We start from the raw sequence: 54,955 nt of genomic DNA, 5'->3' as shown, positions 1-54,955 counted from the left end.
GTCGATGGTCACGTCGACCTCAGGGTGCAGCAGTACGTGTACTGTGTGCAGGCCCAGGTCTTTGATCGGCTTGGCAAGAACAACCTGTTTCTTGTCAACGGTGAAACCAGCAGCCGTGGCTGCATCAGCGGCGTCACGTGGGGTGACGGAGCCGTACAGGGCACCAGCGTCAGACGCGGAGCGAATCACGATGAACTGCTGTCCATCGAGTTTCTCTGCCATTGCTTCGGCTTCTTTTTTGGTTTCCAGGTTGTTCGCTTCGAGCTGCGCTTTTTGCGCTTCGAAGGAGGCGATGTTCGCTTTGGAGGCGGTCAGCGCTTTGCCCTGGGGAAGAAGGAAGTTACGAGCAAAGCCCGGCTTCACGTCAACAACTTCACCCATTTGGCCGAGCTTGGCCACACGTTCCAGAAGGATAACTTGCATGTCAGTGTCTCCTTACTTCACGGCGTATGGAAGCAGAGCGAGGAAGCGCGCGCGTTTGATTGCACGGCTCAGCTCACGCTGTTTCTTGGCGGACACGGCTGTGATGCGCGAAGGCACAATCTTGCCACGCTCAGAGATGTAGCGTTGCAGCAGCTTGGTGTCTTTATAATCGATCTTCGGCGCGTTCTCACCCGAGAAAGGGCAGACTTTGCGACGGCGGAAAAATGGTTTTGCAGCCATAACTTATTGTCCTTTCCTAAGTGATTAGTTGCGGCGTTCGCGACGGTTGTCACGCTCGTCACGTTTCTGCATCTGGATCGACGGACCTTCAGGGTGTTCGTCAACTTTGATGGTCAGAACGCGCATTACGTCATCATGCAAGCGCATCAGGCGTTCCATTTCCTGAACCGCGGCGGATGGCGCGTCGGTCTTCAGGAAGGCATAGTGGCCTTTGCGGTTCTTGTTGATTTTGTAGGCCATGGTCTTCACGCCCCAGTACTCGGACTCAACAACGGACCCGCCGTTGTCAGCCACAACAGTGCTGAAGTGTTCCACGAGGCTTTCGGCTTGCGCGTTGGACAGATCCTGGCGCGAGATGAAAACATGCTCATACAGTGGCATGTGCTCTCCATTCAATTATAGGCGCATTTCAAAGAGCGGGGTTTCTCAGTCCTTCTGCCCCCACCCACGAGAGACTGCGCGGTTCAAGCTTTTGCAAAAGGATGGCGCTGTATAGCCGAAATTGGGGGGAGCGCAAGCCTTGTGTGTAAGGTTAACCAAGGTTTTTGCGTGGGTCAGTGATGCTGCAAAATTGGCAACACAACAAGGGCAATGAGCACGAGGATTTCGTTAATCCGCCGCAATCCTGCCCGATTTCACACCGAAGGTCTGAGCAACCGGTGGAGAAGCCGTTGGGATAAAGGCCCAAAAGGGGCAATTAGGAGAGTGGGATTATGGTGGCGCTGACCAATTTTGCAAACGAGACACGGTCTTGTGTGACACGGGTTGAGGGCAAGCGCCCGTCGCTGTCTGTGCGCGCGTCGTCGATGGTGTTTGGCTGTGCGTTTATCACGGCCGGCGTGGGGCTTTGGTTGATGCCAGGCCCGGACCTGACGCCAGCGATCCTTTTGGCCAAGATGGGTGTGTCAATTCTTTTGGTGACCGGCGGCGTGGGCATGACCCAAGTTGCCACCGACAAGCCGCGCAAAGAGCTGCATTTTGACGAACGCAATGAGCAACTGCTGGTCTACGAAGGTTTGCCACGTGGGCGCAAACATGTGCTGCAGGCGATCAGCTACGAAGACATTGGCCGCGTGGATGTCAGCGATTCCTCTCTGATGGTGATGGATGGCAACGGCGAAGCCATGGTGACCTTGCCAATCGATGGCAATCACGCGCGTTTGGATGCCATTGCACAACTGCGCAGTCAGTCGATTTTGCCGGGCTGAGCAAAAACTTGCGCAACCAAGTCTGAAGGCCGCCGAGTGTGCGGCCATTTTGCTGTGAGATCACGCGATTGTTCATGCGTGCACAGAATATGTGGGTTTACTGCGAATTGCCGCACAGCGTTGAATGGGCACATTGGTTCTATCAGAAATTAAACATGTCTTCAGGAGACACCCAATGAAACGCACCCTTCTTGCCGCTGGTTTGGCATTTGCCGCCGCTTCCGCCACCCCAGCTTTTGCGGCGCCGGAAAAATACATGCTGGACTCCGGCCACAGCCAGATCCTGTTCTCGTACAACCACCTGGGATACTCCACGACTTGGGGGCTGTTCTCCGGCTTTGAAGGCGAGATCATGTTTGATCAGGAAGACCCGGCCAATAGCTCGGTTGCCGTGTCCATGCCTGTACAATCCATGTGGACAGGTTGGGAAAAGCGCGACGCGCACCTGATGAGCCCGGATTTCTTTGACGCCAGTGACGATGAGATGGTGAGCTTCACCTCCACGGGCATCGAAGTAACAGGCGAGACCACCGCCAACATCACTGGTGATTTGACCATCAACGGCGTGACAAAATCGGTTGTGCTGGATGCGCAGCTGAACACCGCAAGTGAGCACCCAATGGCGAAGAAGCCTTGGGCGGGTTTCAACGCGACAACCACGCTGAAACGCACCGAGTTTGATGTTGGCAACTTCGCGCCATTTGTAAGCGACGAAGTGACTGTGCAGATTTCAGTTGAGGCGATGAAGGCTGAGTAAGCCTGATTGCCCATCACTCACAGAAAGGGTCGCCCGGTTGGGCGGCCCTTTTTTGTTAGCTTTGGCGTGCAGGCTAAGGGGTTGTCTTGCTTTGAATTGCGATGTCGAGCGTGTCGTTGTTGATGTCCATCACGCCTTCAACCTCAATATTGGCAGGTGTATTTTCCGTTAGAACATCAATCACCTGATCTTCTAATCCGCCGTCAACGAAGTAGATGTAGAAAGCTTGAGCAGCTTCATCAGAACCATGACCAACAAATGTAAATGTTACTTTTCGCATGGGTAAAAATCCTCAACTAATACGGAGCCATCAGCTCTGATTTCGAGATCATCACGGTCCCGTCTGCAAGTAAATCTATTGTTGAATGCGAAAAGGTCGCCCAGAGGAGCGACCTTTGTCTTGTTCTGGAGGTGGTGGTTAATTGTTGCGCGTTGCTTTCAAAGCCACAGTCACATCCACGCCAAAGCCCAGCGAGCTTTCATCTGTCATGTCGTCACCCACATGGAAGGCGCGACGATCGAGAGAGACTGCGCCGGTCATGTCAGCGGTGTCGCCATCCAGTGCGAGCTCAAAGGGCAGGTCCAGCGGTACAGCGTGGCCGTTTATGGTGAGTGTGCCTTTGGCGATGTAGCCGGTCTCGGCTGGCAGCAGGTCAGCAGTGTAGGTGGCTGTGGGGAAGGCGGTGGCGTTGAGGTAGTCAGCACCTAAGGCTTGGTCGGTGACAGAGCCGAGCGTCAGAGAACCGATGGCGATGGTCACCGTGACGGAGCCGTGTGTGCCGTCGGTTGGTTCTTCATTGAAAGCAATTTCTGCGGTCCAGTCGGCAAATGTGCCTGTCACTTCAGCGCCAAATTGCTGCACGGCAATTTCCAATGTGCCGGATTGCACCTGCCATTCAGAGGAGACTTCGGCCAGCGCGGCAGTATCGGTGCGGTCTTCAGACGTGAAGAGGCCTGCGTTGGCGCCGATCACAAGAGCTACGGCCCAGACTGCCAGAGCGGTGAGGGCAGGGCGCAGATGGCCGGGTTGCTTGGCTGGCGGTTGTGGCAAGTCGGTGTGGCCGGGCAGCATGCGTTGTAGCGTCTTGTCGCGGTCGATGACAAAGTGTTTCAGCGCGCCAACAATGTGAGCAAGCAGGGTCAGCACCAGCACAATCATAAAGAGGAAATGCGCGCCGCCAAGAATGGCTGCGATGGTCGGGTCTTTGGGCACAAAGAACAGGGACTGACCAAAGGGCCACCAAATAGGGGCAAAGCCGGTGGTGGCGGCGTGGTGCATCCAGCCGGTGAGAGGCACAAGCACCATAGAGCCGTAGAGCACCCAATGGGCGGTTTCTGCGGCCAATGCCTCTAGGCCGTGATCGCCGTTGAGCAGTTTGGGGCGTGGCTGGGTGAACGCCCAGAGAATGCGCAGGAGTGCAGTGAAAAACGCGGTGAGACCCACGGTTTTGTGCAACGAGAAGAGGGTGGCCTTGAAGGCCAACTGCGCGCTGTCCTCATAAGGCGCGCGATAGGCGACAAAGCCGAGGATCAACGCAGAGAGGATTAGCAGAGCGGTGAGCCAGTGGAAGGTTTTGGCGACGGAGCCGTAGCGGAGAGCAGTGTTGCTGCGGGACATGGGAAACCTCTTGAAAATGTTGGGCTGAGATTGGGGTGTGTCGCCGTGCAAAGCAACTGGCGGTGGTGCACCTGAATTGTGCATTGATGCGCAGAGCGCCGCGGTTTCGGCGGATTTTTGCGCGTTCATGCAAGGGGCCGGAGCGGGGCGGGTCAGTCTATTGACGTTGCGTGTGGGGGCTGCGCGCGTTATTTGGGGCAAAAGAAAAGATAGGGGAGCCGATCATGAGGCGTGCATTTGTATTTCCGGGGCAGGGTGCTCAGACCATTGGTATGGGCAAGGCATTGGCTGACGCTTATCCAGAGGTCAAAGCAGTGTTTGACGAAGTTGACGCCGCTCTGGGGGAAAAGCTCAGCACGTTGATTTGGGAAGGTGACCAAGATGAGCTGACCCTGACTCGCAACGCGCAGCCTGCGTTGATGACGACTTCTCTGGCGGCGATGAAGGCTCTGGAAGCGGAAGGCGTGACCATTGAGGCGGCAGCTTGTGTGGCTGGGCATTCACTAGGCGAATACTCAGCTCTGGCGGCGGCTGGGGCGTTGAGCATTGCGGATGCGGCGCGTTTGCTGCGCACCCGTGGGGAAGCGATGCAAGCAGCCGTGCCTGTTGGCGTGGGCGCGATGGCGGCCATTCTGGGCTTGGATTTTGCGGCCGTGCAAGAGGTTGCTGATGAGGCAGCACAGGGCGAAGTCTGTCAGGCCGCCAATGACAACGATCCCACGCAAGTTGTGGTCTCGGGTCACAAAGCAGCTGTGGAACGCGCGGCAGAGATTGCCAAAGCCAAAGGCGCGCGTCGCGCGGTGATGCTGCCGGTAAGTGCGCCTTTCCACTGTGCCTTGATGCAGCCCGCTGCCGACGTCATGGAAACTGCGTTGGCTGGCGTGGATATTGCCAAGCCAGCGGTTCCTGTTGTGGCCAATGTCATCGCCGAGGGGCTGAATGATCCAAGCGAACTTCGCAAATTGTTGGTCGCGCAGGTGACCGGGTCTGTGCGTTGGCGCGAATCGGTGCTGCACATGGGCACGCACGACATCACCGAGTTCTGGGAAATTGGTGCAGGCAAAGCCCTGTCCGGCATGATCCGAAAAATCGATCGCGGCAACGCCGTGCGGGCCGTGGGCACCCCAGAAGACGTCAAAGCGGCGGCGGAGAGTCTGTCTTGAACCGACGCTTTGTTGCAGTTTGCGGTGCTGCGGTTCTTGGGCTGGCGGCGCTTGCGGGCTGTGTGCAATTGGAGGTGGCTTACCTCAACGCAACGGACACCATCGCGTTTGAAGCGGATGGCGGCGATCTGTTGGTGAATGGCACGTTGAACAGCCGCAGTTTGGTGGCGTTTGAGCAGGCGATTTCTGAAAACCCCAACGTGACACGTTTGGTATTGCTGGAAATTCCAGGTTCGGTTGATGATGAGGTCAATCTGCAATTGGGTCATCGAGTGCGGGACTTGGGCTTGGATACACATCTGACGGCAGAGAGTGAGGTTCACTCTGGTGGGTCAGATCTGTTTTTGGCCGGAGTACAGCGCAGCATGGAAGACGGCGCGATCATCGGCGTTCATAGCTGGGCCGCGGGCAACCTGCAGGGGCGTGATCTGCCAAAAACGGATCCGGAACATGCTGCTTATGTGAGTTACACCAAGCGGATGCTGGGCAGTGATGCGTTTTATTGGTTCACGCTTGAGGCGGCGCCAGTTCAAGAAACCCATGTGATGACCGCTGCAGAAATTGAAAAATACGGGCTTTTGACACAGCCTGTTGTGAAAAACTGAGAGAGACAAATATGTTTGATCTGACTGGAAAAACCGCACTGGTCACCGGTGCCTCAGGTGGCATTGGTGGCGCGATTGCCAAAGCTCTGCATGCTGCGGGCGCAACTGTTGGCCTGTCTGGCACACGAGTAGAGCCGCTTGAGGCATTGGCGGCTGAATTGGGTGAGCGCGCGCATGTGTTGCCGTGTAACCTGAGTGACGGTGAAGCCGTGGATGCGCTGCCAAAGCAAGCCATTGCTGCCATGGGCAGCGTCGATATTCTGGTGAACAACGCAGGTATCACGCGGGATCAACTGTTCATGCGCATGAGCGACGATGAGTGGCAGAGCGTGATTGATGTCAACCTGACCAGCGCCATGCGTCTGTGCCGGGGTGTGATGCGTCCGATGATGAAGGCGCGTTGGGGGCGGATCATCAACGTGAGCTCGATTGTTGGGGCCACCGGCAACCCTGGTCAGGTGAACTATGCTGCCTCCAAGGCTGGCTTGGTAGGGATGACCAAATCCATCGCCTATGAAGTGGCCAGCCGTGGCATCACCGCAAACGCGGTTGCGCCGGGATTCATTGCCACAGCGATGACCGACAAGCTGAACGATGATCAGAAAACTACAATCAACAAACAGATTCCCGCGGCCCGTATGGGTTCTTCTGATGAGATTGCAGCGGCTGTTCTGTATTTGGCCAGCCCGGAAGCTGGTTATGTGACTGGGTCGACCTTGCATGTGAACGGCGGCATGGCCATGTTGTAAGCCTTCGCGGCGTCCGATAGGGCGCCGCAATTGTCGTCGGGGAAAGCGTTTGCGTTGTGAAGCGGATGTGTTATAGGCGGCGAGTATTTTCCGGGTGCCTTGAGGGGTGGACGGAGACCTTCCGGTTTAGCCGGAGCAAAACCGTCCCATTTTTGGGGCACAAATCGAACCCGCCCGCGCGGGCGGGAATTCAAACGGGCCAAAATGCCCAATACGAATGAGGAATTGACATGAGCGACGTCGCAGACCGCGTAAAAAAGATCGTTGTAGAGCACCTGGGTGTGGAAGAAGACAAAGTTGTTGAAGCAGCTTCCTTCATTGACGATCTGGGCGCAGACAGCCTCGACACCGTGGAACTGGTTATGGCTTTTGAAGAAGAGTTTGGCATCGAGATCCCGGACGATGCAGCCGAAACCATCCAGACCTTTGGCGACGCCGTCAAGTTCATCTCCGAAGCTTCCTAAGCCGGAGATCCTGCAATTTGCAGGTGAGTAAGCGTTTCAAACGTCCGTCTCTTTGGTGAGGCGGGCGTTTTGCTTTGGCGGGGGCGGGAGGCTGCCGCTGGGAAAGGGCCTGAATCTGGGCGCAGATGTGCGCAACAGGCCAAGGTGTGGGTTGGCCGCTCTTGCCCCTTGGGGGTGAAGCGCGGTATGAACCCGCAAAAGACTTCTGAGGAAGGGCATAGAAAATGCGTCGTGTTGTTGTCACCGGGCTTGGGCTCGTCACTCCATTGGCTTCCGGTGTGGAAGAAAGCTGGACTCGTATTCTGGACGGTCAGTCCGGTGCGGATACCATCACTCGATTTAACCCTGAGCGGGTCACCACCAAATATGCGTGCGAAGTGCCGTATGGTGACGGCACCGATGGTACTTTCAATCCAGACGACTGGATGCTGCCAAAAGAACGCCGCAAGGTTGACGACTTCATTCTCTATGGGGCTGCCGCTTCTCAGATGGCTGTCGAAGATAGTGGTTGGATGCCTGAAGACACCGAGTCGCTGGAACGCACCGGTGTGATGATTGGCTCCGGCATTGGTGGCTTGCAGTCGATTGAGCAAACCACGCTTCTGATGGCGGAAAAAGGCCCGCGTCGTGTGTCGCCGTTCTTTATTCCTGGTGCATTGATCAACCTGATTTCTGGTCAGGTGAGCATCAAGTACGGCTTTAAAGGCCCTAACCACTCTGTAGTGACCGCGTGTTCCACAGGTGCGCACGCGATTGGTGATGCGGCCCGTTTGATTGCCTCTGATGATGCGGACGTGATGGTTGCCGGTGGCGGCGAAGCCGCGATTTGTGAGATTGGCATTGCGGGCTTCAATGCTTGCAAGGCGTTGTCGACCGGTTGCGCGGATGACCCAACAAAAGCCAGCCGCCCGTATGATGCGGACCGCGACGGTTTTGTCATGGGCGAAGGCGCGGGCATTGTGGTGCTGGAAGAGTACGAACACGCCAAGGCGCGTGGCGCGAAGATTTACGCCGAAGTGCTGGGCTACGGTCTGTCCGGCGATGCCTATCACATCACCGCTCCGTCTGAGACCGGTGAAGGTGGCGAGCGCTCCATGCGGGCTGCGCTGAAAAAGGCGGGGCTTGAGCCAAAAGACATCGATTACATCAACGCACACGGCACCTCGACAATGGCAGACACCATTGAATTGGGCGCAGTTGAGCGGATGTTGGGTGAGCACGCCAGCAAAGTGACCATGTCTTCGACTAAGTCGATGACCGGGCACTTGTTGGGCGCGGCGGGCGCGATTGAGGCGATCTTCTCGATCCTGGCAATTCGCGATCAGGTGGCACCACCCACCATAAACCTCGACAATCAAGCGGTGGAAACGGCCTTGGATCTGGCGCCCAACAAAAAAGTTGAGCGTGAGATCAATGTGGCGCTGTCCAACAGCTTTGGCTTTGGTGGCACCAATGCGTCTGTGATCTTCGGAAAGGTTGATTAATGTGGCGCTCTGTTGCGTCTAACGCACTGACTTTTCTTATTGTGGCGCTCTTCCTTCTGGGGGGCGTCATCCTTTTTGGGCAATCGACGTATCGCGCAGAGGGCCCCTTGAACGAGCCGGTCTGTGTGCGGGTGCAGTCTGGCTCAAACATGAGCCGCGTGTCGCAAGATCTTGAAGGTAAAGGCGCAATTGCGAATGGGACGTTGTTCCGATTGGGCGCGGATTATTCGGATAAGGCAGACAAACTCAAAGCCGGTGCGTTTCTTGTGCCAGCGGGTGCGTCCATGGAAGAGATCGTCGACATTGTCACCCGTGGCGGGGCGAGCACCTGTGGCACAGAGGTGGTTTACCGAATTGGTGTGACCCGCAAGACGGTGCAGGTGCGTGAGCTGGACCCGGCAACTGGTAGCTTTGTTGAAGTGGCGGCGTTTAACCCGGCGGAAGACGAAACACCTACGGATTACACCCGTGTGCGCAATGAGGCGGACACGCGCTTTCGTATTGCAGTGGCTGAAGGCGTGACCAGCTGGCAGGTGATGGACACGCTGAACAGCATTGAGCTTCTGAATGGTGAGATTGAGCAGCCAGACGAGGGCAGTCTTGCACCGGACAGCTATGAGGTGCGTGTGGGAGATACGCGTCAAAGTGTGATTGACCGGATGCAAGAGGCGCAGGAGGTCCTGGTGGCGTCGGCGTGGGAAGGCCGGGCATCGGACGTACCTTTGTTGTCGCCTTATGAGTTGCTCATCCTTGCGTCGATCATTGAGAAAGAAACCGGGGTGGCAGAAGAACGCCGTCAGGTGGCCAGCGTGTTCACCAACCGTTTGAACCGTGGCATGCGGCTGCAAACTGACCCGACCGTGATATACGGCGTGACCGAAGGTGTGGGTGTTTTGGGCCGTGGCTTGCGCCAAAGTGAGTTGCGCCGGGAAACGCCGTGGAACACCTATGTGATTGACGCTCTGCCGCCGACACCGATTGCCAACCCGGGACGGGCGAGCCTGGAGGCAGCGGCTAATCCGGATACGACGCCTTATATCTTCTTTGTGGCGGATGGCACCGGTGGTCATGCTTTTGCCGAAACCTTGGCTGAGCATAACCAGAATGTGGCGGCTTGGCGAAAGATTGAGGCGGAACGGGCCAACCAATAAGGTGTCCCCTTCAGAACCACAAAACGCGGCGCTTACGGGCGCCGCGTTTTTGTTTGGGTTGGTCTGTGCCCAAGCCGTTAGTTTGGCAGCACCTCTACGAGGATTTTGGCAGGCAGTTGGAACGTCGAGCTGACGCTGTCAGAGGCAGGGCCAGCTTGAACCGTGCCAAAGAAGCACGCAACAGCCAGTGACACTCTGATCAGCCAAGACGGCGTAGTATTGGCAGCAATACGCATCATAGTCCCCTTCAAATCATCCAAAATTACTTCACCACAGAAAAGTTTAGGTTTCGATAAGGGCGCAAATTTGGCGGTAGAGTTCCGGCGTGGAATCACTGCGTTTCACCCATATGCAACACCTGGGTTCTGTTGGTTAACATATTGAAAACTATGATATTATTGATTTTCCTTAGGTGTTTATGCTAGAGCTATCTTGACTGGAACGCACGTAAGACGGGTTCTACTGACCCTATGCTGTGGGAACAGCGTCACGTGTGGCTTGTGCGGAGGGGCAACTGCGCATGAGAGGCAAAGAACAGCAATGACACAACATTTTACGCCTTCGGGTGGACGCGCACTGGACCAGGAACTGGACGCTTTGCAGCTGATGTTGCGGCGGGTCACAGGAGAGTTGGAGCGGGTCAGGGTCGCTTTGCATCGTGATGGTCCTCAGGCCACTGCGGCGGGAAGTCAGGTTTTGGCACAGGTGCGGCAGTGCATGCGATTGGCACTATTGGTGGAGAGAGACATTGACCAACGTGACGCAACTGACGGTCCAGAACGACATTCCCAGCTTGATCTCGAAGCGGCGCGATCTTCGATCGGGCGCCGCTTGGATCGCCTCCGAACCGCGCGCGGTGCAGAGTGAGTTTTTGGACAGTCTGACAGAAGGGGAGCTTTTGGCGCTCCCCTTTTTGTTTGAGTTCTGGGCCATGCCGCATCAGTTGCCGCCAGAAGGCGATTGGAAGACCTGGGTGATTTTGGGCGGGCGCGGCGCGGGGAAAACAAGAGCTGGGGCTGAATGGGTTCGTGCCATGGTGGAAGGTGCCAGGCCGGTGGACCAAGGATGTGCTCGACGGGTGGCGCTGGTGGGGGAAACCATCGATCAAGTGCGCGAGGTGATGATCTTTGGCGAAAGCGGGTTGATTGCCTGTGCGCCGCCGGATCGAAGGCCAGTGTGGGAGGCAGGGCGTCGTCGGCTGGTCTGGCCCAACGGCGCGGTGGCACAGGCGTTTTCAGCGCATGACCCGGAGAGCCTGAGGGGGCCGCAGTTTGACGCTGCCTGGGTGGATGAACTGGCAAAATGGCGCAATGGGCAGGAGACCTGGGACATGTTGCAGTTTGCGCTGCGGCTGGGAGAGAACCCGCAACAGGTGGTGACAACAACACCGCGCAACGTTGGCGTTTTGAAGCGGCTTCTGAAAGGCGAGAAGACAGTGCAAACCAGCGCGCCGACGCAGGCCAATCGCGCCAACCTGGCGGAGAGTTTCCTGGCCGAGGTTGAAGCACGTTATGCGGGCACGCGGCTGGGGCGACAGGAGCTTGAGGGTGTCTTGATGGAGGATGCGGAGGGCGCGTTGTGGACCCGCGCGCAATTGGACGCGCTGCGGTGTGATGAGCTGCCGGAGATGGACCGGATTGTCGTGGCGGTGGACCCGCCGGTAACCGGCCACGCAGGCAGTGATGAATGTGGGATTGTTGTCGTGGGGGCTGTGACCAAAGGGCCGGTTCAAGATTGGCGCGCCTATGTTGTGGACGATGCAACTGTGCGAGCGGCGACGCCGGATGCCTGGGCGCGGGTGGCGTTGACGGCAATGGAAAGCTGGGGCGCAGATCGGCTGGTGGCGGAGGTCAATCAGGGCGGGGATCTGGTGCAATCCGTGATCAATCAGGTGGACCCGTTGGTGCCTTATAGAGCTGTGCGGGCCAGTCGCGGCAAGGTAGCGCGCGCAGAGCCGGTGGCAGCACTTTATGAGCAGGGGCGGGTGTCCCATCGTGCAGGGCTTGGCGATCTGGAAGATCAGATGTGCCTTATGACGGCGCAGGGCTTTGTCGAGTCCGGTAGTCCGGATCGGGTGGATGCACTGGTGTGGGCGCTGCACGAGCTGATTGTGGAACCGTCTGCGCACTGGCGACGGCCCCGGTTGCGTGAGCTGTGACGCAACAGCTGCGCGCGGTTAGACAGCTACAATTTAAGACAAAACCGTCAGAACTGTGTGTGTCCAAAGCGGACGGAACGAGACGAGTGGGTCGTCAGAGGGGCGGCACAGAGATCCGGGAGCGGCAGAGCATGCTAGGGAAGTTTTTGCAGAAGAAGGCACCAGAGGCGGCGCCTCAGGCCAAGGCCAGCGCGACAGGCAAGGTTGTGGCTTACCACAGTGCTGGTCGTGTGGCCTGGAGTCCGCGCGATACGGTGTCGCTGACCCGCACGGGGTTTGCGGCAAATCCAGTGGGGTTTCGCGCGGTACGCATGATTGCCGAAGCCGCGGCGGCGTTGCCATTGGTGTTGCAGGATCAGCGGCAGCGGTTTGAGACACATCCGGTGCTCAAGCTGTTGGCGGCGCCCAACGGGGCACAGGGGCAGGCGGAGTTGTTTGAGGCGCTGTATGGTCAGATTTTGTTGTCTGGAGATGGCTATGTCGAAGCGGTTGGCGGCGAGGCGGGTGTACCTGTGGAGCTGCACGTGCTGCGCTCGGACCGGATGAGCGTGGTGCCAGGGGCGGATGGCTGGCCAGTGGGCTACGAATATGCTGTGAGTGCGCGCAAACATCGGTTTGCGGTGGGTGAAATTTCGCCAATTTGCCACATCAAGACGTTTCATCCGCAGGACGATCATTACGGGCTGTCTCCGATGCAGGCGGCGGCGATGGCGATGGATGTGCACAACAGTGCCTCGCGTTGGTCCAAGGCCTTGCTGGACAATGCGGCCCGGCCTTCGGGCGCGATTGTTTATAAGGGTAATGATGGGCAGGGCAGCTTGTCTTCGGATCAATATGACCGATTGGTAAGCGAGATGGAAAGCCACCATCAAGGCGCCCGAAATGCGGGGCGGCCTATGCTGCTGGAAGGCGGGCTGGATTGGAAACCAATGGGGTTTTCACCAAGCGATATGGAGTTTCACAAAACCAAGGACGCGGCAGCCCGCGAGATTGCGCTGGCCTTTGGGGTGCCGCCAATGCTGCTCGGTATTCCGGGGGACGCGACTTATGCAAATTATCAGGAGGCCAATCGGGCGTTTTATCGGCTGACGGTTTTGCCGTTGGCGGCGCGGGTGACAGCGGCCGTGAGCGCGTGGTTGGCAAAACATACCGGCGAAGAGCTCACGTTGAAGCCAGACTTGGATCAGGTGCCGGCTTTGGCAACGGAACGAGATGCGCAATGGGCGCGCGTGGCAGGGGCAACGTTTTTGACGGAAGCGGAGAAGCGGCGTTTGTTGGGGCTGCCGGTGGTGTCGGATGAGGGTGCCCATGGGTGATCCGCGCTTCGGATTTGAGAATTTTGATTGTGCGCCGGGGCTGCGGCTTGAGGCACATGAGAGGGTGGCAAAGTTGCAGTTCGAGGGCTTGAACCGGCGATTGGACAAGATCGAACAGCTGATTGAGCGGTTGGAACGGCGGCTGTGGCTGACGGTGTACGGTGTGGTTGGGGTGATCCTGGCGCAGGCGTTTCAATCGTTGCTGAGTGTGGCGCCATGAGTGAGGAGAATGTGATGCAAGACAGCGGGTTGGAGCGCAAATTTACGCGGTTTGGAGACGGGTTAAACGTTGAAGATGGTCATGTGATCAGTGGCTACGCCAGCCTGTTTGGGTCGGCAGATCGAGGCGGCGACATTGTGCAGAAGGGGGCTTACGGCGCGTCCTTGGGTCAGTTGTCCAAAGAGCGGCGGCAGGTAAAAATGTTGTGGCAGCATGATCCGACACAGCCAATTGGCCTTTGGGAAGAGGTGCGCGAAGACCGACGTGGGCTTTGGGTAAAGGGGCGGCTACTTGAAAATGTCGCCAAGGGGCAAGAGGCAGCAGCTTTGATTGCGGCCGGAGCAATTGATGGGCTGTCGATTGGCTATCGCACCAAAAAGGCGACCAAGAACACCAAGGGTCAGCGGCTCTTGATTGAACTGGAGCTTTGGGAAGTGTCGCTTGTCACTTTTCCGATGCTACCCAGTGCGCGGCTGACGGCCAAAGAAGACGCCTTGCTGCCTTTGCGGGAAGCAGCGGCCTATCTGCGGGGCATCAGCCGCGGGATGGCGGCGCAGTAAGCGCCAGAACGACAAAACAGGAAGCAAGTTATGAGTAAAACCGAGACCGAGTCTCGGATCGGGGAAGGCGTGTCTCCGGTCCAGGAAATGAAATCTGCTGTGGTGGAGTTCGCGAGCAGTTTCAAGGCCTTTCAGAGTGACATTCACGCAGATTTCAAACAACAGAAAGAGCGATTGACCATGCTTGAACGCAAATCGACACAGATGGCGCGCCCGCATTTGGCGGCAGCGACCGATTTTGACGCCCCGCATCAGAAAGCTTTTGATGCCTATCTGCGCACTGGCGAGGATGATGGATTGCGCGGGCTGGAGCTGGAAGGCAAAGCCATGTCCAGCTCGGTGAACAGCGATGGCGGGTATTTGATTGATCCGCAAACAGCGGAGACGATCAAATCGGTGCTTAACAGCACAGCCAGTATTCGGGGCATTGCCAATGTGGTTACCGTGGATGCGGGTTCCTATGATGTGCTGATCGACAGTTCGGAAACGGGTGCTGGATGGGCGGATGAGACCACGGCAACCACGGAAACGGGTACGCCAACAATCGAGCGCATCGCCATTCCATTGCATGAGCTGTCTGCGCTACCCAAGGCGTCACAACGGCTGCTGGATGACAGCGCGTTTGACATCGAAAACTGGTTGGCCGGACGCATTGCAGACAAGTTTGCGTGTGCGGAGGCAGCGGCGTTTATAACCGGAGATGGTGTCGATAAGCCAACCGGCATTTTGACCCACTCTACAGTGGAAAACTCCAGCTGGAGCTGGGGAAACATCGGCTACGTCGCCACTGGCGTGGACGGGGGCTTTGACGGCGGCGATACGATGGTGGATCTGGTGTATGCGCTTGGGGCGCAATACCGGGCCAACGGCAGTTTTGTGATGAATTCCAAAACAGCGGGGGCCGTGCGCAAGTTGAAAGATGGTGACGGGCGGTTCTTGTGGTCAGACGGTTTGGCAGCGGGAGAGCCCGCACGATTGCTTGGCTATCCGGTGCTGATCGCCGAGGACATGCCGGACATTGCAAGCGGCGCGGATGCCATCGCCTTTGGCGACTTTGCGGCTGGTTACACGGTGGCGGAACGTCCGGATCTGCGTGTGCTGCGGGATCCGTTCAGTGCCAAGCCACATGTGTTGTTTTATGCCACCAAACGCATTGGCGGCGATGTCTGTGACTTTGCTGCAATCAAGTTGCTGCGCTTTGCGCTGAGCTGATTGCCTGGGTGGGTGAGGCGCGAAAGCGCCGTCATCCGGGCGCGCGTCGGACTACACACGTTGTCTGGCTTACCCCCTCCGTTGAAGCGACGTGAGGACGCGCGCCCAACTATGACCAACGAGAACTTTGGAGTTTTTCCATGATGTTAGTCGAAGAGACCTCAGTGCCAACGGAGGCGTTACCGGTCCCTGAGTTTCGGGATCATCTGCGACTTGGGAGCGGGTTTTCCGACGATACGTTGCAAGACAGCGTTTTGGAGAGTTTTCTGCGCGCGGCCATCAGTGCGGTGGAGGCCCGTACCGGAAAAGTGGTGTTCCAACAGACTTTTGTCTGGACGGTATACGACTGGCGAACGGGCGCGGAGCAGGGGCTGCCGGTGGCACCAGTGTCGGAGATACTGGATATCACTTTGGAAGACGCGCAGGGCAGCGCTGTTGTGGTGGCATCGAGTGCTTACCGATTGGTCAGTAATGCTCATACCCCAAGTCTAAAGAGCGTCTCAGGGCGGCTGCCAACCATTCCGCGCGACGGCAGCGCGGCGGTGCGTTTTGAGGCGGGCTATGGCCCGGATTGGGGGAATGTGCCTGCGGATTTGCGCCAAGCGGTGCTGCTGCTGGCGGCGCATTACTACGAGTTCCGGCAAGAAACCACGTTGAGTGAAGGCTGTATGCCGTTTGGCGTTGTGAGCCTTTTGGAGCGGTATCGTCCCATGCGCCTGAGTGTTGGTGGTGTGGCATGAGTAGCGCGGTGACATTGTCGCGGCGATTGCTGCTGGAGCGGCCTTTGGCGGCACCGGATGGTGCTGGCGGATTTGCACATACGTGGGAGACACTTGGGTCGGTCTGGGCCGAGGTGGTTGCTCGGTCAGGACGGAATGTTGACGGCGGGGCCATGACACTTTCGGCCGCTAGGTACAGGATTACCTTGCGTGGCGCGCCCGTGGGTGCCGAGCGGCGGCCGACGCCGGCCTGTCGGTTCCGTGAAGGGGAACGGGTTTTTGCCATTGATGCGGTGACGGAAAAAGATGGTCACGGGCGCTACTTGGTTTGTCATGCAACCGAAGAGGTGGTGTCGTGAGCTACGGGATGGGAGCCGCTCTACAAGAGGCCGTGTTTGGTGCAGTTCAAGCGGATGTCGCACTGAGCGCATTGGTTGGAAGTGATATTTTTGATCAGTTGCCAACCGGTAAGGTGCCGCCGCTGTTTGTGACCCTTGGTACGGAAGCAGTGGTCGATCGCTCTGACGTCGATGGCAAAGGAGCGGAGCATCGCTTTGTTGTGTCGGTGATTGGAGATGCCTGTGGGTTTGCCAAAGTGAAGGCAGCGGCAGCTGCGGTGAGCGATGTTCTGGTTGATGCGGACTTGACGTTGACCCGAGGACGGTTGGTGTACCTACGGTTTGACCGGGCGGTGGCCAAGCGAGACACGCGCAAGAACTTGCGCCGTGTGGACCTGCGTTTTGTGGCGCGGGTGGAAGACAATCATAGCTAGTTTGGAGAGAGATCATGGGTGCGCAAAATGGCAAAGACCTTCTGATCAAAGTGGACGTGACCGGAGCGGGTGGGTTTGAAACCATGGCCGGGCTTCGAGCGACGCGGATCAGTTTTAACGCGGAAAGTGTGGATGTGACATCGCTAGAAAGCCAGGGCGGCTGGCGTGAGCTGCTGGCTGGAGCTGGCATGAAATCGGCCGGGATCAGCGGGTCTGGTGTGTTCAAGGATGCCGCAACGGATGAGCGCGCGCGACAAATCTTCTTTGATGGCGAAACGCCGGACTTTCAGGTGATCATTCCAGATTTTGGGATTGTGGAGGGTGTGTTTCAGATCACGTCAATCGAATACGCAGGCAGCCACAATGGCGAAGCGACCTATGAGATGGCGATGTCCAGCGCCGGGGCGCTGAGTTTCTCGGCGGTGTGAACATGTCCAATCCGTTTGCAGGGGAAGTTTCGCTTGTTATCGATGGGCATCGGCATGTGCTCAAACTCACGCTTGGAGCATTGGCCGAGCTGGAGGCTGGCTTAGGGGCGGACACGTTAGTGGCGTTGATCGGGCGGTTTGAAGAGAGGCAGTTCTCTTCGCGGGATGTTCTGGCGTTGATTGTTGCCGGGCTACGTGGTGGCGGGTGGCAGGGGGATGCCAGTGACCTTTTCCAAGCTGAGATTGACGGCGGGGCATTGCAGGCAGCGCGGGTGGCAGCACAGCTTTTGGTGCGGGCGTTTGGGCCACTGAAGGCGGCGGATCATGGCAGCGTTTGATTGGTCGGAGCTTTTGACTGCCGGTGTACAACAGCTTGGTTTGAAGCCACACGAGTTCTGGCAACTGACACCGGCTGAGTTGGTGCTGATGCTGGGCCCAAATCGAGAGAATGGGTATCTGGCGCGGCCCGAACTTGAGCGGCTGATGACCGCGTTCCCCGATACGAAAGGAGAGCCAAATCATGGATGAACTCGAATCTTTTGAAGGGCAGTTGGACGCGTTGGAAACCAGTCTTGGTCAAGCCACCGATATGGTGGCTGGCTTTGACAGTGAACTGAGCAACATGCGCAAGGTTCTGGGTGGGGCGGGACAAGATGTAGCGTCGTTAGAGAAGAGCTTTGGGAAGGATTTGCGCAAAGTGTTCAGTGGGTTGGCTTTTGACGGTGTGAAGCTGTCGGATGCTTTGGAAACGCTTGCGAAATCCATGATGGATACCGCTTTCAATACGGCGATGAAGCCAGTTACGGATCAGCTCGGCAAAGTGGTGGCCACTGGCATTGGCGGGTTGGTGAGTAATCTATTGCCGTTTGAAAATGGGGCGTCCTTTACACAGGGGCGAGTGATGCCATTTGCCAATGGCGGAGTGGTCAACGGGCCAGTGACATTTCCCATGCGTGGGGGGCGCGGTTTGATGGGGGAAGCTGGGCCAGAGGCAATTCTGCCGCTCACGCGGGGAATGGATGGCAAGCTTGGCGTGCGCAGTCAGGGCGACAGCCGTCCTGTGCAAGTGGTGATGAATATCGCAACGCCAGATGTGGACGGTTTCCAACGTTCAAAAAGTCAGATCGCCACCCAGATGAGCCGTGCCTTGGGGCGAGCGAAACGCAACCGATAGGAGCCGGATATGAGTTTTCATGAAGTGCGATTTCCAGCCAATCTGAGTTTTGGCTCTATGGGAGGACCGCAACGGCGAACCGAGGTGGTGACGCTGGTGAATGGGTTTGAGGAACGCAACAGCCCTTGGGCGCATTCACGGCGACGGTATGACGCTGGTGTGGGGATGCGGTCGCTGGATGATGTTGAGGCGGTGATTGCGTTTTTTGAAGCGCGCCGGGGGCAGTTGCACGGCTTTCGGTGGAAAGATTGGGCTGACTTCAGATCTTGTGCGGCGTCAAAAGATGTCGGTCACAGTGATCAGGTGATCGGGCAGGGGGATGACGCCACCACGGCGTTTCAGTTGGTGAAGACATATCACTCGGGTGATCACCAATATCAGCGTCCGATCCGAAAACCTGTGGCCGGCAGTGTGACAGTTGGGGTGGAAAACACGGCGTTGCAGGGTGGTGTGGATTTTGACGTTGACCCAACAACTGGCATTGTGACCTTTGACACACCGCCGTTTCTCGGGGCTGAAATCACCGCTGGCTATGAGTTTGACGTGCCGGTGCGCTTTGATGCGGACAGTATTCAGACCAGCTTGGCAAGCTTCAAAGCGGGGGATCTTCCAAGTGTCCCGGTGATTGAGGTGCGGATCTGATGGCGTTTCAAGAAAACTTGTTGGCGCATTTGCAAACTGGCGCAACCACCGTTGCGCGGGCTTGGGGGATCACACGAAAAGATGGCGTGAAGCTAGGGTTCACGGATCACGATTGCGATCTGGCATTTGATGGGTTTCAGTTCAGGGCCGCGACCGGATTGACAGCGAGTGCAATTGAACAAGGCACGGGACTGTCGGTTGATAACGCTGAGGCAGTTGGGATGTTATCTGATGCGGCGGTGACGGATGAGGACATCGAAGCCGGGCTTTTGGATGATGCTGAAGTTGTGGCCTGGATGGTGAACTGGGCAAATGAAAGTGAACGCAGTGTGCTGTTTCGCGGGTCCCTAGGCGAAATCAAAAGAGCGGGTGGCGCGTTTATCGCGGAACTGCGCGGGTTGTCGGAGAAACTGAATGTGCCTCGCGGGCGTGTGTATCAGAAGCCGTGCACAGCAGTGCTTGGCGATCCGTCCTGTCGGTTTGATGTGTCCACTTCTGGGTTTCAGGTGCAAACCTCTGTCGAGCAAGTTGATCAACGTCGGCTTTTTGATTGTGGCGCGTTGGCCGGGTTTGAGATGGGTTGGTTCACGCGGGGACAGCTGCGTGTGGTGAGTGGATCTGCACAAGGCGCCCAAGGATTGATCAAGCGAGACTGGGTGGCAGAGCAGGGTGCGCGGCGAGTTGAACTTTGGGAGGACCTGCGGGTTGAGCTTCAAGCGGGTGATGAGGTGTTGCTGATTGCTGGCTGCGACAAACGGGTTTCAACCTGTCGCATGAAATTCTCCAATCTACTGAATTTTCAAGGGTTTCCAGATATTCCCGGCGAGGATTGGATCACCAGTTATCCTCGAAGGAGCGGGGGCAACACTGGCGGGAGCTTGCGATGAGGGAGTCTTGTGGGAGGCGTGCGGTGGTCGAAGCGAGGCGCTGGATTGGGACGCCCTATGTGCATCAAGCAAGTTGCAAGGGCGCCGGGACGGATTGTCTTGGACTGATTAGAGGGGTTTGGCGCGAGATGTATGGCGCGGAGCCTGAAAATGTACCGGCCTATACGCAGGATTGGTCAGAAGCCCATGGCACGGAAGTTCTTTGGGCAGGCGCGATGCGCAATCTGCTGGCCAAGGACCCGACAGACGAATCTTGCGGAGATATTTTGTTGTTTCGGATGGCCAGCGGCGCAGTGGCCAAACATCTGGGGATTGCAGGCAAGGTTGGGCCTGAGGCGACGGTGATCCACGCTTACTGCGGGCATGCGGTGATCGAGAGCCCGTTAAGTGCGCCATGGCGACGACGGATCGTGGCGCGGTTTCAATTTCCGGATCACGTGTAACGCGCAGCGGTCAAGTAAGGGAAATGAGTTATGGCAACAGTTATTTTGGCGGCTGCAGGGGCAGCGGTTGGCGGCGCGGTTGGTGGCGGTTTGGCAGGCGTGTCATCGGCAGCCATTGGGCAGTTGGCAGGTGCTACGCTGGGGCGAGTGATTGACCAGAAGCTGATGGGAGCCGGGTCCGATGTGATCGAGACGGGCAAGATCAACCGGTTTCGATTGACGGGGTCTGCGGAAGGCGCAGCGCAAGCGCGGGTATTTGGTCGGGTGCGGGTGGCAGGGCAAGTAATTTGGGCGACGCGGTTTCAGGAAAGTGTATCGGAAACCGGCGGCGGTAAAGGCATGCCGTCTCAGCCAAAAACGCGAAGCTACAGCTATTCAGTGTCGTTGGCGATCGCGTTGTGTGAAGGGGTAATCCTGCGCGTTGGGCGCATGTGGGCAGATGGTGTGGAGGTGGGGCTCGAGGAGTTCAATCTGCGTGTATACACAGGTGGAGCAGATCAAATGCCGGACCCAAAGATTGAAGCTGTTGAAGGGGCTGGAACTGTTCCAGCCTATCGCGGCACAGCGTATGTGATGATCGAAGATCTGCCGCTGGAACGATTTGGGAACAGGGTGCCTCAGTTCAATTTTGAAGTGGTGCGGGCGACCCCGGAGCACGTCCCAGAGAAAGCTTCGGACTACAGCGAAACTGTGAGAGCAGTGGCTTTGATGCCAGGCACCGGGGAGTATGCGTTGGCCACATCCCCGGTATATTGCAGCCACGAGGACGGAGAAACCCGGGTTGCGAATGAGCATACACCATCTGGTTTGACCAATTTTGTGACTTCTCTACAGGATATGCAGGAAGAGTTGCCCCAATGTGAAGCGGCGTCTTTGGTGGTGAGTTGGTTCGGGAGCGATCTGCGGATGGCCGAATGTGCGCTGCGTCCGAAAGTCGAAGATGTTGCCGTGGATGGGGACAACATGCCGTGGCAGGTGTCCGGCGTTTCGCGAGCGGCGGCGCAGGCGGTGGAGCAATTGGATGGCCGTCCGGTTTATGGCGGTACACCAGCTGATGCAGCGGTGGTTCAGGCGATCCAGCATATGACTGCGATCGGGACAAAGGTGACGTTTTATCCCTTTATCTTGATGGAGCAGATGGCAGAAAATGGTTTGTCCGATCCTTGGAGCAACGCGCCTGATCAACCGGTGTTGCCTTGGCGAGGGCGAATTACGGTGTCAAAAGCCCCTGGACGCAGTGGGTCGCCTGATGGGACGGCGCTGGCGGACGCCGAAGTGGCAGCGTTTTTTGGGTCAGCAACAGCTGCTGATTTTCAGGTGAATGGAGAGAGTGTCAGCTACAGTGGACCGGTTGAGTGGTCCTATCGCCGGTTCATTCTGCACTATGCGGCGTTGTGCGCGGCGGCGGGCGGTGTTGAGGCTTTTTGTATCGGGTCCGAGATGCGAGGCTTGACGCAGGTGCGCGGACTCTCAGGATTTTCGGCTGTTGCCGCTTTACGGGACTTGGCGCTGGAAGTGAGAACCCTATTGGGTCTATCCGTAAAACTGGGCTATGCAGCAGATTGGTCAGAGTATTTTGGCTATCACCCGCAGGATGGCTCAGGAGATGTTTACTTTCATCTAGACCCGCTGTGGGCCGATCCAAACATCGATTTCATCGGGATCGACAACTACATGCCGTTGTCGGATTGGCGCGACAATTCGGATCATTTGGATGCCCTGACTGGGCGCGGTCCTCAGGATGTTGAATACCTGAAAGCCAATATTGAGGGTGGGGAAGGCTATGATTGGTTTTACCCGTCTGAAGACGCGCGCGCGGCGCAGAGGCGATCGGAAATAACCGATGGGGCGCATCAAGAACCTTGGGTGTTTCGCTACAAAGATCTGCGCAACTGGTGGGGGCAAGATCATCATGATCGGGTTGCAGGTGTTCGGCTGGCGCAACCTACAATGTGGGTGCCGCAATCCAAGCCAATCTGGTTCACTGAAATTGGTTGTGCGGCAATAGATAAAGGGCCCAATCAGCCCAACAAGTTCTTAGATGACAAGTCGTCAGAGTCGGCCATCCCACATTTTTCTACGGGGTTGCGCAACGATGAGGTGCAACAACGGTACTATCAGGCGATTTTTGAGCACTACAGTGATGCGGCGGTGAACCCGATTTCAAGTGTTTACGGCGCGCCGATGGTCGATCGTGATCACATGTTTGCCTGGGCCTGGGACGCACGGCCGTTCCCGGCGTTTCCAAACGCGCAGGACCATTGGAGCGATGGTGGAAATTATGCCAAAGGTCATTGGATTAATGGTCGCGTGACCAACCGCTCGCTCGCTTCGGTGGTTGAGGAGGTTTGCCTAAATGCAGGGATTTCCGCCTATGACGTGTCCGGCTTGCGGGGTGTGGTTCGGGGGTTTTTGCAGAAGGACGTGGCTGATGGCAGAGCCGCATTGCAGCCTTTGATGTTACGCCACGGGTTTGATGCGGTTGAGCGCGACGGGGTGTTGCGGTTTGCCATGCGGTCTGACCAATCCAAAGTGACAATTGATACGGAGTGCCTTGTCGCGTCTGAGGAGATTGAGGGGGACGTTGAATTCAGTCGCCAGGCTGATGCGGAGCTGGCAGGGCGGGTAAGATTGAGCTTTGTACAGGCAGAGCAAGATTTCGGGACGGTTTCTGAGGAGGCTGTGTTGCATGATGAAGCTACTTTCGCCGTAGCGCATAGTGACGTCGAAGAAGTTCTGACCCGTGGAGAAGGGCGGCAAACCGCAGAGCGGTGGCTTGCGGAAGCGCGGGTGGCGCGCGATCGCGTAAAGCTGGCTCTACCGCCAAGCCGGATCAATGTTGGTGCGGGTGACCTTCTCGAAATGACTTCTGGATCAGGGGTGCAGCAAAACTTTCGGCTTGATCGATTGACACAACAAGGGGCTCAAGTCTTGGAAGGTGCCCGTACGGAGTTGGCGCTGTACAAACCTTCGGAAATGGAAGAAGAGGTTGCGCCAAAAAGTAGATTTGTGCCGCCGGTACCCGTTCAGAGCTTGTTCTTGGATCTGCCTTTGATGACCGGCGAGGAGGTGCCACATGCGCCCCACATTGCGGTCACAGGTCGCCCTTGGCCGGGGGCGGTTGCGATTTACTCCAGTGGGAGCGACGAGGGGTACGAATTGAATGCCTTAATTGAAGGGAGCGCAATTGTTGGAACCACTGAAACAGCTCTTGCGCGGGCCGGTGCTGGGACTTGGGATCGGGGTGCCGCCTTGCAGGTGAGAATGGTCAATGGAGCGCTGCGCAGTGTGAGCGAAATGGATGTGTTCAATGGCAAAAATGTTGCTTTTGTCGGGGATGGCCAACCGGACAGGTGGGAGGTGTTTCAGTATCAGGACGCGGAGCTGATTGGTGAAAATCGATACACTCTTTCCCGGCGTTTGCGTGGTCAGCTGGGGTCGGATGCAATAGCGCCTGCGGTTTGGCCGATCGGAAGTTGGGTTGTGTTTCTATCGTCTAAGGTCACCCAAATTTTGCTGCAGAGGCAGACCAGAGGGCAGCCTCTGAACTTTAGGATTGGTCCCGCACAAAGGGGACTTCATGATTCAAGTTTTACGCATCATGGTGAAACCTTTTCTGGAGTTGGATTGCGGCCATATGCTCCGGTTCATTTGAGGTGTGGGACTTTTCTCAACGGTGACATCGGATTGAACTGGATCAGGCGCACTCGGATCGACGCAGATTCCTGGGACGGGTATGAGGTACCGCTTGGCGAGGAAAGTGAACTCTACTTGCTGCGTATTCGGCGCGGCTCGGACGTATTGAGAGAGGTCCACATCTCTGAGCCACAATGGTTATATTCAACTGCGGATCAGGCTGTGGACGGGGGGCTTGCGGATGTAGTGGCAGAGGTTTCTCAGGTTTCTTCAGTGACTGGGCCGGGGCCGTTTCGGTCAATACCTTTAGGCAATTGATCGCATCAGTCGCATAGGTTCACCAATTTGTGTTTCATTCGATTTGGTTTTTGCTGCGTTCACGCCTTTGAATTTGCGGCTTTCTGCTTAGGTGGTGTAGACTGGCAGGGAGAATGAGGGGACCAAAATGGCTGAGATGCAACCCAAAGTGACCGAACTTGATCCGGTCTGGCAGCAAATTACGCGCGAAGCTGAGGACGCTGTGAAAGAAGAGCCGTTGATGGGCGGATTGGTGCATGCATGTGTGTTGCACCATCGCACAATTGAGCGGGCTCTGAGCTATCGTTTTGCAGCTAAGCTATCGTCAAATGAGATGTCGATGGTGATCCTGCGCGAGATTGCTGACGAGGCGTTTGCGTCTGATCCGGCGATTGCTGAATCAGCGCGGGCTGATCTGAGTGCAATCTACGATCGTGACCCGGCGTGCCATCGACTATTGCAGCCGATCCTGTATTTCAAAGGGTACCAAGCGGTCCAGGCTTACCGGATTGGGAATTGGCTCTGGCGACAGGGACGAACCGATTTGGCTTATTTCATCCAGATGCGCACCAGCGAGATCTTTGGAATCGACATTCATCCGGCGGCCAAAATTGGCAAAGGCATTATGATCGACCACGCGCATTCGATTGTGATCGGTGAGACTGCGGTGGTCGGAGACAATGTGTCGATGTTGCATTCGGTGACACTTGGTGGGACCGGGAAAGAAGAAGAGGACCGCCACCCCAAGATTGGCGATGGTGTACTAATTGGTGCGGGCGCTAAAGTGCTTGGCAACATCACAGTTGGGCATTGCAGCCGTGTGGCGGCTGGTTCGGTTGTATTGCAGGAAGTGCCGCCCTGTTCCACCGTGGCGGGCGTTCCGGCCAAGGTGGTCGGCGAAGCGGGGTGTGATCAGCCTGCGGTGAATATGAATCAGGATATTGGCGACTGTAGCAACGGCTAACAGGGTGTTGATTTGAAAAGAAAAAGTACCGCTTGATGCGGTCCTTTTTGTCGTTTGGTTGTTTGGCTTATGCTAACATGGCCATTGGGTTTTCCAGATTGTCGACAATCGCGTTCAACAACTGGGCGCCCAACGCCCCATCGATCACACGGTGATCGACCGACAGAGTTACAGACATCACTGTCGCGACTTCTAGATCGCCCTCAGCATTCACAACCGGCTTTTTGGTACCGGCCCCAACCGCCAGGATCGCGCCATGCGGCGGGTTGATCACCGCGTCGAAGTTGTCGATGCCAAACATGCCAAGGTTGGAGATGGCAAAGCTGCCGCCCTGATACTCATGCGGGGCCAGTTTGCGATCCCGCGCGCGAGTGGCGAGGTCTTTCATCTCCGCCGACAGGGCCGAAAGAGATTTCATCTCAGCGTCTTTCAGGACCGGAGTGAACAAACCACCTTCGATGGCCACCGCAACTGCCACGTCCGATGGTGACAGCTTCAGGATGCGGTCGTTGGCCCAAACGGCGTTGGCGTCCGGCACCTCTTGCAATGCAAGTGCGCAGGCTTTGATGATGAAGTCATTCACAGACAGCTTTGCACCACGTTTCTCCAGCTGTTTGTTGAGCTGGCTGCGGAACGCCAACAGAGCATCGAGTTTGATATCGCGGCGCAGATAGAAATGCGGGATCGACTGTTTGGCCTCGGTGAGGCGTGCGGCAATGGTTTTGCGCATACCGTTCAGCGCGACCTCTTCGAAGTCGCGATCCGCGTACATTTTGAGCACGGTTTCGGCATCTGGACCGGCAGGCAGTTTTGCTGCAGGGGCAGGCGCGGAAGATGGTGCAGCGACAGTCGCGGTTGGTTTGGATGCTGGGGCCGCGGTTGCGCCTTCGACGTCAACTTTCACAATGCGCCCGCGAGGTCCAGAACCTTGAATGCCAGATAGATCGAGGCCTTTGTTGGCCGCAATGCGTCTTGCCAAAGGAGAGGCAAAGACACGGCTTCCACCGGCGGACAGAGGCGCGGCAGGTGCCGTCGGAACAGGAGTAGCGGCGGCGTCGGTGACGGCTTCCGTCTTCAGCGCCTCTTCAGGCGCCGGTGCTGATGCCGAGGCCACAGCCCCAATATCACCAGCGCTTTCGCCGTCTTCGAGCAAAACCGCAATCGGCGAGTTCACAGCAACGCCTTCGGAGCCTTCCGGCACAAGGATTTTGCCAATCACGCCGTCTTCAACAGCTTCAAATTCCATCGTGGCCTTGTCGGTTTCGATCTCCGCCAACAGGTCGCCGGAGGAGACTTCGTCACCTTCCTTGACCAGCCATTTGGCCAATGTGCCTTCTTCCATTGTGGGGGAAAGGGCGGGCATGAGGATTTCAATGGGCATATCCGTGTCTCCTCAGCGATAGGTTACTTGTTTAACAGCGGCGACGACCTCATCCGTGGTTGTCAGCGCCAGTTTTTCGAGGTTGGCCGCATAAGGCATTGGGACGTCTTTGCCCGTGCAGTTGATTACCGGAGCGTCCAGATAGTCAAATGCGCGTTCCATTATGGTGGCGGAAAGGTGATTACCGATGGAACCCACCGGCCAGCCTTCTTCCACAGTCACACAGCGGTTGGTTTTCATCACAGAGGCGATCACAGTGTCGTAGTCTATTGGGCGCAGGGTGCGCAGGTCGATCACTTCAGCGGAGATGCCGTCTTCCGCAAGCTTATCTGCGGCTTCAAGCGCGTAGTGCATGCCGATGCCAAAGCTCACAATGGTCACGTCAGAACCTTCGCGCCAGATGCGGGCCTTGCCAAACGGAATAGTGAAATCATCCATGTCGGGCACTTCGAAGCTCCGCCCGTACATGATCTCGTTTTCAAGAAAGATGACTGGGTTTGGATCGCGGATCGCCGATTTTAGCAAGCCTTTGGCGTCTGAGGCTGAATAGGGCATCGCTACCTTGAGGCCTGGAATTTGTGCGTACCAAGCAGCATAATCCTGGCTATGTTGCGCGCCGACGCGGGCGGCTGCGCCGTTGGGGCCGCGGAACACCATTGGGGCACCCATCTGACCGCCGGACATATAAAGTGTTTTTGCGGCAGAATTGATAATCTGGTCAATGGCTTGCATGGCGAAGTTAAATGTCATGAATTCAACAATTGGTTTTAAACCACCAAAAGCCGCACCAACTGCGATACCGGCAAAACCGTGCTCGGTAATTGGTGTGTCAATCACGCGCTTGCTGCCGAACTCATCCAAAAGACCTTGGCTGATCTTATAGGCGCCTTGATATTCTGCGACTTCTTCACCCATCAAATAGACGTCTTCGTCGCCTCGCATTTCCTCAGCCATGGCATCGCGTAAGGCTTCGCGCACGGTTTGGGTTTTCATCGGGGTGCCTTGGGGCCAATCCGGTGTCAGGTCGGGCGTGGGAGGCGCAGGAGCAGCCTGTGCGGGCGCTGCGGCAGGTGCTGTGGCGGCCGGCGCCGCCTCGTCGGGCGCGACAACAGGGGTAGCCTCAATTGCGCTCACGTCTTCACCGTCTTCGGCGAGGATGGCAATCGCCGTGTTCACGGCAACACCTTCGGTGCCTTCAGTCACGAGGATTTTGCCAATTACACCTTCGTCGACGGCCTCGAACTCCATTGTGGCTTTGTCAGTTTCAATTTCTGCAAGGATGTCACCAGATTGCACGGTGTCGCCCTCTTTGACTAGCCATTTGGCCAGGGTGCCTTCTTCCATCGTGGGAGAGAGGGCGGGCATGAGAATTTCGGTAGCCATTTAAAAGTCCTCTCGTCAGCTTACGCGTAAATATCGGTCCAGAGTTCTGCCTCATCCGGCAGCGGGCTCTCTTTGGCAAAATCAGCCGAGGCATTCACGATGGCTTTTATCTCTTTATCAATCGCCTTCAGGTCATCTTCGGTGGCATGTTTACCGGTCAGAAGCAGTTGACGCACGTTTTCAATTGGGTCGCGTTCCTCGCGCATTTTCTGCACTTCCTCACGGGTGCGGTACTTGGCGGGATCGGACATGGAGTGGCCGCGATAGCGATAGGTTTTGACCTCAAGGATGTAGGGGCCTTTGCCTGAGCGGCAGTGTTTCACAGCTCTCTCACTGGCATCTTTGACAGCCAGAACGTCCATACCGTCGACCATTTCCCCTGGAATACCAAAGGCTTCTCCTCGCTTGTAAATGTCTTGAGAGGAGGTGGAACGGGCTTGGGCGGTGCCCATGGCGTATTGGTTGTTTTCGATCACAAAAATCACCGGCAAGTCCCAAAGCGCGGCCATGTTGAATGTCTCATAGACTTGGCCTTGATTTGCGGCACCGTCACCAAAGTAGGTGAAAGTCACGCGGCTGTTGTCTTTGTATTTGTCTGCAAACGCGAGGCCCGCGCCAAGGGGAACTTGTGCACCAACGATGCCGTGGCCGCCGTAAAAATGCTTCTCTTTCGAGAACATATGCATTGAACCGCCTTTGCCTTTGGAGTAGCCACCTTCGCGCCCCGTAAGCTCCGCCATTACGCCGTTGGCGTCCATACCGCAGGCCAGCATGTGGCCGTGGTCGCGATAAGATGTGATCCGCTTGTCACCATCTTCAGTCGCGGCCTCAAGGCCAACAACCACCGCTTCCTGACCGATATAGAGGTGACAGAACCCGCCAATCAAACCCATGCCGTAAAGCTGGCCGGCTTTCTCTTCGAAGCGGCGGATCAACAGCATGTCGCGGTAGTATTGCGTGAGTTCTTCGCCCGAGACGTTGGGCTTCTTTGCAGCACGTTTTGCCGCCATGGTGGCTCCTCCCAAAGACAAATTGGTTTAGCGTTAAACCAAACTTGTGAGAAGGGTAACGGATCGCCGCATGGGTTGCGAGTGGAAAAAGGTCTGTAATGTCAGAACGCTAGCGGATTCAGCGAATAACAAGCTCGTCCGCGCGGATCATTCCAAGCACGTCACGGGCTTGTTGGTCCAGCAAATCAAGGTCCAAATAGCTATCAGAGAGGCGACGGGTGAGGTTTTCCATGTGAGTCACTTCCGCCTGCGCCAAAGCCAGTTCTGCTTCGAGCTGCTGCTTCTCTGCCAGAATCTCGACACGACGAAACAGGCCATAATCACCCTGCACGGCGGCGAAAGTGAAGTAGGTCGCCAACGTAAAAGCGATGCCAAAAAACGCAAGCGCGCCAAGGGCCGGTTTGGTGGAAGATGCTGTCATTCTTGCCTCTGAGTGCGCCTTTGCGGCGTCTGGTTTCTTTATATCTTAGGTGATTCGCTCTGTGAATCCCTTAACAGCAAGTTTTTTCATTTATTTTTGTGACGTGACGGGAATGTTGGCAGAGTGGTGTTCTGAGGTCAGGCTGGGTGCGGGAGGAGCCAGATATGACCATATCACAGCCGGTGTCGCAGTTAGGATCACATGAGGTTTTTAACCAACCTGAACCGCAGCGCGCGATGGATCTTTGGAGGCAGGATCGGGCGCTGAGAGAGCATGCGATTGCAGCCGGTGCACGGGGAGAACATCTGGCGCAAGTAGGAGGCAAATGGGGTGGTGAAACCTTGCGACAGGCGGCAGAAGACGCGCGGCGCGATGTGCCGCGATTGAAGACGTTTGATCGCTCTGGACGACGTGTAGATGAAGTGGAGTTCCACCCTGGATATCACGCGGTGATGCAAGCTGGATTGGAAGCGGGCTACGCTTCTGCAGCTTGGGACGGGAAGGCGGGTGGACATGCGACCCATGCGGTTCTGACCTATTACATGGCGCAGTTGGAGCCGGGTGTGGCTTGTCCTCTGACAATGACTTACGCGGCGGTGCCCGCGTTGCGTCATCAGCCGGATCTGGCGGCGGTTTGGACACCGCTTTTGACCTCTGGGGTCTATGATCCAAGTACAACGCCCATTGCGACTAAACGGGGCGCCACGCTGGGTATGGCCATGACGGAGAAACAAGGTGGGTCCGATGTGCGAGCCAACACCACGCGAGCCAGCAAAGACGGCGCCGCGTATCGGCTGAATGGGCACAAGTGGTTCTGTTCCGCGTCGATGTGTGACGGGTTCCTGACGCTAGCGCAGGCGGCGGGCGGGCTGACCTGTTTTCTAGTGCCACGCTGGCTGGAGGGTGAGCGCAATGGCATTCAGATTCAACGGCTTAAGGACAAGTTGGGCAATAAGGCCAATGCCAGTAGTGAGATCGAATATCACAATGCGCTGGCGTACCGCGTTGGAGCCGAGGGCGCCGGGGTGCGGACCATCATCGAGATGGTGCACCACACACGGTTGGATACGGTTTTGGCCCCGGCAGGGCTGATGCGGGCAGCGATACAAGAAGCACATTGGTGGGTGTCTTCGCGCTCAGCTTTTCAAAAGCGGCTGATTGACCAGCCGTTGATGCGCGCTGTGCTGGCTGATTTGGCGGTGGACACAGAGGCGGCGCTGTCGGTGGGCATGTTCTTGGCCAGCGCGTTTGATCGGGACGATGCAGAGAGCCGGGCGCTGGCGCGAATTGGCGTTGCGCTGGCAAAATACCTCAACAACAAACGCTGTATTGGCGTGATTGCCGAGGCGATGGAGATGCTGGGCGGCATGGGTTACGTCGAGGAGACACCGATGCCGATGCTTTATCGGGAGGCGCCGCTCAATGGCATCTGGGAAGGCTCTGGCAACGTAATTTGCCTGGACGTGTTGCGCGCGTTGATGAAAGAGCCGATGGCGGGTGAGGTGCTGATGACTGTGCTGTCGTCGATGACCGGATCTGATGCCCGCTATGATGCGGCCTTAAAGGCGCATATGGCGCGCTGGCCGGGGTTTCCGACAGAGGCTGAGGCGCGGTGGTTTGTGGAGAGTCTGGCAGTACTTCTAACTGCGGCAAGTTTGATGAAATCGGCGCCGTCTGCGGTGGCCGAGGGCTATGTTGGCTCGCGAGTTGCAGGGGATCGCGGGGTGTTTCCCGGAGCAGTGCGCGGGATGGACGTGGACGCCATCATTGAACGGTTGGGGTAGGGCGTTAACCCGGCCAAAAATGGCGATATTGGACGTCGGTAATGTGTCTGTATCGCGACTGTTTTGCAGAGGTGCATATTTGGGGCGTGCAATGCGTTGCGTTTATGAACGCAACGGACGGTGCGTTTTTCTGATTTGAACGGAGCTTTTGGCTTTGAAACACCGATTGTCGCATTCGAAAATCTTAAAAGGCGCTCTGCAGAGAGTGGTTCCTGCGTGGTAGACCAAACGCTGGTTATCCTCTACCCTAACAAGAAAATTACCAAAAGGGACCGGTCGGAAGATCAGTTCGAAACTCATTTGAGGAAGGAATATTGCCAATGACCAATTTGAAACTCGTTCAGTCTCTGTTTTCCAGTATGACCGCAGGAATTGCGATGTTTGCAGCGTCCGTGGTTTACGCTTCGGATGAAAACGTCCTGCCAACCACGGACGACAGCGTTGAGACATATCTGAGTTCAAAGTACTGGACCGTCTTTAAAAACACCTCGCGGCACTCCTGTTTCATTGAATGGCGCAGTGAAAATAGCGTTGTTCAGGCTGGGTTAACGAAGGCGCAGGATGCTGGATATCTGGGTGCCTTCGTGAAAGATGTTGAGCCGCCCAAAGGGGAGAGCGCCATCGCTATTGTGTTAAATGGCAATCTCTATACCGGCAACGCTTCCACTGTGTCGCAATCGTTGGCCGGTGGTTTCAAAGGCGGTTACATCGTTTTTGACAACCCGGCATTTGTGACTGATCTTGAGAAAGCCCGCGAATTTGTGGCGTTCCAAGGGTCGCCTCGCGCTATCACCGTGAAACTGAAAACGCCCAAGAACGCGATCGAAAGAGCGCAGGAGTGTATGGCAAGCTTTTGAGGCTACAGGTGGGATGGCGCGGTGTTCCGCTTCAGGAACAGTTGACGGCTGACATGTCCTGATCGCAAGAATTATAGATCAACCAAACAATGAAGGCGCCCCGAAATGGAGCGCCTTTTTTGATTTCTGTTGTTGCGCTTTAGCCTGCGATGGAGGCCTTGTAGATGCCGTCGATGCTGTCCGCGATTGTGGCGGCAAACTCGTCGTCGCTTTGTTGGGCAGACAGGCCTTCGGTCAGGGCGCGGGAAAAGCTGGCGATCATGCCAGTATTCTCGGTGAGTTTGGCATTGGCTTCTTCGCGAGAATAACCGCCAGACAGCGCCACAACTTTCATCACGCGTGGGTGGTCAACCAAGGTTTTGTACTGGTTGGATTTGGAGGGCAGGGTCAATTTGAGCATGACCTGCTGATCTTCGGGCAGGATGTCCAGTGCAGCGGTCAGTTCGGCCAGAAGGATGTCTTCGGCCTCCGCCTTGTCTGCAATAGAGATGGTTACTTCGGGCTCGATGATGGGCATCAGGCCGTGGCGGATGATCTGCTCACCAACCATAAACTGCTGCGCCACAATTGCGCGGATGCCGTCTGCGTTGGCGGCGGAAATCACGGAGCGCATTTTGGTGCCAAACACACCTTTGGCGGCGGCGCGTTCACACAAGGTGTCGAGCTCTGGCATCGGTTTCATCATCTGAACACCGTTGGCCTCAGCTTCGAGACCTTTGTCGACCTTCAGGAAGGGCACAACCCCGCGTTGCTCCCACATGTAGGTCGGAGTAGGGGTGCCGTCGATGTCGCGATCCATGGTCATTTCAAACAGGATTGCGCCAACCACTTTGTCGCCAGTGAAGGCGGGGGCCTGCGCAATGCGGGAGCGCATGCCGTGGATCAGGTCAAACATTTCGGCGTCGGTGCTGAAGGCATCTGCGTTCACGCCGTAGAGGCCAAGCGCCTTAGGGGTTGAGCCGCCGGATTGGTCCAAGGCTGCGATGAAGCCTTGGCCTTTGGAGATTTTTTCTGCTTGAGCTTGGTTTGACATATCTGTCCCCAGTCAAAAAGTGGTTGTGAATAATGGGTTAAACACCCGTTGTCTTAGCTCATAGAGGAGCCGGACAACGGGTGCAATTATGGTGGCGCTACCGCTCATTAATTTGAGGGGCGGATTAATTTTGCGCCTTAGTTTTGCGCGATTTGCGCAAATGGTGGTGTTACTGGCTTAGGGCCGCGACGCCAGGCAACTCTTTGCCTTCCATCCATTCCAGGAACGCACCGCCTGCAGTGGAGATGTAGCTAAAGTCGGCAGCTGCACCAGACGCGTTCAGCGCGGCGACAGTGTCACCGCCCCCCGCCACGGAAACCAGTTTGCCCGCTTTGGTCAGGGTGGCGGCTTGCAGCGCAGCGGCGTCAGTTGCGGCGTTGAAGGGTTCGATTTCAAAGGCACCCATTGGGCCGTTCCAGATCAGGGTTTTGGAGGCTTCAAACACCTCAGCCACTTTGGCGACGGTGGCGGGGCCGGCGTCGAGGATCATCGCATCAGTTGGGCAGGCGTCTGCGGCGACGGTTTCATTGGCGGCGTTTGCAGCAAACTCGCGCGCCACAACAACGTCGGTCGGCAGCACGATGGTGCACCCAGCGGCTTTGGCTTTGGCCAGGATTTTGCGCGCGGTGTTGGTCATGTCGTGCTCGGCCAGTGACTTTCCGACATCGATGCCCTGGGCCGCGAGGAAGGTGTTGGCCATGCCGCCGCCAATCACGATGTTGTCGACTTTGGCCACCAGGTTGCCGAGCAGTTCGAGTTTGGTGGAGACTTTGGCGCCGCCAACAACGGCGGTTACCGGCCGGACCGGATCGGCCAGTGCGGCTTCCAGAGCGGAAAGTTCGGCCTGCATCAAGCGACCAGCGCAGGCGGGCAGGTCGTGTGCCAGGCCGCAGGTGGAGCTGTGGGCGCGGTGGGCGGCGGAGAAAGCGTCGTTGCAGAAGATGTCGCCGAGTTTGGCCATGGAGGTGGTTAGGTCGGCGTCGTTTTTGGTCTCGCCCGCGTGGTAGCGGGTGTTTTCCAGAAGAAGGACGTCACCGTCTGCCAGGGCGTTTACAGCAGCTTCGGCGGCGGGGCCAACACAGTCGGCAGCAAACATCACTTTGGTGCCAAAGGCAGCCTCAAGCGCGGGGACAAGTTGTTGCAGCGACATTTCCGGCACGCGTTCGCCTTTGGGGCGGCCAAAGTGCGCGAGCAGGATCGGCTTGCCACCGGCGGCAAGAATGTCCTTCACTGTGGGCACAATGCGGTCGATGCGAGTGGTGTCGGTGACTTGGCCATCAGCCACAGGCACGTTGATGTCCACACGAGTCAGCACACGTTTGCCGCTCAGCTGCATTTCATCGAGGGTCTTCCACGCCATGGTCTCAATCTCCAAAGAAAATCCGTTGCCGCATTCCTAGCGCACTGGGACATAGGGTCAACGCTCTCTTGGCATTCGCCGACGGGATGTTTAACTACGGGGCAAGAATTTACATTGAGGAGCGCCGACATGGCTGAGATCAAAGATCCTGAGAACACAATCCTGATGGAGCTGACCGGTGGTACGGTTGTTATTGAGCTGTTGCCAGACGTGGCACCGGGTCATGCGGAACGTATGAAAGAGCTGGCGCGCTCTGGTCAGTACGACAACGTGTGCTTCCACCGCGTGATCGACGGTTTCATGGCGCAAACTGGCGACGTGGCCAACGGCAATATGGAAAAAGATTTCAACCTGCGCAGCGCAGGCACCGGTGGCTCTGAGTTGCCAGATCTGAAAGCGGAATTCTCCAAACTGCCTCACGATCGTGGTACATTGGGTGCAGCCCGCAGCCAGATGCCAGACTCAGCGAACAGCCAGTTCTTCATCAACTTCAAAGACAACCACTTCCTGAACGGCCAGTACACCGTTTATGGCCGTGTCATTGAGGGCATGGACCACGTGGATGCAATTGTGAAAGGTGAGCCACCAGCAAACCCAGATCGCATGATCAGCGTCAAGGTGGCCGCAGATGTCGATGCTTAAGTTTGCTGCCGCTTTTGCCGTGATGGCCAGCCCTGCGCTGGCCACCGGTATTCAGATCGAGGTTGAAGGTGAGGCCAATGGCATCATTACCATCGACCTGTTTGAAGATGTGGCCCCCAAGCATGTTGAGCAGATCACCGCTTTGGCAGCTGAAGGTCAGTATGATGGCGTGGTGTTCCACCGCGTGATCGACGGCTTTATGGCACAAACGGGTGATGTGAAGTTTGGCAAACTTGGCGAAGACATGCGCATGGCAGGCCGTGGTGGTTCTGACCGTCCGGATTTGCCTGCGGAGTTTTCCGACAAGAGTTTTGATCGGGGTGTGATTGGGATGGCGCGCAGCCAGAACCCAAATTCCGCCAACAGCCAGTTCTTTATCATGTTTGCTCCAGCGCCACATCTGAATGGTCAGTACACTGTTGTTGGTCACGTGACCGAGGGCATGGACATTGTTGATGCGATCAAGCTGGGCAAAGGCCAAAACGGCGCCGTGATTGGCCAGCCCGATCTGATGAAAAAAGTCACTGTGACTGAGTGATCTGCATCGCGCCTTTGGCGTGATGGACGTAAAAAAGGCCCATCGCAGGGATTGCGGTGGGCCTTTTATTTTTGATTTCGTGTGCGTGCTTTAGTGCACCGGACGCTCGGAGGAGGGTGTCTCCTGCGTGTCTGGTACAAACCACGACGTCGTGGCTTCGGGCACGGGGGCGAAGGTGCTGCGGCTGTTCACGCCACGCTGCCAGATGATTGGGCGTTCTGCTGGGGTCGTGTCGTGGATAGACACGCTGAGTTTGGTGGCGTCGTGCTGCGCGGTGATGGTGACCTGAGAGCCCACCGAAACTGGTGTGGATTGCTCCAGCAAGTAAGAAAAACGGCCCCAATGGCCGTCGGTGTTTAAGTCGTTGGAGACTGAAATGCCCGGTGCCAGCACCATGTCAAAGCTGACCACAACCGCGTGGGCAGTGCCCATGGTGGTGCAGAAAAGCGGCAGCGTGGTTTTGCCGTGGGACATATCTGGACGGGTAAAGTCAAAGTGGAACAGGTCGCTGGTTGGGCCCAAAGGACGTAGGCCGCAGGCGGCGGAGTCGTTGGGAGTGACCTGTGCCACATTGGCAAACTTGTGGAAGGCAGAGAGGTCAAAACCTTCGGCTTCCAGTGGGCGGTATTGATTACGTAGCGCGGCGCTTTCCACCAGCTGCGCTTTGAGTGTGCCGCTTTCGGGCACCGCACGGGCGTTGGGTTTGGCGAGGTGTTCCATGGCGTGGGTCAGCGTAGCCAGGGCACCTTCGCCCAGCAGATTGCTGTCGACAATTTCGGAGACAACAACGTCGGCGCGGTCTGGCAGGTCTTCGCCGATGACCAGCTCGTGGGACCATTTTGACAGGACGGTGATTTTGTCGCTTAAACCATTGTCGGCGATCACCTGTTTGGCAGCTGTGGCAATCAGCGGCTGGCCTTCGATGGCATAGACGTGTTTGGCGCCCGCGCGGGCGGCCAGCATGGCGGTGAGGCCGGCGCCGCAGCCGATGTCGAGCACAATGTCGCCCGGCTGGACCTTGGCAGCAATGGCCTTGGCATAGGCTTGGTTGCGGACGGTGTCAGCCAACATAGGGAAGTGCCAGCGCGGCACAAACATTTGATGCAATTGCTCTTTCAGGAGATGCGCCGCATGGTTATGCGGGTCTTTCTCAAGCGCCTGAGCGAGCAGATTGGAGGCATGTACGCCGCCGTCACCCAGAGGGGCGTTTTCAGCAAGCGCCACAAGGCTGTTGGCGTCTAACATCTCAAAACGCGGTTCAAACTCGGCAATGAGATCCAGGTCAGCGGCAGAGGGTTGTTCTTCTAACAACTTTAATTTTCCTTTTTTGAGGCAAATGCTGCGGACCTAGCTATGCGGCAGAGGGATTGAGGATTGGTAAAGGGCTGTCACATCTGCGTGTGAGGGCTGGAATGGAGCGGAGTTTCGGCGCAGCCTAAAAGGAGACGCGGGAGGTTTTGAGTATGAGTGTAAGGCAATTGAAACACTGGATGGTTGCCGCTGTAGTCGCGGTTTTTGCAAGTGGTGCTTCAGCCGATCCAAGCTTTTGGAAACATGAATGGCCGGAGACGGATTTTTCCAAACACAGTGTGAAAAACTGGGTGGAGATATTGAGTGGCGGGCCACCCAAAGACGGGATCCCTGCGATCAGTGATCCGCAGTTTATTCGGGTGGGTGACGAAAGCCGGATTGGGGATCGTGAGCCAGTGGTGACTGTGGAAATCGCAGGAGAGCTGCCGCGGGCTTATCCAATCCGTTATTTGACCTGGCATGAGATTGTGAATGACACGGTGGGCACCACCCCAATTGCAGTGACGTTTTGCCCGCTGTGCAATTCGGCGATCACGTTTGATCGATTTGTGGATGGGCAAGTGTTGAGTTTTGGCGTGTCCGGCAAGCTGCGCAACAGTGACATGGTGATGTACGACCGCGAAACCCAAAGCTGGTGGCAGCAGGCAATCGGCACCGGAATTGTAGGCGAGATGACCGGAGTAAAACTTAAGGCCTTGCCGACGTGGATGGAAAGTTGGGGGCAGTTTAAGACCCGCCACCCGAACGGGCTGGTGATGGCAGAGCCGTCTTTCAACCGTGATTACGGACGCAATCCCTATGTCGGTTATGACAGCTCTGCGCGGCCGTTCTTGTACAGCGGAGAGAACCCGCCACATGGGGTGCCGCCGTTGGTGCGGGTGGTGCGTGTCGGGGAGCGGGCTTGGCCGTTGACGCGGCTGGCGGAGGAAGGCGTGGTGTCTGAAGAAGGCGTGACCATCTCCTGGCAGGAAGGACAAGCCTCGGCGCTGGACGGAGCCAACATTGGCAAAAGCAAAGATGTGGGCACTATTCGCGTGAAGGATGCAGGCGGCAAGGACGTGCCCCATGATGTGATGTTTGCTTTTGCCTTTCATGCGTTTTGGCCACAAGGCGAATGGATGTTGGGACAATAACTCCACTGAACAGTCTGTCGCGTTGATTTTGTTTCTCTTTTTTGCGTTACTGGAAAAAGAGTGTCAAAGGCGGGAAAAGTGGCATGCAGAGCACGTTGTCTGAAGAAGCGCTGGCGGTGTTGCCGTTTTGGGTCACGGGACCGGGGCAGACCGACGGGTTTATGTGGGCTGTGGGCGTTGTTCTTGTGGCTGTGTTGATTGGGTTTGGTACGCTCTATTTCACCATTCAATCCATTCCGGACCGCATGGCCACAGGCGCACATAAGGTGCAGATGCAACTGGTGAGCATGTTGGGGCTGGTGTCGCTGTTCACAATGAACAACGCGTTTTGGATTGCGGCCATTTTGATTGCGGCGGTGCCGCTGCATGAGGTGTTCCCGGCGTTTAGAGCACCCATTGAGGAAGAGCCCGCGCCAAGCACCGAGGAGACAGCCGATGCTTGAGCTGATTTTTTCTGCGCTGATCACCATTTTACCGGATTATCTCTATCGCCGTTTCAAGCAAGGCAAGCGCATTGGCCATGAGATCACATTGTTTAATGTGTGGTATGAGCTGCGCTGGGGGCTGACCTCATGTGCGGTTCTGGCGATTGCGCTGATCACGGTGATTTTTCATTTCCACCCTGCCGCAACCAGCGTGTCGGCGCCATTTCGGACGGTGTCGATTTTGTCCGAGCGGGCAGGGCGGGTGGCCGAAGTCTATGTGAGCAACAATGATCAAGTGAAAGCCGGGGATGCAATTTTCCGTCTTGATACCAGCAGACAGGAAGCGTCGGCGGAAACAGCGCGGCGGCGGATTTCCGAAGTCGAGGCGACATTGGGTGCCGGCACCGCGGATATTGCCGCAGCAGAGGCACAGGTCTTATCGGCAGAGGCGGTGTTTTTGCAGGCGCAGGATGATTTGACACGGCGACAAGAAGTGGCGCGGCGCAACGATTCTGTGGTCAGTGATCAGGAGTTGCAGCGATTGACCTCTGCGGTGATTCAGGCGGAAGGGGTCTATGACGGGTCTCAGGCGGTATTGCGCGGAATTGAAGCACGGGTGGCGGAAATCTTGCCAGCACAGAAAGCCAGTGCAGAGGCCATGCTGGCGGAGGCGCTCACAGAAATACGCCTGTCCACGGTGACAGCCGAAGTGGATGGGGCCGTCACGCAGTTTCTGTTGAAACCGGGAGATTTGGTGAACCCTATCCTGCGACCGGCAGGGATTTTGGTGCCGGATGTGACAGGGCAAGGGCGGTTCATTGCGACGTTTAAACAAATTGCGACGCCTGTACTGAAAGATGGCATGTTGGTGGAAATCACCTGTGCGGCCAAACCTTTGGAAGTCATTCCTATGGTGATTTCTGAGCGTCAGCGTGTGGTGGCCGCAGGTCAGTTTCGACCTGGGGATGCGTTGCAGGATGCTCTGGAGCGGCAGCGCAAAGGCTCTGTTCTGGTGTTCCTGGAACCTGTGTATGAATCGCATACAGATGACATTCCGCCAGGCAGCACCTGTGTCGGCATGGCCTATTCCAACCGCGGCTTGGAGATGGCCTCCGGTGAAATCACTGGGTTTGCAAGGCTTACCACGTCGATTGTGGATGGCATGGGCATCGCCAATGCCATCCTGATGCGGGCGCAGGCGATCTTGTTGCCGGTGCGCACGCTGGTGTTCAACTGACTTAGGCTGCGTGGGTTTCCAAAGAGACGTAGGTGTCCATGGGGGCGTCAGGGTCAAAATCGGTGAGGTCCATTACGGAGAAAAACTCTGCACAGACCGGGGATTGCATCTCTTTCTCCATGACGTCGGCCATGTCCGCCTCGCTGCGGAATTGAACGATGTCCAGATAGGTGCCATCCTCCGCGCGCACCAGTTCGCGGCGCAACACGCCCGGCTCGTTGGCAACAAAGTCTGACTGGAATTTGGCGGAAGCCGCGAGTAGGTCGGTCTCACTCTTGTTGGGCGCAAGTTTGATTGGGGCCAGAACGGTGATCGGGGTCATGTCAGTCTCCTGTATTAGTGACAGGCATGGGATATTGAATAATACGCCGTTTTATGTCCTATTTGTTGCATGACACAGAAACGTACCCGTGCAGACGCGCAGACCCGGATGATGCGGTTGGATCAAATCGCAGCGCAGTTGAAAGGCGAAGAGCCGTGCACGGTGGAGGATTTGGCCCAGACGCACGGGGTGAGCCGGCGCACCATTGCGCGCGATCTCGAGATCATGCGGGCACAGGGCCTGCCAATTGAGGCAGAGCGTGGTCGTGGCGGTGGTGTGCGCATGGATGTGAATTGGGGGGTAGGGCGGCTCAACCTGTCCTATGCCGAAAGTGTGGATCTGTTGATCAGCCTGGCTGTGGCGGAACAGATGAACTCACCGCTGTTTTTGGCGCAGATGGGGTCGATCCGTCGGCAATTGATTGCGTCGTTTTCCAGGGAAAAACGCCGCGCGGTAGAAGGTATCAAGAAACGGATTCTGATTGCGGAGCAGGCGTCTTTGCCGGTGCAAACCTCGATGGGGAAGCCCAAGCCACGGGTGGTACAAACTCTGCATCAGGCGTTTCTCAATCAGAAGCTTGTCGAGATTGACTACGTGCGTGAGGACGGGACCAAGTCAAAGCGCACGATTGCGCCGCATTACCTGCTGTTGTGTTCACCGGTATGGTATGTGCTGGCGTGGGACCATTTGCGAGATGCGCCACGCACGTTTCGGTGTGACAGGATTCAGAAGGCCACTGAAGAGTTTGAGAAGTTCGCTCTGCAGGGGCCTAAGGTGTTTGAGCCTGCGTTGGATCATTACAACGTGTTGTAAACTGGGCTAATGAGGTCAATCTGAGAAGGTGTAGCTGCCCATTTCACAGAGGTCGAGATTGTAGTCTTCCAACGTTGCACCATCGGCAAACTCAGCAAGGACATCGTAGACACAGGTGGTTTGGCCGTCTGCTATCCGAACATTGATTTCATAGCCGGAGTCGAGATAGCCACCGTCGATGAGGTTTTCTTCCCAGTTTTCGGAAGAAGAGGTGCTGACGTGGAAGGCTGTTACTGCTGCGCTGGATTCATTTGTTAGCAGGAAGTACAGGTCTTCTGCAGTTGCGCTGGTTGCGCAGAAAGTTGTGGCGAAAAGTGCGAGAAATTTTAGTTTCATAACGTGTCTCCTGAGTTGGTACAAAGGCTTTGGATCACCGATTCCATGTCAACTGGCACGCATTGCGAGGGCTGTGCGCCCTCGCAGAGTTCAAGCAGGTTTTACTCTTCAGACCCGAGGGTCTTCCACAAGATGCCACCAATTGCGGCACCAAGCAAAGGTGCCACCCAGAACAACCAAAGTTGAGACAGCGCAGGACCATCTGCAAAGAGAGCCACACCAGTGGAGCGGGCGGGGTTCACCGAAGTGTTAGTGACCGGAATGGAGATCAGGTGGATTAGGGTCAGGCCTAAGCCAATTGCGATGGGGGCAAAGCCCGCAGGCGCGCCTGAGGACGTGGAGCCAAGGATGATGAACAGGAAAGCTGCTGTGAGCACGACCTCAATGATCAAAGCCGACATCATGGAGTAGCCCTGTGGCGATGCTGCGCCGTAGCCGTTGGAAGCAAACCCGCCGGGGCCAGCAAACTCCGGTGCGCCGGAGACAATGAGGTAGAGCACAACAGCAGCGGCAATGGCGCCAGCCACCTGCGCAACCCAGTAAGGGATCAGGTCTTTGGCTTCAAAGCGGCCTCCAATCATCAGGCCCAGGCTAACGGCAGGATTGAAATGTCCGCCAGAAATATGACCGACGGCATACGCCATGGTCATGACCGTGAGACCAAAAGCCAAGCTGACACCAAGCCAGCCAATACCAACGTCTGCCACACCTGCGGCAAGTACAGCGCTGCCGCAGCCGCCAAGCACCAACCAGAAGGTGCCGATGAATTCTGCGCCGAGTTTCTGAAACATTTTATCACTCCCAAATATACCTTTGGGAAGCCTAGAAAGCGAACATGGCTCTGCCTAGGGGGGAAAAATGGGAATTGGCGCAGAGTGACTTGTCGGGGCGGACAGGCAAGCGCTTGTGTGTGGTCTGGGTTTTTGTGTGGTTTCAGTGGGTTGCGCAAAGAAAAACCGCCGCGCAGGGCGCAGCGGTTGACTGTCTCTGTGGCGTTTATGCCGCTTATTTGGCGGGCTTGCCCGCTGCTGGTGCCGCCGCCGGGGCTGCTGCGGTAGCTGCCGCAGCGCGTGGAGCTGCTGCTTTGCCAACGGTGAGTGGATCGTCCTGACGTTGCACAGAGCCTTCGAAGTGGGCGCCGCTTTCGATCGCAATGGTTTTATGGATGATGTCACCTTCCACGCGGGCTGTGGAGGTCAGGCGCACTTTCAAACCACGTACACGGCCCACGATGCGGCCGTTGATGACCACATCATCTGCAATGATTTCACCTTTGATGGTGGCAGTTTCGCCAACGGTCAGCAGATGGGCGCGAATGTCGCCTTCCACGGTGCCCTCGACCTGAATGTCACCGGTGGTTTTCATGTTGCCAGTGACGTGCAGGTCAGTAGACAGCACGGAGGCAGGTGGCTTGGCTTTGGGAGCCGACGCGCTTTTGAATTCGCTCGCCTTGGCCGGTGCGGCCGGGATCGCAGAGGTCTCAGCGGCCGCTGGCTTGGCCGGAGTGTTTGGTGTTGGTGCGGGGTCGTTGATCTTGCTCTTAGAAAACATCTCTTCCAGCCTTGATAAATGTCATCGGGTTCACTGCGCGACCATTGACGCGCACTTCGTAGTGCAAATGCGTGCCGGTCGAGCGTCCAGAATTGCCCATATCACCAATATGGTCGCCACGCGAGACTCTTTGGCCGACTTTTACGCGGATTTTCGCTTGGTGCGCGTAACGGGTTTCAATTCCGTGATCATGCTTGATCTTTACGAGGCGCCCATAGCCGGACAGCCAGCCTGCGTGGGTGACCACTCCGTCTGCTGTGGCGTAGATGGGGGTGCCGTAGCGGGCGGCAAAATCGGTGCCTTTGTGCATCCGTCCCCAGCGCATGCCGTAGCCAGAGGTGTAGCGGAAGGCGGATTTGATTGGGTTGTCAAAAGGCACGGTTTCCGCGGCGATACGGTAGACGTTCAACTGATCCAGCTGCTCAAGCAGGCGGTTGGCGCGCAGAGTCTCTGCGGAAATCTCGACGCCTTTGGTGGAAAAGCTGAGGGGCATCATTGGCCCACCTTGACCTTGGTAGCCGCGACGGACCTCGTCCATCAGGTTTTTGGTGTCCAGGCCTGCGGCGGTGAACATTTTGGTCAATGGTTCAACAGATACGGTCATGGCGTCTTCGAGCTGGCGGAAGATCTTGTCGTTTTTCTCTTCCATCAGGAGCAGCTCGCGCTCCATTTCCTCGGCTGCCCGCAGTGCCAGTTGAGCGTCGGCAACAACCTCATCGCGTTCAGCTGCCGTTTCATTCAACGCGGTGGACAGCACATCTAGCATGTCGTTGCCCAGTGGTGACGAGCCGATGAGGGCCGTCTGGGTTTCCGCTTGGGCTTGATCACGGGCCACAACTTCGTCGCGGGCCGCCTCACGTTCCTGTATGGTGCGGCGCAGGGTGGATTGAATGACCTCAATACCGGTTTCCAACTCCTTGCGGCGGATTTCAGAGGCAAGCAATTCGGACTGCATGTCTGAAATCTGTGTCAGAGCGGAGTTGAAACGAGACTGCGCGGCGAGGGCTTCCTCGGTGCGGGTGTCACGTTCTGAAGACAGATCGTTGAGACGCTGCTCATAGGTGAGTTGATCACGCTTGGCCTGTTCACGGAAGTTGCCGGAGCCAATACTGTCCATCAACAGGATTGCCGTGGCAATAATCGCCCAAGCGACAATTGCGGAAGATCCCACAAAGGCAATGAGTTGCGTGCTTGGCTTCAGGCGAATGAAGCGGGTGTCTGTGTCCGACCGAAGAAAGAGCCTGCGTTCCGGAAAGAAGCGTTCCAGGATCGCGTGCACACGGATCGCGAGTCGTGTTCTCACGGAAGTATTCCTTGTTTAGTCCCATCCCAGAGAGCGCCATCCCCGGCGCATCCCATTGTCCCCAACGTCTTTTTCAGACGCCTTGAGGCAAGGGTTTAGCGGTCTGCGCCATGTCCGGCAAGGTTTTTGACTTGTTTCGGCAATACGGCGCAGGTGTTGCGCGGGGATGGGCGGTTTGTTGCCGATCTTTAGCGGGCGTATGCGGGGGGCTCTTCGTCTGAAAGCGGCCAGTAGAAATCAGGTGGCAAACCGGCGTCAGCCCGCTTCTCTTCGTTGAATGGCGGCTTTAGGGCGCCGTGGAAGTATTTTTGCACAAGGCCATGGAAGGTGGCTTTGGGATCAAGCGCGTGACGGCCGCAGAGAAAATTAAACCATTTGGATCCGTAGGCAACGTGGCCAACTTCTTCGGCATAAATGATCCGCAAGGCTTCCAGTGTTTGTTCGTCTTTGGCATTTTCAAAAATGCGGATCATGCCGGGGGTAACGTCCAGCCCGCGCGCCTCCAGCACCATCGGTACCACAGCGAGGCGGCCCATTAAATCGTCACTGGTGTCTTCAGCCGCGCGCCACATGCCAGCGTGGGCGGGAAGCGCTCCGTAGAAGCTGTCTTTTGCTTCAAGGCTATCGCAGATTAGATTGAAATGGTTGGATTCTTCGGCCGCGGACTTCACCCAGTCGTCATAAAACCCAAGTGGCATCTCGACGTCCGTGAAGCGGGCGATGATGTCCCAGTGTAGGTCAACCGCATTGAGTTCAATATGGGCGACAGCGTGCAACATCGCGATGCGGCCTTGCGGGCTACCGGGTTTGCGTCGGGGCACGTCACGTGGGTTCAGCAGTTCCGGCTGCGCCGGACGCGCCGGTTGCAGCGGTGGATTAGCGGTGCCGATGGGCAACGGAGCACCCGCTTCACGGGCAGCAAACCACGCGTCGGCGTGTTGTTTGGAAATTGTGGTTTTGGCGCGGCCGTCTGCGGTGGTGAGCACCTCGACCGCCATTTCTGCAAGAGACTGTGTCATGAGAGCGCTTTCGCGGCGGCCAAAACCTCTTCCGCGTGACCGTCGACCTTCACTTTGGGCCATGTGCGGGCGATGTTGCCATTTGCATCAATCAACACGGTGGACCGCACAATGCCCATAAAGGTTTTGCCGTACATCTTTTTCTCGGTCCAGACGCCGTAGTCTTCACAAACGGAGCCGTTTTCATCAGACAACAGGGGCACGGTCAGGTTTTGCTTTTCAACAAACTTGTCGTGGCTTTTCATGGTGTCTTTGGAAATGCCAAAGACTTTTACGCCAGCTGTGGCAAACTCTTCAAGCAAATGGGAAAACGCGATCGCCTCTTTGGTGCAGCCCGATGTGTTGTCACGCGGGTAGAAAAACAGGGCCACAGGTGCGGGTTGCAGGGCCGACAAGGTGACGTCGTCGCCAGCAGTGGACGGCAAGATAAAATCGGGGGCAGGCTGGTTGGTCTCAATCATCAAATTGCTCCTATGCGGCCCGATGTTGCCAAAGCGGTGATCCGGTCTTGGGTCGGGCGTCTCTTGCAGGTATAGTTTTGTCCACGAGCACCGGAATAACAGAACACACAGAGGCATCAACCCTGACAGAGAACGGCGATCATAACTCCGCGTCTGAGGGTCCAGCCACCACATCCGAAACCACCGAATCTGCAAAAGACAGCAAGATGGTGGTGCATTCGGAGGCGGAGATCACAGAGGCCCCCCCCTCACGCCGACCACGTCGTGCGCGCAGGTTTGGCGTGATTGCGTTGTTCAGTTTGATAGTGCCTGTGGTGATTTTGGCCGTGGTAGGATTTGCGCTCAGCGGCAAGCCGCTTGAGGCACCGGACTGGCTGCACGATCGGGTGCAAACGGCTCTTAATCAACAACTTGACGGTGTTGATGTGTCTATTGAGCGCATGGCACTGGTGGTCGAAGATGACTGGGATCCAAGCATTGAATTGCAAGGAGTTCAGGTGTCGCCGGAGCAGGGCGGGACGCCGGTGCGGCTGGAAACGGTCCGGGCTCGGCTGGCTTTTGAACCGCTTCTGGATCGACAGATTGCATTGCGCGATGTGCAGGTGTCCGGCGTGACTTTGCTGGTGGTGCGTCAGGAAGACGGCCGAGTGCAAATCTCGATCGGCCAGGGAGGTGGCCCGTTTCAGACCGACACGGATATCACCACATTTGGTGACCAGATCGAAGGCTATTTGCAGGCGCCGTTGTTGGCTTACCTTGACTTGTTTCAGATCGAGGATGTCACCATCCGATTTGAAGACCGCCGCGCGCGTCAGGCCTGGACCGTGGATGGTGGGCACATCACATTGCGGCGCACGGATGAAGTGGTGGAACTGGCGTCACAAATGACGTTGTTGGGCGGCCGCAGCTACGCCAGTACAATTGAGGCATCGCTGATCACGCGGTTTGGGACGCGGTCCACGGAATTTGGGGTGAATTTTGAAGATCTTCCCAGCGAAGATATTGCCTCACAATCCGCCGCATTGAGTTGGTTGCAGATTTTGCGCGCGCCCATTTCCGGGGCGCTCAGGGCCAGCATCGACAGTGATGGCAACCTTGGCAATGTGAATGCAACGTTGCAGATTGCGGACGGTGTGTTGCAGCCGGATAGGGCAGTGCGTCCGGTGCCATTCGAAAGCATGCGCAGCTATTTGACCTATGACCCAAATCGGGGGGCTATCCGGTTTGATGAGCTGTCACTGAGCAGTGATATGGTGCGAGTTAACGCCCATGGGGAAGCGTTTATCGGGTCTTTGTCGCAAGGCTTGCCGGAAGAGTTTTTGGTACAGCTAACGTTGAACGAGTTTCGCGCCAATCCACGTAATCTGGACGATGATCCCGTGGCACTGGAACGGTCTTTTGCGGACTTCCGGCTGAAGCTTGATCCGTTTGAGTTGGATCTGGGGCAATTGGTGGTGCGCCAGAACGGCAATCAGATTGTACTGGATGGTAGTCTGACAACTGAAGGCGAAAACTGGGCTTATGCCCTCAACGGGCATATGGACGAGGTGGAGCCGGCAAGCGTGCTTGCGCTGTGGCCAAAAAGCTTCAAACACAAGCTGCGCAAGTGGATCGACCTGAACATCTATAAAGCAACTCTACATGATATTGATCTGGCGGTGCGGTCAAAAGGCGCGGAACTGCCGGATGTATACGTGAATTTCCAATTCCGCGATGTCGACATTAAGCCGGTAAAAACCATGCCTCCGGTCCGTGATGGGATCGGGTTTGGGGTGTTGAAGGATCACAAGCTGCACATCACTGCGGAGGCAGGCTACGTTGAAGCGGACCAAGGGGGCCGCATTGATGTGGCGGGCACCAATATGGTGATCTTGGACACGCGGGTGAAAAAATCGCCTGCTGTGGTGCACGCTCAAGCGCGGGGACCGGTGGAGGCGGTGTTGTCGCTTCTGGATCGCAAGCCGCTTGAGTTGTTCACCAAGGCCAAGCTGCCTGTGGATTTTGCCTCCGGGCAGGCAAACCTGGCTGGCATTGTGGAATTGGTGCTCAAGGACAAGCTGCCCATCGAAGAGGTGGTCTATGATGTTTGGGGTGACCTCAGTGATGTGCGCAGCACACATTTTCTACCGGGCAAAGAAATGCGGGGCGCATTGCAAGTTGGGGCCACACCGGAGCGGGTGGACGTTTGGGGAGATGGGTTTGTCGAGGACATTCCGGTCACCGCGAAGTGGCACATGTTTGGCGGCAAGGAAAATGCCGGGCGGAGTTGGCTCAGCGGGACGGCAGAGTTGAGTGCTGCGGCGTTGGATGAGTTTGAAGTCGGGTTGCCCAAGGGCACGGTGTCTGAGGTTGGGCAAGTGTCCTATGAAATTGACATTGTTCGCGACGAAGCGCCCAAGTTACGCTTGTGGTCTGATTTGGTAGGCATGCGTATGTCGTCGCCGCCTCTGGGGTGGCGAAAAGAGGCCAAGGCCGAGGGCAATCTTGAAGTGGACATGTCCTTAGGCAAGTCGCCGTCCATCGACCGGATTGTGTTTGAGGCTCCAGGGCTGCGGGCCAAGGGTCGCATTTCGATTGCAGAAGGTGGTGGTCTTGGTGTCGCGCAGATGGACAGTTTTACGGTGGGCCGTTGGTTGAGCGGCACTGGAAGAATGCTTGGGCGTGGTAAAGCGCCGCCGGCTGTGGTGATGACCAGCGGGCGTTTGGATATGCGGCATATGCCGGACAGCAGCAAGAGCAGCGGTCGCGGCGGTGCAGCGGGTATTGGGCCAATCACCGCCAATGTGGACGAGGTGGTTGTTACGGATAATATCCGGCTGGGGCCAGTGAAAGCAGAGCTTGGCTTTAAGGGCGGCTTGAATGGCAGTTTTAGTGGGAACTTCAAAGGTGGCCCTTTGGTGTATGGCACTTTGGCGCCGCATCAGAACGGCACACAGTTGCGGGTGACGTCCAACAATGGCGGGCAGATTGCCCAGCGCATGGGCGTGGTGAAGTCTGCCAGTAAAGGGGCGATGACCCTGTCGATGGTGCCTCGCGCTTCCAAAGGCGAATATGACGGTGTGCTGGAGATGAAAGACGTCAAAGTTCAGCAAATGCCGTTGGTTGCGGAGTTGTTAAATGCGATTAGCGTGGTGGGATTGGTGGAACAGTTGGCCGGGCCGGGGATCTTGTTTACAGATGTGTTTGCCCGCTTCCGCTTGACGCCGGATCGGTTGGTGATTGGAGAGAGCAGCGCCGCGGGGCCTTCAATGGGGCTGTCTGCCAACGGGACCTACGGCTTTGCGCAGGAATGGTTCAACTTCCAGGGAACGGTATCTCCAATTTACGCGGTGAACGTGATCGGGCGGCCTTTTGCGCGGCGGGGTGAAGGGCTGATCGGGTTCAATTACACCCTGCGTGGCCCAGCAAAGCAGCCGGAGATCTCGGTAAACCCACTCTCGGCCTTGACGCCGGGCTTCTTTAGAGAGATTTTCCGCCGTCCACCTCCGGACCTGAGTAACTAACGGCGCGATCTCTGATGCAGCTTTCTGATTTTGATTTTGACCTCCCTGAATCTTTGATTGCGACCCGGCCTGCCGAGCCACGCAGTTCCGCGCGCCTTTTGGTGGCCAAAGGCGGCGACATCACCGATGGGGTTGTCACGGATCTGGTGGATCTGTTGCAGCCGGGCGACCGGCTGGTGCTCAATGACACCAAAGTGATTCCGGCGCGGCTTTCTGGCTATCGCGTGCGCCAAGGGCCAGAGGGCGAAACCCAATCGCGTATGGACGTGACGTTGTTGGAACCGCGCGCAGGCGGGGCTTGGGCGGCATTGATCAAACCTTTGCGCAAAATTCGCGAAGGCGAAGAGATTGTCTTTGCTGCCGGGCTGAGGGGGCGCTTGCTGTCTAAAGAGGACGGGCAGGGGCTGGTGCAGTTTGACCTTGAGGGCGACGATTTTGATGCGGCGCTGGAGGCGGCGGGCAATATGCCGTTGCCACCCTACATTGCCGCCAAACGCGCGGCGGATGAAAAAGACAAGACCGACTATCAGACCGTGTGGGCCAAACATTCCGGCGCTGTTGCAGCGCCCACGGCCTCGCTGCACTTTGATGATGCACTGCTCTCAGCGCTAAAAGCCAAAGGTGTGCAATTTACACATGTGACTCTGCATGTGGGGGCTGGAACGTTCTTGCCGGTGAAAGTCGACAACGTGAAAGAGCACAAAATGCACGCCGAATGGGGGCGTGTGACCGACGCAGCGGCAAGAGAGATCGCCGCAACCAAGGCGGCAGGTGGCAGGGTGATCCCGGTTGGCACCACAGCGCTGCGGCTGATTGAAAGTGCAGCGCGGGAGAGTGGCGTGGTTGGGCCGTGGGAAGGCAACACGGATATTTTCATTTATCCTGGGTTCACGTTCAATGTGGCGGATGCGCTGATGACCAACTTTCATCTGCCAAAATCCACATTGATGATGCTGGTGAGTGCCTTGATGGGGCAAGACGAGGTCCGTATGATTTATGATCATGCGGTGAAGGAAGGCTACCGGTTCTTCTCTTATGGTGATGCGTCTCTGTTGGTCCCCTAGTCACTTTTCTACGACGATGCCGTAAAACGACCTGACGCTGTCGCGATTGAGTGCGATGGCATTGGTTGTGTTTTGCATATCGGCTCATCTGTAAAAGAGTCGTATTGAGGATCGTTCAATGGGTCAGTTTGTTAAAGGCGCATGGCCGCTGTTGCTGGGAATGCTGTTGCTGATGGTGGGCAACGGCATGCACGGCACGTTGCTGGGTATTCGCGGCGAGGCGGCCGGATTCTCAACCTTTGAAATGTCGATGGTGATGTCGGCCTATTTTGTTGGTTTTCTGGGCGGTAGTCGCATGACGCCGGAATTGATCCGTCGTGTTGGACATGTGCGGGTCTTTGCAGCGATGGCCTCGATGATCTCCGCTGTGTTGATCCTGTATCCGACGCTGGAGCATCCGGTGGCCTGGATCGCTGGTCGTACGTTGATGGGGCTGTGTTTCTCCGGCGTGTATGTGACGGCGGAAAGCTGGCTCAATAATGCGGCGACCAATGACACACGCGGCAAAGCGCTGTCGATTTACATGATGGTGCAGATGTTTGGCATTGTGGCCGCGCAGGGCATGCTGACCATTCCGGACGCCACAGGGTTCCTGTTGTTTGTGATCCCCTCGGTGTTGGTTTCGATTTCATTTGCCCCCATTTTGCTGTCGGTGTCGCCGACTCCCGCGTTTGACACGACCAAACCCATGAGCCTGAAGGAGCTGTTCAACAACTCTCCTCTTGGTGTGGTCGGCATGTTCCTACTTGGCGGCGTGTTTTCAGCTCAGTTTGGGATGTCCGCGGTGTTTGCGACCCGCGCTGGTTTGAACTTGAGTGAACTGTCGTTGTTTGTGGCGGCTTTTTATGTCGGCGCAACAGTGTTTCAGTATCCGTTGGGTTGGATGAGTGACCGGTTGGATCGCCGGATTCTGATCATGTTTGTGGCGGCGATTGGAGCGGCTGGTGCAATGATGGGCTTTTGGGCTGGGGACAACTACCAGATGCTGCTTGTAGCTGCGCTCTTCATTGGTGGTTTTTCAAATCCGCTCTATTCCATGCTGATTGCGCACGCCAATGACTTCCTTGAGTATGAAGATATGGCAGCGGCCTCAGGTGGCCTGGTGTTTGTGAATGGCGTTGGTGCCATTGCAGGGCCGTTGATCACCGGTTGGATGATGGATGCCATCGGACCTCGCGGATACTTCATTTATCTGGTGATTCCGCTTGCCGCATTGGGTCTGTATGCAGGATACCGCACCACCCGTCGTCCTGCGGCGCCCGTGGATGAAACCGGCAGCTACACCGCCGTTATGCCAACCGCTTCTGTGGTTGCGGTTGAGGTTGCGCAAGAGGTTGCGATCGAAATCGCGATGGAAGAAGAGCAGGAAGCTGCCGCAGGGTAAGCAAGGCTTTGCCACTGTTAGCGCAAAAGGTCGCGAGCTGTGTCGGGATGTTGCATTTTGTGACTATTCTTTCTTAATTTTCTGGGTGTAACCTCCTAAGTACTAAGCGTCTTTTAATTAGGCGGAACAGGCAAAAGGAGAAGGGACATGGTGGGTCCCGAAGAAGTACTTTCGTTTTGGCTCGATGAAGTTGGGCCGAGCGGGTGGTATGTGGTTTCCGAAGAGTTGGACGACACGATCCGGCAGCGGTTTGAGGCAACATGGAATGAGGCGCGGGCTGGTGGACTGGGGCAATGGTTGACCTATGCCAGCGGTACGCTGGCGTATTTGATCCTGACAGATCAGTTTTCGCGAAACATGTTCCGCGGCAGCGGCAAAGCCTTTGCCAGTGACAGCAAAGCACTGGCAGCAGCAAAATTAGCGATCGACAAAAAATGGGATCAGAAGATCGACGGGCCGGCGCGGCAGTTTTTCTTCCTGCCATTGATGCATTCGGAAAACCTCTGTGATCAGGAGCGCTGTGTGCGCATGTTCGTGAAGCGGATGGAAGATGGCGACGGCAATCTGTTGCACGCGCAAGCCCATCGTGAGGTTATCCGTAAGTTTGGGCGTTTTCCGTATCGCAATGAAGCCCTCGCGCGGGCGTCCACTGAAGTGGAAATGGCCTATGTCGCCAATGGTGGCTACGGCGCAACCGTGCGGGAACTGCAGGCGGCAGGCTAGCCGTTATTCAGAAGGTGTGCTGGCGCCCGGCGTGGTTTCGGGCGCGTAGCAACTTGCCACGGCGCCGATGCGGCCACTTAAACGGGTGGCCACATCATCCAAAGCTGTCTGCATCAAGGTTTCTGGCGTGTCCGCGAGGCGCGCCAGGCTGCTGTTGATACCTTCCAATTCCAATTGCAGCGCGTTGGCGCGGGTTTGCAGACGTTCGGTGGCTTGCGCGGTCAGGGCTGAGCTTTCCAGGGAAACGCCCGCAAGATCGCTACGCAAGTTGGCAACCTCGCTACGCAGATCCTCAACCTTGGTTTCCAGCGGCTGCACAATTTGTAAGTTTTGCGCAAAACTGGCGACAACACGTTCCGCGGTGGCGGACAGGCGCCAGAGGAAAAACAGACAGATTGCCACCAAAATCAGGGTGGCGTTTATCATGGCGATAAGCAGATCTTTGATCGTTTTCATGGCAAGGTTCCCGACTCGATGACGCGAGCGCAGTGTGCGCTGCTCCTTGCGCGACCACCAGTCAATAATTGCGCGTAAAACGGGCGGTCCCCTTTGTTGAAGGTCCTGCGGAGTTCCAGTAGGCTTGCCAAAAGACATAGCGGGAGGCGGGGAATACCATGGCCAGCAAGAACTTCGACATGATTGTGATTGGCGCAGGGCCGGGGGGCTACGTGGCTGCTATTCGTGGCGCGCAACTGGGCCTTAAAGTGGCTATTGTAGAGCGTGAACACATGGGCGGGATCTGTCTGAACTGGGGTTGTATTCCGACCAAAGCGCTGTTGCGATCCGCAGAGGTGTTTCACCTGATGGAGCGGGCCAAGGATTTTGGCCTGAAGGCGGAAGGCATTGGCTATGACATTGATGCGGTGGTGAAACGTTCGCGTGGGGTGGCCAAACAGCTGAGCTCAGGTGTCGCGTTCCTGATGAAGAAGAACAAGATCGCGGTCTTCATGGGAGAGGCGACTTTGTCGGCCAAAGGCAAAGTGTCGGTAAAGGGCGAAAAGGGTGTTGAGGAGCTCACTGCGAAGAACATCGTTTTGGCGACTGGTGCGCGGGCGCGGGAATTGCCTGGGCTCGAAGGTGATGGAAAGCGGGTCTGGACCTATAAGGATGCGCTTGTGCCACCACATATGCCCAAGAAGCTGTTGGTGATTGGTTCCGGCGCGATTGGGATCGAGTTTGCGAGTTTCTACAACACCTTGGGTGCCGAGACCACGGTTGTTGAGGTCATGGATCGCGTACTTCCGGTTGAAGATGCGGAGATAAGTGCCTTTGCTAAAAAGCAATTTGTCAAACAAGGCATGACCATCATGGAAAAATCCACGGTCAAGAAATTGGATCGCGGTGCCGACAAAGTCACGGCGCATATTGAGGCTGGCGGCAAGGTTACAACGCAAGATTTTGACACGGTGATTTCCGCGGTTGGCATTGTGGGCAATGTCGAAAACCTTGGACTTGAAAAGCTGGGGGTGAAAATCGACCGGACCCATGTGGTGACGGATCAATACTGCCAAACCGGCGTGGACGGGCTGTTTGCGATTGGAGATATCGCAGGTGCGCCTTGGCTTGCGCATAAAGCCAGCCATGAAGGTGTCATGGTGGCAGAGCTGATTGCGGGCGGGAAGCCACATCCAGTGAAGCCGGAGAGCATCGCAGGCTGTACCTATTGCCATCCGCAGGTCGCCAGCGTGGGCTATACAGAAGCGAAAGCCAAAGAACTGGGATATGACGTGAAAGTTGGTCGCTTCCCGTTTATGGGCAACGGAAAGGCGATTGCCTTGGGCGAGCCAGAGGGCATGGTGAAAACTGTGTTTGACGCCAAAACTGGCGAACTTTTGGGCGCGCATATGGTGGGCGCTGAGGTCACCGAGTTGATCCAAGGCTATGTGGTTGGGCGTCAGCTTGAGACCACTGAGGAAGACTTGATGCAGACGGTGTTCCCACATCCAACACTGAGCGAGATGATGCATGAAAGTGTGTTGGATGCTTATGATCGGGTGATTCACGTTTAACGAACTTAACTTGACCATGGCGCGCATCGGGTTTTTGAACGCGCCATAGAGGTTTTTCAGTGTCAAAACAACAGAGTATGCTGCCGGTTGTGGTGATCTGGCTGGCCGGCGTTGGTGCGGCGGGGCAGTTTGCCAAAATTAGCGTGACGTTTGACCACGTCGGAAATGCGTACCCGGAGGCTGGTGCCCGGTTGGGCTTTGCCTTGTCGATACTGGGTTTGGCAGGGATTTTCCTTGGTGTCGTGGCGGGTGTCCTAGCGACCAAGATAGGCATGCGTCGCACGTTGATTGGTGGGCTTGGTCTCAGTGCTGCGGTGTCATTTGTGCAGGCGCTGGGGTTGTCGTTTGATGCGTTTTTGCTCAGTCGGGTGATTGAGGGTTTGGCACATCTGGCGATTGTGGTGGCTGCGCCGACGCTGATTGCCAAAGTGTCGCCACCAGAAAAGCGCGCCTTTTCTCTGACGCTATGGGGCACGTTTTTTGGTGTGGCCTTTGCGCTGTTTGCCTGGGTGGGGCGGCCTTTGGTGGAGGTTTTTGGGCTGAATGCGATGTATTTTGCGCATGGAGTCTGGATGGCTGCTAGCGTGCTGGGCGTGGCGACCATTGGCTTGCCTGATGAGCGGGCGTTTGAAGTTACGGACGCACTGTTGACCCTTGGTGGT

General features: G+C 56.7%; 61 protein-coding genes (2 of these 61 running past the window's edge). 40 read left to right on the top strand and 21 right to left on the bottom strand.

Features of this window, described 5'->3' with window-relative positions:
- The 3 genes in view from rplI to rpsF are tightly spaced (at most 24 nt apart) and all read right to left on the bottom strand, a layout consistent with a single transcriptional unit that may run on beyond the window.
- Positions 1-423, bottom strand: the 5' portion of a protein-coding gene (gene rplI / locus QOL67_RS05870) for a 50S ribosomal protein L9 (protein WP_283425037.1). It extends 204 nt beyond the left edge of the window; only the first 423 of its 627 coding nucleotides appear in the window; the start codon lies at positions 421-423; the stop codon falls past the left edge of the window.
- A gap of 12 nt (positions 424-435) precedes the next feature.
- A complete protein-coding gene (gene rpsR, locus QOL67_RS05865; RefSeq protein WP_081531369.1) occupies positions 436-663 on the bottom strand; it encodes a 30S ribosomal protein S18 in 228 nt (75 codons plus the stop codon).
- A 24-nt stretch (positions 664-687) separates the two neighbouring features.
- The gene (gene rpsF / locus QOL67_RS05860) at positions 688-1,044 is read right to left on the bottom strand and encodes a 30S ribosomal protein S6 (protein WP_283425036.1); all 357 of its coding nucleotides are present in this window, start codon (positions 1,042-1,044) and stop codon (positions 688-690) included.
- 332 nt (positions 1,045-1,376) lie between these two features.
- Here rpsF and QOL67_RS05855 point away from each other — a divergent pair, with 332 nt between their 5' ends.
- Complete coding sequence (locus tag QOL67_RS05855) at positions 1,377-1,871, top strand: hypothetical protein (protein ID WP_283425035.1); 495 nt, start codon at positions 1,377-1,379, stop codon at positions 1,869-1,871.
- Between the two features lie 175 nt (positions 1,872-2,046).
- Positions 2,047-2,628, top strand: coding sequence for a YceI family protein (locus tag QOL67_RS05850; RefSeq protein WP_283425034.1), 582 nt, complete (start codon positions 2,047-2,049; stop codon positions 2,626-2,628).
- Between the two features lie 73 nt (positions 2,629-2,701).
- Here QOL67_RS05850 and QOL67_RS05845 read toward each other — a convergent pair whose 3' ends face one another.
- A complete protein-coding gene (locus QOL67_RS05845) occupies positions 2,702-2,908 on the bottom strand; it encodes a hypothetical protein (protein ID WP_283425033.1) in 207 nt (68 codons plus the stop codon).
- Between the two features lie 138 nt (positions 2,909-3,046).
- Complete coding sequence (locus tag QOL67_RS05840) at positions 3,047-4,246, bottom strand: cytochrome b/b6 domain-containing protein (protein ID WP_283425032.1); 1,200 nt, start codon at positions 4,244-4,246, stop codon at positions 3,047-3,049.
- Between the two features lie 224 nt (positions 4,247-4,470).
- Here QOL67_RS05840 and fabD point away from each other — a divergent pair, with 224 nt between their 5' ends.
- From fabD to mltG, 6 genes are all read left to right on the top strand, one after another.
- Positions 4,471-5,409 (top strand): ACP S-malonyltransferase, encoded by a 939-nt coding sequence (gene fabD / locus QOL67_RS05835; protein WP_283425031.1) that lies wholly within the window; start codon positions 4,471-4,473, stop codon positions 5,407-5,409.
- Positions 5,406-6,014 carry an alpha/beta hydrolase gene (locus QOL67_RS05830; RefSeq protein WP_283425030.1) on the top strand — a complete coding sequence of 203 codons (609 nt, stop codon included), beginning with the start codon at positions 5,406-5,408 and terminating at the stop codon, positions 6,012-6,014. The genes fabD and QOL67_RS05830 overlap by 4 nt, the downstream gene beginning before the upstream one ends.
- A gap of 11 nt (positions 6,015-6,025) precedes the next feature.
- On the top strand, positions 6,026-6,763 hold the full coding sequence (gene fabG / locus QOL67_RS05825; protein WP_283425029.1) for a 3-oxoacyl-[acyl-carrier-protein] reductase: 738 nt from the start codon (positions 6,026-6,028) through the stop codon (positions 6,761-6,763).
- 230 nt (positions 6,764-6,993) lie between these two features.
- Positions 6,994-7,227, top strand: coding sequence for an acyl carrier protein (locus tag QOL67_RS05820; protein WP_058240599.1), 234 nt, complete (start codon positions 6,994-6,996; stop codon positions 7,225-7,227).
- A gap of 224 nt (positions 7,228-7,451) precedes the next feature.
- On the top strand, positions 7,452-8,711 hold the full coding sequence (gene fabF / locus QOL67_RS05815; protein WP_283425028.1) for a beta-ketoacyl-ACP synthase II: 1,260 nt from the start codon (positions 7,452-7,454) through the stop codon (positions 8,709-8,711).
- Positions 8,711-9,862 carry an endolytic transglycosylase MltG gene (mltG, locus tag QOL67_RS05810; protein WP_283425027.1) on the top strand — a complete coding sequence of 384 codons (1,152 nt, stop codon included), beginning with the start codon at positions 8,711-8,713 and terminating at the stop codon, positions 9,860-9,862. The genes fabF and mltG overlap by 1 nt, the downstream gene beginning before the upstream one ends.
- A 77-nt stretch (positions 9,863-9,939) precedes the next feature.
- Here mltG and QOL67_RS05805 read toward each other — a convergent pair whose 3' ends face one another.
- Positions 9,940-10,101, bottom strand: coding sequence for a hypothetical protein (locus QOL67_RS05805; protein ID WP_283425026.1), 162 nt, complete (start codon positions 10,099-10,101; stop codon positions 9,940-9,942).
- 301 nt (positions 10,102-10,402) lie between these two features.
- Here QOL67_RS05805 and QOL67_RS05800 point away from each other — a divergent pair, with 301 nt between their 5' ends.
- The 18 genes from QOL67_RS05800 to cysE all read left to right on the top strand — a co-directional run bounded on the left by QOL67_RS05800 (position 10,403) and on the right by cysE (position 25,290).
- Positions 10,403-10,729, top strand: a complete 327-nt coding sequence (locus QOL67_RS05800) for a hypothetical protein (RefSeq protein WP_283425025.1) — start codon at positions 10,403-10,405, stop codon at positions 10,727-10,729.
- 4 nt (positions 10,730-10,733) lie between these two features.
- Entirely contained in the window at positions 10,734-12,020 is a 1,287-nt protein-coding gene (locus tag QOL67_RS05795; RefSeq protein ID WP_488153899.1) for a DNA-packaging protein, read from the top strand.
- Between the two features lie 131 nt (positions 12,021-12,151).
- A complete protein-coding gene (locus QOL67_RS05790; protein ID WP_283425024.1) occupies positions 12,152-13,336 on the top strand; it encodes a phage portal protein in 1,185 nt (394 codons plus the stop codon).
- Positions 13,329-13,556, top strand: coding sequence for a GTA head formation protein, RCAP_rcc01685 family (locus QOL67_RS05785; RefSeq protein ID WP_283425023.1), 228 nt, complete (start codon positions 13,329-13,331; stop codon positions 13,554-13,556). The genes QOL67_RS05790 and QOL67_RS05785 overlap by 8 nt, the downstream gene beginning before the upstream one ends.
- The gene (locus tag QOL67_RS05780; protein ID WP_283425022.1) at positions 13,553-14,116 is read left to right on the top strand and encodes an HK97 family phage prohead protease; all 564 of its coding nucleotides are present in this window, start codon (positions 13,553-13,555) and stop codon (positions 14,114-14,116) included. The genes QOL67_RS05785 and QOL67_RS05780 overlap by 4 nt, the downstream gene beginning before the upstream one ends.
- A 30-nt stretch (positions 14,117-14,146) precedes the next feature.
- The gene (locus QOL67_RS05775) at positions 14,147-15,328 is read left to right on the top strand and encodes a phage major capsid protein (RefSeq protein WP_283425021.1); all 1,182 of its coding nucleotides are present in this window, start codon (positions 14,147-14,149) and stop codon (positions 15,326-15,328) included.
- A gap of 140 nt (positions 15,329-15,468) precedes the next feature.
- Positions 15,469-16,068 carry a head-tail connector protein gene (locus QOL67_RS05770; RefSeq protein ID WP_283425020.1) on the top strand — a complete coding sequence of 200 codons (600 nt, stop codon included), beginning with the start codon at positions 15,469-15,471 and terminating at the stop codon, positions 16,066-16,068.
- On the top strand, positions 16,065-16,406 hold the full coding sequence (locus QOL67_RS05765) for a head-tail adaptor protein (RefSeq protein ID WP_283425019.1): 342 nt from the start codon (positions 16,065-16,067) through the stop codon (positions 16,404-16,406). The genes QOL67_RS05770 and QOL67_RS05765 overlap by 4 nt, the downstream gene beginning before the upstream one ends.
- Positions 16,403-16,819 carry a DUF3168 domain-containing protein gene (locus tag QOL67_RS05760; RefSeq protein WP_283425018.1) on the top strand — a complete coding sequence of 139 codons (417 nt, stop codon included), beginning with the start codon at positions 16,403-16,405 and terminating at the stop codon, positions 16,817-16,819. Before QOL67_RS05765 ends, QOL67_RS05760 begins: the two co-directional genes overlap by 4 nt.
- A 14-nt stretch (positions 16,820-16,833) precedes the next feature.
- The gene (locus tag QOL67_RS05755; protein WP_283425017.1) at positions 16,834-17,247 is read left to right on the top strand and encodes a phage major tail protein, TP901-1 family; all 414 of its coding nucleotides are present in this window, start codon (positions 16,834-16,836) and stop codon (positions 17,245-17,247) included.
- A 2-nt stretch (positions 17,248-17,249) separates the two neighbouring features.
- Positions 17,250-17,585 carry a gene transfer agent family protein gene (locus QOL67_RS05750; RefSeq protein ID WP_283425016.1) on the top strand — a complete coding sequence of 112 codons (336 nt, stop codon included), beginning with the start codon at positions 17,250-17,252 and terminating at the stop codon, positions 17,583-17,585.
- Entirely contained in the window at positions 17,572-17,775 is a 204-nt protein-coding gene (locus tag QOL67_RS05745) for a rcc01693 family protein (protein ID WP_283425015.1), read from the top strand. Before QOL67_RS05750 ends, QOL67_RS05745 begins: the two co-directional genes overlap by 14 nt.
- Positions 17,768-18,421 carry a phage tail tape measure protein gene (locus QOL67_RS05740; RefSeq protein ID WP_283425014.1) on the top strand — a complete coding sequence of 218 codons (654 nt, stop codon included), beginning with the start codon at positions 17,768-17,770 and terminating at the stop codon, positions 18,419-18,421. Before QOL67_RS05745 ends, QOL67_RS05740 begins: the two co-directional genes overlap by 8 nt.
- Positions 18,422-18,430: 9 nt before the next feature.
- A complete protein-coding gene (locus QOL67_RS05735; RefSeq protein WP_283425013.1) occupies positions 18,431-19,063 on the top strand; it encodes a DUF2460 domain-containing protein in 633 nt (210 codons plus the stop codon).
- Positions 19,063-19,950 carry a DUF2163 domain-containing protein gene (locus QOL67_RS05730; protein ID WP_283425012.1) on the top strand — a complete coding sequence of 296 codons (888 nt, stop codon included), beginning with the start codon at positions 19,063-19,065 and terminating at the stop codon, positions 19,948-19,950. The genes QOL67_RS05735 and QOL67_RS05730 overlap by 1 nt, the downstream gene beginning before the upstream one ends.
- Positions 19,947-20,393 carry a C40 family peptidase gene (locus QOL67_RS05725; RefSeq protein WP_283425011.1) on the top strand — a complete coding sequence of 149 codons (447 nt, stop codon included), beginning with the start codon at positions 19,947-19,949 and terminating at the stop codon, positions 20,391-20,393. The genes QOL67_RS05730 and QOL67_RS05725 overlap by 4 nt, the downstream gene beginning before the upstream one ends.
- 30 nt (positions 20,394-20,423) lie before the next feature.
- Complete coding sequence (locus QOL67_RS05720; RefSeq protein ID WP_283425010.1) at positions 20,424-24,347, top strand: baseplate multidomain protein megatron; 3,924 nt, start codon at positions 20,424-20,426, stop codon at positions 24,345-24,347.
- Positions 24,348-24,474: 127 nt separating this feature from the next.
- The gene (gene cysE / locus QOL67_RS05715) at positions 24,475-25,290 is read left to right on the top strand and encodes a serine O-acetyltransferase (protein ID WP_283425009.1); all 816 of its coding nucleotides are present in this window, start codon (positions 24,475-24,477) and stop codon (positions 25,288-25,290) included.
- 67 nt (positions 25,291-25,357) lie between these two features.
- Here the strand turns inward: cysE and QOL67_RS05710 are convergent, their stop codons facing one another.
- The 4 genes from QOL67_RS05710 to QOL67_RS05695 form a co-directional block, all read right to left on the bottom strand.
- Positions 25,358-26,671, bottom strand: coding sequence for a pyruvate dehydrogenase complex dihydrolipoamide acetyltransferase (locus QOL67_RS05710; RefSeq protein WP_283425008.1), 1,314 nt, complete (start codon positions 26,669-26,671; stop codon positions 25,358-25,360).
- 12 nt (positions 26,672-26,683) lie between these two features.
- Positions 26,684-28,054, bottom strand: a complete 1,371-nt coding sequence (locus tag QOL67_RS05705) for a pyruvate dehydrogenase complex E1 component subunit beta (protein WP_283425007.1) — start codon at positions 28,052-28,054, stop codon at positions 26,684-26,686.
- A gap of 20 nt (positions 28,055-28,074) precedes the next feature.
- Positions 28,075-29,064, bottom strand: coding sequence for a pyruvate dehydrogenase (acetyl-transferring) E1 component subunit alpha (gene pdhA / locus QOL67_RS05700; RefSeq protein WP_283425006.1), 990 nt, complete (start codon positions 29,062-29,064; stop codon positions 28,075-28,077).
- Between the two features lie 118 nt (positions 29,065-29,182).
- Positions 29,183-29,485 (bottom strand): FtsB family cell division protein, encoded by a 303-nt coding sequence (locus QOL67_RS05695; protein ID WP_283425005.1) that lies wholly within the window; start codon positions 29,483-29,485, stop codon positions 29,183-29,185.
- Between the two features lie 164 nt (positions 29,486-29,649).
- On the opposite strand from QOL67_RS05695, the gene QOL67_RS05690 reads away from it, so the two are divergent.
- Together QOL67_RS05690 and QOL67_RS05685 are read left to right on the top strand one after the other, a co-directional pair.
- Positions 29,650-31,269 (top strand): acyl-CoA dehydrogenase family protein, encoded by a 1,620-nt coding sequence (locus QOL67_RS05690; RefSeq protein WP_283425004.1) that lies wholly within the window; start codon positions 29,650-29,652, stop codon positions 31,267-31,269.
- Between the two features lie 320 nt (positions 31,270-31,589).
- The gene (locus QOL67_RS05685; protein ID WP_283425003.1) at positions 31,590-32,126 is read left to right on the top strand and encodes a hypothetical protein; all 537 of its coding nucleotides are present in this window, start codon (positions 31,590-31,592) and stop codon (positions 32,124-32,126) included.
- Between the two features lie 139 nt (positions 32,127-32,265).
- On the opposite strand, the gene QOL67_RS05680 is transcribed toward QOL67_RS05685, so the two are convergent.
- Both QOL67_RS05680 and QOL67_RS05675 read right to left on the bottom strand, forming a co-directional pair.
- The gene (locus QOL67_RS05680) at positions 32,266-33,159 is read right to left on the bottom strand and encodes a fructose bisphosphate aldolase (protein WP_283425002.1); all 894 of its coding nucleotides are present in this window, start codon (positions 33,157-33,159) and stop codon (positions 32,266-32,268) included.
- A 169-nt stretch (positions 33,160-33,328) separates the two neighbouring features.
- Positions 33,329-34,519 (bottom strand): phosphoglycerate kinase, encoded by a 1,191-nt coding sequence (locus tag QOL67_RS05675; protein WP_283425001.1) that lies wholly within the window; start codon positions 34,517-34,519, stop codon positions 33,329-33,331.
- Positions 34,520-34,648: 129 nt separating this feature from the next.
- Between QOL67_RS05675 and QOL67_RS05670 the strand changes: the two genes are divergently transcribed.
- Positions 34,649-35,161 (top strand): peptidylprolyl isomerase, encoded by a 513-nt coding sequence (locus QOL67_RS05670; RefSeq protein ID WP_283425000.1) that lies wholly within the window; start codon positions 34,649-34,651, stop codon positions 35,159-35,161.
- Positions 35,154-35,699, top strand: coding sequence for a peptidylprolyl isomerase (locus tag QOL67_RS05665; protein ID WP_283425461.1), 546 nt, complete (start codon positions 35,154-35,156; stop codon positions 35,697-35,699). Before QOL67_RS05670 ends, QOL67_RS05665 begins: the two co-directional genes overlap by 8 nt.
- 90 nt (positions 35,700-35,789) lie before the next feature.
- On the opposite strand, the gene QOL67_RS05660 is transcribed toward QOL67_RS05665, so the two are convergent.
- A complete protein-coding gene (locus QOL67_RS05660; protein ID WP_283425460.1) occupies positions 35,790-36,944 on the bottom strand; it encodes a class I SAM-dependent methyltransferase in 1,155 nt (384 codons plus the stop codon).
- A gap of 218 nt (positions 36,945-37,162) precedes the next feature.
- On the opposite strand from QOL67_RS05660, the gene QOL67_RS05655 reads away from it, so the two are divergent.
- The 3 genes from QOL67_RS05655 to QOL67_RS05645 all read left to right on the top strand — a co-directional run bounded on the left by QOL67_RS05655 (position 37,163) and on the right by QOL67_RS05645 (position 39,805).
- On the top strand, positions 37,163-38,143 hold the full coding sequence (locus QOL67_RS05655; RefSeq protein ID WP_283424999.1) for a DUF3179 domain-containing protein: 981 nt from the start codon (positions 37,163-37,165) through the stop codon (positions 38,141-38,143).
- A gap of 83 nt (positions 38,144-38,226) precedes the next feature.
- Complete coding sequence (locus tag QOL67_RS05650) at positions 38,227-38,586, top strand: hypothetical protein (RefSeq protein WP_283424998.1); 360 nt, start codon at positions 38,227-38,229, stop codon at positions 38,584-38,586.
- On the top strand, positions 38,579-39,805 hold the full coding sequence (locus QOL67_RS05645) for an HlyD family secretion protein (protein WP_283424997.1): 1,227 nt from the start codon (positions 38,579-38,581) through the stop codon (positions 39,803-39,805). Before QOL67_RS05650 ends, QOL67_RS05645 begins: the two co-directional genes overlap by 8 nt.
- Position 39,806: 1 nt before the next feature.
- On the opposite strand, the gene QOL67_RS05640 is transcribed toward QOL67_RS05645, so the two are convergent.
- The gene (locus QOL67_RS05640; protein WP_283424996.1) at positions 39,807-40,127 is read right to left on the bottom strand and encodes an antibiotic biosynthesis monooxygenase; all 321 of its coding nucleotides are present in this window, start codon (positions 40,125-40,127) and stop codon (positions 39,807-39,809) included.
- A gap of 69 nt (positions 40,128-40,196) precedes the next feature.
- Here QOL67_RS05640 and QOL67_RS05635 point away from each other — a divergent pair, with 69 nt between their 5' ends.
- On the top strand, positions 40,197-40,940 hold the full coding sequence (locus QOL67_RS05635) for a helix-turn-helix transcriptional regulator (RefSeq protein ID WP_283424995.1): 744 nt from the start codon (positions 40,197-40,199) through the stop codon (positions 40,938-40,940).
- A gap of 15 nt (positions 40,941-40,955) precedes the next feature.
- Here the strand turns inward: QOL67_RS05635 and QOL67_RS05630 are convergent, their stop codons facing one another.
- The 6 genes from QOL67_RS05630 to QOL67_RS05605 form a co-directional block, all read right to left on the bottom strand.
- Positions 40,956-41,276, bottom strand: a complete 321-nt coding sequence (locus QOL67_RS05630; protein WP_283424994.1) for a hypothetical protein — start codon at positions 41,274-41,276, stop codon at positions 40,956-40,958.
- Between the two features lie 101 nt (positions 41,277-41,377).
- Positions 41,378-42,067, bottom strand: a complete 690-nt coding sequence (gene aqpZ / locus QOL67_RS05625) for an aquaporin Z (RefSeq protein WP_283424993.1) — start codon at positions 42,065-42,067, stop codon at positions 41,378-41,380.
- Positions 42,068-42,281: 214 nt separating this feature from the next.
- Positions 42,282-42,827: a bactofilin family protein gene (locus QOL67_RS05620; RefSeq protein WP_283424992.1), complete on the bottom strand. Its 546-nt coding sequence runs from the start codon at positions 42,825-42,827 to the stop codon at positions 42,282-42,284.
- On the bottom strand, positions 42,817-44,130 hold the full coding sequence (locus tag QOL67_RS05615; protein WP_283424991.1) for a M23 family metallopeptidase: 1,314 nt from the start codon (positions 44,128-44,130) through the stop codon (positions 42,817-42,819). Before QOL67_RS05615 ends, QOL67_RS05620 begins: the two co-directional genes overlap by 11 nt.
- Before the next feature lie 188 nt (positions 44,131-44,318).
- A complete protein-coding gene (locus QOL67_RS05610) occupies positions 44,319-45,149 on the bottom strand; it encodes a ferritin-like domain-containing protein (RefSeq protein ID WP_283424990.1) in 831 nt (276 codons plus the stop codon).
- On the bottom strand, positions 45,146-45,610 hold the full coding sequence (locus QOL67_RS05605; protein WP_283424989.1) for a peroxiredoxin: 465 nt from the start codon (positions 45,608-45,610) through the stop codon (positions 45,146-45,148). Before QOL67_RS05605 ends, QOL67_RS05610 begins: the two co-directional genes overlap by 4 nt.
- Before the next feature lie 77 nt (positions 45,611-45,687).
- Between QOL67_RS05605 and QOL67_RS05600 the strand changes: the two genes are divergently transcribed.
- The 4 genes from QOL67_RS05600 (at position 45,688) to QOL67_RS05585 (ending at position 52,284) form a co-directional block, all read left to right on the top strand.
- Positions 45,688-49,113 (top strand): AsmA family protein, encoded by a 3,426-nt coding sequence (locus QOL67_RS05600; protein WP_283424988.1) that lies wholly within the window; start codon positions 45,688-45,690, stop codon positions 49,111-49,113.
- Positions 49,114-49,127: 14 nt separating this feature from the next.
- Positions 49,128-50,177: a tRNA preQ1(34) S-adenosylmethionine ribosyltransferase-isomerase QueA gene (gene queA, locus QOL67_RS05595; protein WP_283424987.1), complete on the top strand. Its 1,050-nt coding sequence runs from the start codon at positions 49,128-49,130 to the stop codon at positions 50,175-50,177.
- A gap of 118 nt (positions 50,178-50,295) precedes the next feature.
- Positions 50,296-51,561, top strand: a complete 1,266-nt coding sequence (locus tag QOL67_RS05590) for an MFS transporter (protein ID WP_283424986.1) — start codon at positions 50,296-50,298, stop codon at positions 51,559-51,561.
- 147 nt (positions 51,562-51,708) lie between these two features.
- Positions 51,709-52,284 carry a DUF924 family protein gene (locus QOL67_RS05585; RefSeq protein WP_283424985.1) on the top strand — a complete coding sequence of 192 codons (576 nt, stop codon included), beginning with the start codon at positions 51,709-51,711 and terminating at the stop codon, positions 52,282-52,284.
- A 3-nt stretch (positions 52,285-52,287) separates the two neighbouring features.
- Here QOL67_RS05585 and QOL67_RS05580 read toward each other — a convergent pair whose 3' ends face one another.
- On the bottom strand, positions 52,288-52,740 hold the full coding sequence (locus tag QOL67_RS05580) for a hypothetical protein (protein ID WP_283424984.1): 453 nt from the start codon (positions 52,738-52,740) through the stop codon (positions 52,288-52,290).
- A 158-nt stretch (positions 52,741-52,898) separates the two neighbouring features.
- Here QOL67_RS05580 and lpdA point away from each other — a divergent pair, with 158 nt between their 5' ends.
- Both lpdA and QOL67_RS05570 read left to right on the top strand, forming a co-directional pair.
- Entirely contained in the window at positions 52,899-54,293 is a 1,395-nt protein-coding gene (gene lpdA, locus QOL67_RS05575; RefSeq protein ID WP_283424983.1) for a dihydrolipoyl dehydrogenase, read from the top strand.
- A gap of 59 nt (positions 54,294-54,352) precedes the next feature.
- On the top strand, positions 54,353-54,955 hold the 5' portion of the coding sequence (locus tag QOL67_RS05570; RefSeq protein ID WP_283424982.1) for an MFS transporter. The gene runs 564 nt beyond the window's last position; the window shows 603 of its 1,167 coding nt (coding positions 1-603); it begins with the start codon at positions 54,353-54,355; its stop codon lies beyond the right edge, outside the window.

The sequence above is a fragment of the Shimia sagamensis genome, from assembly GCF_900182745.1.
In the GTDB taxonomy this organism is placed as follows: Bacteria; Pseudomonadota; Alphaproteobacteria; order Rhodobacterales; family Rhodobacteraceae; genus Shimia; species Shimia sagamensis.
This window is presented reverse-complemented; position numbering and strand designations above follow the sequence as displayed.

Coding starts and splice junctions, on each gene's coding strand:
- QOL67_RS05785 (WP_283425023.1), top strand. CDS start 13,329: ATGGGTGATCCGCGCTTCGGATTTGAGAATTTTGATTGTGCGCCGGGG.
- QOL67_RS05660 (WP_283425460.1), bottom strand. CDS start 36,944: ATGTTAGACGCCAACAGCCTTGTGGCGCTTGCTGAAAACGCCCCTCTG.
- QOL67_RS05855 (WP_283425035.1), top strand. CDS start 1,377: ATGGTGGCGCTGACCAATTTTGCAAACGAGACACGGTCTTGTGTGACA.
- QOL67_RS05590 (WP_283424986.1), top strand. CDS start 50,296: ATGGGTCAGTTTGTTAAAGGCGCATGGCCGCTGTTGCTGGGAATGCTG.
- QOL67_RS05635 (WP_283424995.1), top strand. CDS start 40,197: ATGACACAGAAACGTACCCGTGCAGACGCGCAGACCCGGATGATGCGG.
- QOL67_RS05790 (WP_283425024.1), top strand. CDS start 12,152: ATGCTAGGGAAGTTTTTGCAGAAGAAGGCACCAGAGGCGGCGCCTCAG.
- QOL67_RS05840 (WP_283425032.1), bottom strand. CDS start 4,246: ATGTCCCGCAGCAACACTGCTCTCCGCTACGGCTCCGTCGCCAAAACC.
- QOL67_RS05620 (WP_283424992.1), bottom strand. CDS start 42,827: ATGTTTTCTAAGAGCAAGATCAACGACCCCGCACCAACACCAAACACT.
- QOL67_RS05640 (WP_283424996.1), bottom strand. CDS start 40,127: ATGACCCCGATCACCGTTCTGGCCCCAATCAAACTTGCGCCCAACAAG.
- QOL67_RS05820 (WP_058240599.1), top strand. CDS start 6,994: ATGAGCGACGTCGCAGACCGCGTAAAAAAGATCGTTGTAGAGCACCTG.
- QOL67_RS05845 (WP_283425033.1), bottom strand. CDS start 2,908: ATGCGAAAAGTAACATTTACATTTGTTGGTCATGGTTCTGATGAAGCT.
- QOL67_RS05690 (WP_283425004.1), top strand. CDS start 29,650: ATGACCATATCACAGCCGGTGTCGCAGTTAGGATCACATGAGGTTTTT.
- QOL67_RS05605 (WP_283424989.1), bottom strand. CDS start 45,610: ATGATTGAGACCAACCAGCCTGCCCCCGATTTTATCTTGCCGTCCACT.
- QOL67_RS05610 (WP_283424990.1), bottom strand. CDS start 45,149: ATGACACAGTCTCTTGCAGAAATGGCGGTCGAGGTGCTCACCACCGCA.
- QOL67_RS05650 (WP_283424998.1), top strand. CDS start 38,227: ATGCAGAGCACGTTGTCTGAAGAAGCGCTGGCGGTGTTGCCGTTTTGG.
- rpsR (WP_081531369.1), bottom strand. CDS start 663: ATGGCTGCAAAACCATTTTTCCGCCGTCGCAAAGTCTGCCCTTTCTCG.
- QOL67_RS05685 (WP_283425003.1), top strand. CDS start 31,590: ATGACCAATTTGAAACTCGTTCAGTCTCTGTTTTCCAGTATGACCGCA.
- queA (WP_283424987.1), top strand. CDS start 49,128: ATGCAGCTTTCTGATTTTGATTTTGACCTCCCTGAATCTTTGATTGCG.
- QOL67_RS05755 (WP_283425017.1), top strand. CDS start 16,834: ATGGGTGCGCAAAATGGCAAAGACCTTCTGATCAAAGTGGACGTGACC.
- QOL67_RS05665 (WP_283425461.1), top strand. CDS start 35,154: ATGCTTAAGTTTGCTGCCGCTTTTGCCGTGATGGCCAGCCCTGCGCTG.
- QOL67_RS05780 (WP_283425022.1), top strand. CDS start 13,553: ATGAGTGAGGAGAATGTGATGCAAGACAGCGGGTTGGAGCGCAAATTT.
- QOL67_RS05655 (WP_283424999.1), top strand. CDS start 37,163: ATGAGTGTAAGGCAATTGAAACACTGGATGGTTGCCGCTGTAGTCGCG.
- QOL67_RS05740 (WP_283425014.1), top strand. CDS start 17,768: ATGGATGAACTCGAATCTTTTGAAGGGCAGTTGGACGCGTTGGAAACC.
- QOL67_RS05800 (WP_283425025.1), top strand. CDS start 10,403: ATGACACAACATTTTACGCCTTCGGGTGGACGCGCACTGGACCAGGAA.
- QOL67_RS05735 (WP_283425013.1), top strand. CDS start 18,431: ATGAGTTTTCATGAAGTGCGATTTCCAGCCAATCTGAGTTTTGGCTCT.
- lpdA (WP_283424983.1), top strand. CDS start 52,899: ATGGCCAGCAAGAACTTCGACATGATTGTGATTGGCGCAGGGCCGGGG.
- QOL67_RS05580 (WP_283424984.1), bottom strand. CDS start 52,740: ATGAAAACGATCAAAGATCTGCTTATCGCCATGATAAACGCCACCCTG.
- QOL67_RS05850 (WP_283425034.1), top strand. CDS start 2,047: ATGAAACGCACCCTTCTTGCCGCTGGTTTGGCATTTGCCGCCGCTTCC.
- QOL67_RS05745 (WP_283425015.1), top strand. CDS start 17,572: ATGGCAGCGTTTGATTGGTCGGAGCTTTTGACTGCCGGTGTACAACAG.
- rpsF (WP_283425036.1), bottom strand. CDS start 1,044: ATGCCACTGTATGAGCATGTTTTCATCTCGCGCCAGGATCTGTCCAAC.
- QOL67_RS05585 (WP_283424985.1), top strand. CDS start 51,709: ATGGTGGGTCCCGAAGAAGTACTTTCGTTTTGGCTCGATGAAGTTGGG.
- QOL67_RS05695 (WP_283425005.1), bottom strand. CDS start 29,485: ATGACAGCATCTTCCACCAAACCGGCCCTTGGCGCGCTTGCGTTTTTT.
- QOL67_RS05730 (WP_283425012.1), top strand. CDS start 19,063: ATGGCGTTTCAAGAAAACTTGTTGGCGCATTTGCAAACTGGCGCAACC.
- QOL67_RS05725 (WP_283425011.1), top strand. CDS start 19,947: ATGAGGGAGTCTTGTGGGAGGCGTGCGGTGGTCGAAGCGAGGCGCTGG.
- QOL67_RS05710 (WP_283425008.1), bottom strand. CDS start 26,671: ATGCCCATTGAAATCCTCATGCCCGCCCTTTCCCCCACAATGGAAGAA.
- fabD (WP_283425031.1), top strand. CDS start 4,471: ATGAGGCGTGCATTTGTATTTCCGGGGCAGGGTGCTCAGACCATTGGT.
- QOL67_RS05645 (WP_283424997.1), top strand. CDS start 38,579: ATGCTTGAGCTGATTTTTTCTGCGCTGATCACCATTTTACCGGATTAT.
- aqpZ (WP_283424993.1), bottom strand. CDS start 42,067: ATGTTTCAGAAACTCGGCGCAGAATTCATCGGCACCTTCTGGTTGGTG.
- QOL67_RS05770 (WP_283425020.1), top strand. CDS start 15,469: ATGATGTTAGTCGAAGAGACCTCAGTGCCAACGGAGGCGTTACCGGTC.
- QOL67_RS05630 (WP_283424994.1), bottom strand. CDS start 41,276: ATGAAACTAAAATTTCTCGCACTTTTCGCCACAACTTTCTGCGCAACC.
- QOL67_RS05705 (WP_283425007.1), bottom strand. CDS start 28,054: ATGGCTACCGAAATTCTCATGCCCGCCCTCTCTCCCACGATGGAAGAA.
- QOL67_RS05750 (WP_283425016.1), top strand. CDS start 17,250: ATGTCCAATCCGTTTGCAGGGGAAGTTTCGCTTGTTATCGATGGGCAT.
- QOL67_RS05805 (WP_283425026.1), bottom strand. CDS start 10,101: ATGATGCGTATTGCTGCCAATACTACGCCGTCTTGGCTGATCAGAGTG.
- QOL67_RS05680 (WP_283425002.1), bottom strand. CDS start 33,159: ATGTCAAACCAAGCTCAAGCAGAAAAAATCTCCAAAGGCCAAGGCTTC.
- QOL67_RS05675 (WP_283425001.1), bottom strand. CDS start 34,519: ATGGCGTGGAAGACCCTCGATGAAATGCAGCTGAGCGGCAAACGTGTG.
- QOL67_RS05765 (WP_283425019.1), top strand. CDS start 16,065: ATGAGTAGCGCGGTGACATTGTCGCGGCGATTGCTGCTGGAGCGGCCT.
- QOL67_RS05775 (WP_283425021.1), top strand. CDS start 14,147: ATGAGTAAAACCGAGACCGAGTCTCGGATCGGGGAAGGCGTGTCTCCG.
- QOL67_RS05670 (WP_283425000.1), top strand. CDS start 34,649: ATGGCTGAGATCAAAGATCCTGAGAACACAATCCTGATGGAGCTGACC.
- mltG (WP_283425027.1), top strand. CDS start 8,711: ATGTGGCGCTCTGTTGCGTCTAACGCACTGACTTTTCTTATTGTGGCG.
- fabF (WP_283425028.1), top strand. CDS start 7,452: ATGCGTCGTGTTGTTGTCACCGGGCTTGGGCTCGTCACTCCATTGGCT.
- fabG (WP_283425029.1), top strand. CDS start 6,026: ATGTTTGATCTGACTGGAAAAACCGCACTGGTCACCGGTGCCTCAGGT.
- QOL67_RS05720 (WP_283425010.1), top strand. CDS start 20,424: ATGGCAACAGTTATTTTGGCGGCTGCAGGGGCAGCGGTTGGCGGCGCG.
- pdhA (WP_283425006.1), bottom strand. CDS start 29,064: ATGGCGGCAAAACGTGCTGCAAAGAAGCCCAACGTCTCGGGCGAAGAA.
- cysE (WP_283425009.1), top strand. CDS start 24,475: ATGGCTGAGATGCAACCCAAAGTGACCGAACTTGATCCGGTCTGGCAG.